The 54044-nt window shown below is 66.0% G+C and carries 54 protein-coding genes, 2 tRNA genes and 1 pseudogene (1 of these 57 running past the window's edge); 10 read left to right on the forward strand and 47 right to left on the reverse strand.

Annotated features, from left to right (window positions below; genetic code table 11):
• From L0C60_RS06425 to L0C60_RS06465, 9 genes and pseudogenes are all read right to left on the reverse strand, one after another.
• Positions 1-218, reverse strand: a pseudogene (locus L0C60_RS06425) (competence protein); the annotation flags it as partial.
• Positions 215-814 (reverse strand): type IV pilus inner membrane component PilO, encoded by a 600-nt coding sequence (locus tag L0C60_RS06430; RefSeq protein ID WP_243092626.1) that lies wholly within the window; start codon positions 812-814, stop codon positions 215-217. The gene L0C60_RS06430 and the pseudogene L0C60_RS06425, both read right to left, overlap by 4 nt.
• Entirely contained in the window at positions 804-1427 is a 624-nt protein-coding gene (locus L0C60_RS06435) for a flagellar protein FliT (RefSeq protein WP_234506650.1), read from the reverse strand. The genes L0C60_RS06430 and L0C60_RS06435 overlap by 11 nt, the downstream gene beginning before the upstream one ends.
• Positions 1420-2553 (reverse strand): type IV pilus assembly protein PilM, encoded by a 1134-nt coding sequence (pilM, locus tag L0C60_RS06440; protein ID WP_243092608.1) that lies wholly within the window; start codon positions 2551-2553, stop codon positions 1420-1422. The genes L0C60_RS06435 and pilM overlap by 8 nt, the downstream gene beginning before the upstream one ends.
• A gap of 181 nt (positions 2554-2734) precedes the next feature.
• Positions 2735-3739 carry a homoisocitrate dehydrogenase gene (locus tag L0C60_RS06445; protein ID WP_234506643.1) on the reverse strand — a complete coding sequence of 335 codons (1005 nt, stop codon included), beginning with the start codon at positions 3737-3739 and terminating at the stop codon, positions 2735-2737.
• Between the two features lie 69 nt (positions 3740-3808).
• Entirely contained in the window at positions 3809-4318 is a 510-nt protein-coding gene (locus tag L0C60_RS06450; RefSeq protein WP_071677091.1) for a DUF5317 domain-containing protein, read from the reverse strand.
• 35 nt (positions 4319-4353) lie between these two features.
• The gene (locus L0C60_RS06455; protein ID WP_420855815.1) at positions 4354-5727 is read right to left on the reverse strand and encodes an HD-GYP domain-containing protein; all 1374 of its coding nucleotides are present in this window, start codon (positions 5725-5727) and stop codon (positions 4354-4356) included.
• Between the two features lie 692 nt (positions 5728-6419).
• A tRNA-Phe gene (locus L0C60_RS06460) sits at positions 6420-6495 on the reverse strand.
• 1 nt (position 6496) lies between these two features.
• Positions 6497-6573, reverse strand: a tRNA-Asp gene (locus tag L0C60_RS06465).
• A gap of 65 nt (positions 6574-6638) precedes the next feature.
• Here L0C60_RS06465 and L0C60_RS06470 point away from each other — a divergent pair.
• The gene (locus L0C60_RS06470) at positions 6639-7004 is read left to right on the forward strand and encodes an SRA domain-containing endonuclease (protein ID WP_071677093.1); all 366 of its coding nucleotides are present in this window, start codon (positions 6639-6641) and stop codon (positions 7002-7004) included.
• On the opposite strand, the gene L0C60_RS06475 is transcribed toward L0C60_RS06470, so the two are convergent.
• Together L0C60_RS06475 and L0C60_RS06480 are read right to left on the reverse strand one after the other, a co-directional pair.
• Positions 6967-7725 (reverse strand): type III pantothenate kinase, encoded by a 759-nt coding sequence (locus L0C60_RS06475; RefSeq protein ID WP_071677094.1) that lies wholly within the window; start codon positions 7723-7725, stop codon positions 6967-6969. The two genes, L0C60_RS06470 and L0C60_RS06475, sit on opposite strands and share 38 nt — an antisense overlap.
• A complete protein-coding gene (locus L0C60_RS06480; RefSeq protein ID WP_071677095.1) occupies positions 7726-8148 on the reverse strand; it encodes an OsmC family protein in 423 nt (140 codons plus the stop codon).
• A gap of 48 nt (positions 8149-8196) precedes the next feature.
• On the opposite strand from L0C60_RS06480, the gene L0C60_RS06485 reads away from it, so the two are divergent.
• Positions 8197-9291 carry an N-acetylmuramoyl-L-alanine amidase gene (locus tag L0C60_RS06485; protein WP_071677096.1) on the forward strand — a complete coding sequence of 365 codons (1095 nt, stop codon included), beginning with the start codon at positions 8197-8199 and terminating at the stop codon, positions 9289-9291.
• Here the strand turns inward: L0C60_RS06485 and L0C60_RS06490 are convergent.
• Positions 9288-10061 carry a serine/threonine-protein kinase gene (locus tag L0C60_RS06490; protein WP_152024406.1) on the reverse strand — a complete coding sequence of 258 codons (774 nt, stop codon included), beginning with the start codon at positions 10059-10061 and terminating at the stop codon, positions 9288-9290. The two genes, L0C60_RS06485 and L0C60_RS06490, sit on opposite strands and share 4 nt — an antisense overlap.
• A gap of 48 nt (positions 10062-10109) precedes the next feature.
• On the opposite strand from L0C60_RS06490, the gene L0C60_RS06495 reads away from it, so the two are divergent.
• The gene (locus L0C60_RS06495) at positions 10110-10865 is read left to right on the forward strand and encodes a patatin-like phospholipase family protein (RefSeq protein ID WP_071677097.1); all 756 of its coding nucleotides are present in this window, start codon (positions 10110-10112) and stop codon (positions 10863-10865) included.
• A complete protein-coding gene (lepB, locus tag L0C60_RS06500; RefSeq protein WP_071677098.1) occupies positions 10862-11668 on the forward strand; it encodes a signal peptidase I in 807 nt (268 codons plus the stop codon). The genes L0C60_RS06495 and lepB overlap by 4 nt, the downstream gene beginning before the upstream one ends.
• On the opposite strand, the gene L0C60_RS06505 is transcribed toward lepB, so the two are convergent.
• The 10 genes from L0C60_RS06505 to L0C60_RS06550 form a co-directional block, all read right to left on the reverse strand.
• A complete protein-coding gene (locus tag L0C60_RS06505) occupies positions 11661-12224 on the reverse strand; it encodes a LutC/YkgG family protein (protein WP_243092609.1) in 564 nt (187 codons plus the stop codon). The genes lepB and L0C60_RS06505 overlap by 8 nt on opposite strands.
• Positions 12214-13608, reverse strand: a complete 1395-nt coding sequence (locus L0C60_RS06510) for a LutB/LldF family L-lactate oxidation iron-sulfur protein (protein WP_243092610.1) — start codon at positions 13606-13608, stop codon at positions 12214-12216. Before L0C60_RS06510 ends, L0C60_RS06505 begins: the two co-directional genes overlap by 11 nt.
• Complete coding sequence (locus tag L0C60_RS06515) at positions 13598-14308, reverse strand: (Fe-S)-binding protein (RefSeq protein WP_234506603.1); 711 nt, start codon at positions 14306-14308, stop codon at positions 13598-13600. The genes L0C60_RS06510 and L0C60_RS06515 overlap by 11 nt, the downstream gene beginning before the upstream one ends.
• A 22-nt stretch (positions 14309-14330) precedes the next feature.
• Positions 14331-16772 (reverse strand): cation-translocating P-type ATPase, encoded by a 2442-nt coding sequence (locus L0C60_RS06520; RefSeq protein WP_234506600.1) that lies wholly within the window; start codon positions 16770-16772, stop codon positions 14331-14333.
• 2 nt (positions 16773-16774) lie between these two features.
• Positions 16775-17989, reverse strand: a complete 1215-nt coding sequence (locus L0C60_RS06525; protein WP_243092611.1) for a cysteine desulfurase — start codon at positions 17987-17989, stop codon at positions 16775-16777.
• Positions 17990-18004: 15 nt separating this feature from the next.
• Positions 18005-20029 (reverse strand): heavy metal translocating P-type ATPase, encoded by a 2025-nt coding sequence (locus L0C60_RS06530; RefSeq protein WP_418952987.1) that lies wholly within the window; start codon positions 20027-20029, stop codon positions 18005-18007.
• Complete coding sequence (locus tag L0C60_RS06535) at positions 20029-21432, reverse strand: multicopper oxidase family protein (RefSeq protein WP_234506595.1); 1404 nt, start codon at positions 21430-21432, stop codon at positions 20029-20031. The genes L0C60_RS06530 and L0C60_RS06535 overlap by 1 nt, the downstream gene beginning before the upstream one ends.
• A 57-nt stretch (positions 21433-21489) precedes the next feature.
• Positions 21490-21879 (reverse strand): DUF302 domain-containing protein, encoded by a 390-nt coding sequence (locus L0C60_RS06540; RefSeq protein WP_243092612.1) that lies wholly within the window; start codon positions 21877-21879, stop codon positions 21490-21492.
• A 135-nt stretch (positions 21880-22014) separates the two neighbouring features.
• Positions 22015-22668 (reverse strand): peptidase M4, encoded by a 654-nt coding sequence (locus L0C60_RS06545; protein WP_234506590.1) that lies wholly within the window; start codon positions 22666-22668, stop codon positions 22015-22017.
• Positions 22665-22904, reverse strand: a complete 240-nt coding sequence (locus tag L0C60_RS06550; RefSeq protein WP_234506588.1) for an SHOCT domain-containing protein — start codon at positions 22902-22904, stop codon at positions 22665-22667. Before L0C60_RS06550 ends, L0C60_RS06545 begins: the two co-directional genes overlap by 4 nt.
• A 93-nt stretch (positions 22905-22997) precedes the next feature.
• Here L0C60_RS06550 and L0C60_RS06555 point away from each other — a divergent pair, with 93 nt between their 5' ends.
• The gene (locus tag L0C60_RS06555) at positions 22998-23828 is read left to right on the forward strand and encodes an urease accessory protein UreH domain-containing protein (RefSeq protein WP_341474657.1); all 831 of its coding nucleotides are present in this window, start codon (positions 22998-23000) and stop codon (positions 23826-23828) included.
• Positions 23829-23844: 16 nt separating this feature from the next.
• Entirely contained in the window at positions 23845-24465 is a 621-nt protein-coding gene (locus L0C60_RS06560; RefSeq protein ID WP_015716300.1) for a class I SAM-dependent methyltransferase, read from the forward strand.
• A gap of 3 nt (positions 24466-24468) precedes the next feature.
• On the opposite strand, the gene L0C60_RS06565 is transcribed toward L0C60_RS06560, so the two are convergent.
• From L0C60_RS06565 to L0C60_RS06670, 22 genes are all read right to left on the reverse strand, one after another.
• Positions 24469-25227 carry a WD40/YVTN/BNR-like repeat-containing protein gene (locus L0C60_RS06565; RefSeq protein WP_015716301.1) on the reverse strand — a complete coding sequence of 253 codons (759 nt, stop codon included), beginning with the start codon at positions 25225-25227 and terminating at the stop codon, positions 24469-24471.
• Positions 25228-25233: 6 nt separating this feature from the next.
• On the reverse strand, positions 25234-25749 hold the full coding sequence (locus L0C60_RS06570) for a CueP family metal-binding protein (protein ID WP_015716302.1): 516 nt from the start codon (positions 25747-25749) through the stop codon (positions 25234-25236).
• 10 nt (positions 25750-25759) lie between these two features.
• A complete protein-coding gene (locus L0C60_RS06575) occupies positions 25760-26881 on the reverse strand; it encodes a sensor histidine kinase (RefSeq protein WP_243092614.1) in 1122 nt (373 codons plus the stop codon).
• Positions 26865-27542: a response regulator transcription factor gene (locus L0C60_RS06580; RefSeq protein ID WP_234506577.1), complete on the reverse strand. Its 678-nt coding sequence runs from the start codon at positions 27540-27542 to the stop codon at positions 26865-26867. Before L0C60_RS06580 ends, L0C60_RS06575 begins: the two co-directional genes overlap by 17 nt.
• Entirely contained in the window at positions 27539-27751 is a 213-nt protein-coding gene (locus L0C60_RS06585) for an SHOCT domain-containing protein (RefSeq protein ID WP_019551341.1), read from the reverse strand. Before L0C60_RS06585 ends, L0C60_RS06580 begins: the two co-directional genes overlap by 4 nt.
• 37 nt (positions 27752-27788) lie before the next feature.
• Positions 27789-30164 carry a heavy metal translocating P-type ATPase gene (locus tag L0C60_RS06590; protein ID WP_423247974.1) on the reverse strand — a complete coding sequence of 792 codons (2376 nt, stop codon included), beginning with the start codon at positions 30162-30164 and terminating at the stop codon, positions 27789-27791.
• An 86-nt stretch (positions 30165-30250) separates the two neighbouring features.
• Entirely contained in the window at positions 30251-30535 is a 285-nt protein-coding gene (locus tag L0C60_RS06595) for a metal-sensitive transcriptional regulator (protein ID WP_015716307.1), read from the reverse strand.
• A 9-nt stretch (positions 30536-30544) separates the two neighbouring features.
• The gene (locus L0C60_RS06600) at positions 30545-30745 is read right to left on the reverse strand and encodes a CopZ family metallochaperone (RefSeq protein ID WP_243092616.1); all 201 of its coding nucleotides are present in this window, start codon (positions 30743-30745) and stop codon (positions 30545-30547) included.
• 117 nt (positions 30746-30862) lie between these two features.
• On the reverse strand, positions 30863-31165 hold the full coding sequence (locus tag L0C60_RS06605; RefSeq protein ID WP_243092617.1) for a Rieske (2Fe-2S) protein: 303 nt from the start codon (positions 31163-31165) through the stop codon (positions 30863-30865).
• 5 nt (positions 31166-31170) lie between these two features.
• Positions 31171-32466, reverse strand: coding sequence for a Fe-S cluster assembly protein SufD (gene sufD, locus L0C60_RS06610; RefSeq protein WP_243092618.1), 1296 nt, complete (start codon positions 32464-32466; stop codon positions 31171-31173).
• 56 nt (positions 32467-32522) lie between these two features.
• Positions 32523-33929 carry a Fe-S cluster assembly protein SufB gene (sufB, locus tag L0C60_RS06615; RefSeq protein WP_234506559.1) on the reverse strand — a complete coding sequence of 469 codons (1407 nt, stop codon included), beginning with the start codon at positions 33927-33929 and terminating at the stop codon, positions 32523-32525.
• On the reverse strand, positions 33926-34678 hold the full coding sequence (gene sufC / locus L0C60_RS06620) for a Fe-S cluster assembly ATPase SufC (protein WP_234506558.1): 753 nt from the start codon (positions 34676-34678) through the stop codon (positions 33926-33928). Before sufC ends, sufB begins: the two co-directional genes overlap by 4 nt.
• An 89-nt stretch (positions 34679-34767) precedes the next feature.
• A complete protein-coding gene (locus tag L0C60_RS06625; protein WP_243092619.1) occupies positions 34768-37530 on the reverse strand; it encodes a hypothetical protein in 2763 nt (920 codons plus the stop codon).
• A gap of 84 nt (positions 37531-37614) precedes the next feature.
• Positions 37615-38931 (reverse strand): isocitrate lyase, encoded by a 1317-nt coding sequence (gene aceA, locus L0C60_RS06630; protein WP_234506550.1) that lies wholly within the window; start codon positions 38929-38931, stop codon positions 37615-37617.
• 107 nt (positions 38932-39038) lie between these two features.
• A complete protein-coding gene (locus tag L0C60_RS06635; protein WP_234506547.1) occupies positions 39039-40370 on the reverse strand; it encodes an FAD-dependent oxidoreductase in 1332 nt (443 codons plus the stop codon).
• A gap of 43 nt (positions 40371-40413) precedes the next feature.
• Complete coding sequence (locus L0C60_RS06640; RefSeq protein ID WP_234506544.1) at positions 40414-41094, reverse strand: ABC transporter ATP-binding protein; 681 nt, start codon at positions 41092-41094, stop codon at positions 40414-40416.
• The gene (locus L0C60_RS06645) at positions 41094-42233 is read right to left on the reverse strand and encodes an ABC transporter permease (protein ID WP_234506542.1); all 1140 of its coding nucleotides are present in this window, start codon (positions 42231-42233) and stop codon (positions 41094-41096) included. The genes L0C60_RS06640 and L0C60_RS06645 overlap by 1 nt, the downstream gene beginning before the upstream one ends.
• Positions 42234-42277: 44 nt before the next feature.
• The gene (locus tag L0C60_RS06650) at positions 42278-42550 is read right to left on the reverse strand and encodes an NIPSNAP family containing protein (RefSeq protein WP_234506539.1); all 273 of its coding nucleotides are present in this window, start codon (positions 42548-42550) and stop codon (positions 42278-42280) included.
• Between the two features lie 9 nt (positions 42551-42559).
• Positions 42560-43909 carry an FAD-binding oxidoreductase gene (locus L0C60_RS06655; protein ID WP_234506536.1) on the reverse strand — a complete coding sequence of 450 codons (1350 nt, stop codon included), beginning with the start codon at positions 43907-43909 and terminating at the stop codon, positions 42560-42562.
• 9 nt (positions 43910-43918) lie between these two features.
• Positions 43919-45163, reverse strand: a complete 1245-nt coding sequence (locus tag L0C60_RS06660; protein ID WP_243092620.1) for an MFS transporter — start codon at positions 45161-45163, stop codon at positions 43919-43921.
• Complete coding sequence (locus L0C60_RS06665) at positions 45164-46123, reverse strand: aldo/keto reductase family protein (protein ID WP_234506528.1); 960 nt, start codon at positions 46121-46123, stop codon at positions 45164-45166.
• Between the two features lie 43 nt (positions 46124-46166).
• On the reverse strand, positions 46167-46376 hold the full coding sequence (locus L0C60_RS06670; protein WP_234506526.1) for a CDGSH iron-sulfur domain-containing protein: 210 nt from the start codon (positions 46374-46376) through the stop codon (positions 46167-46169).
• Positions 46377-46474: 98 nt separating this feature from the next.
• Between L0C60_RS06670 and erpA the strand changes: the two genes are divergently transcribed.
• From erpA to L0C60_RS06690, 4 genes are all read left to right on the forward strand, one after another.
• The gene (erpA, locus tag L0C60_RS06675) at positions 46475-46855 is read left to right on the forward strand and encodes an iron-sulfur cluster insertion protein ErpA (RefSeq protein ID WP_234506524.1); all 381 of its coding nucleotides are present in this window, start codon (positions 46475-46477) and stop codon (positions 46853-46855) included.
• 130 nt (positions 46856-46985) lie between these two features.
• A complete protein-coding gene (locus L0C60_RS06680) occupies positions 46986-48866 on the forward strand; it encodes a peptide ABC transporter substrate-binding protein (RefSeq protein WP_243092621.1) in 1881 nt (626 codons plus the stop codon).
• Positions 48867-48940: 74 nt separating this feature from the next.
• Positions 48941-49951 (forward strand): ABC transporter permease, encoded by a 1011-nt coding sequence (locus L0C60_RS06685; protein WP_234506518.1) that lies wholly within the window; start codon positions 48941-48943, stop codon positions 49949-49951.
• Positions 49952-49960: 9 nt separating this feature from the next.
• Positions 49961-51148: an ABC transporter permease gene (locus L0C60_RS06690; RefSeq protein ID WP_234506516.1), complete on the forward strand. Its 1188-nt coding sequence runs from the start codon at positions 49961-49963 to the stop codon at positions 51146-51148.
• Between the two features lie 39 nt (positions 51149-51187).
• Here the strand turns inward: L0C60_RS06690 and truA are convergent, their stop codons facing one another.
• The 3 genes in view from truA to L0C60_RS06705 are tightly spaced (at most 9 nt apart) and all read right to left on the reverse strand, a layout consistent with a single transcriptional unit that may run on beyond the window.
• The gene (gene truA / locus L0C60_RS06695) at positions 51188-51955 is read right to left on the reverse strand and encodes a tRNA pseudouridine(38-40) synthase TruA (protein WP_234506512.1); all 768 of its coding nucleotides are present in this window, start codon (positions 51953-51955) and stop codon (positions 51188-51190) included.
• A gap of 9 nt (positions 51956-51964) precedes the next feature.
• Positions 51965-53014: an ABC transporter ATP-binding protein gene (locus L0C60_RS06700; RefSeq protein WP_234506509.1), complete on the reverse strand. Its 1050-nt coding sequence runs from the start codon at positions 53012-53014 to the stop codon at positions 51965-51967.
• Positions 52993-54044, reverse strand: the 3' portion of a protein-coding gene (locus tag L0C60_RS06705; RefSeq protein WP_243092622.1) for an ABC transporter permease. The gene runs 499 nt beyond the window's last position; 1052 of the gene's 1551 nt are visible here — the last part of the coding sequence; the start codon falls outside the window, past its right edge; the stop codon is at positions 52993-52995. Before L0C60_RS06705 ends, L0C60_RS06700 begins: the two co-directional genes overlap by 22 nt.

Here is a 54044-nt window from a genome sequence, read left to right on the forward strand (position 1 = left end):
TCGGCGAGGGGGGGGATGGGCGGGGCCTCGAGGGTTTTGGGAGCTTCCTCAACGGGGGCTTGGGGCGTTTCCGCCGCCAGGGGCGCCTGGGCGGGCAGGTAGAAGCCCACGTACCACAAACTGATGGCCGTCACCAGGAGCAAACCTGCCAGGAGGAGCTTGGTGGACTGGGGCAGGTTTTGCCAGGCCTGGGCGAGGCGCGCGAGGGTTTCCTTCACCGCTCACCTCCTTGGCCTCCCTGGCCGGAAGGCGTACCCGTTTCCAGGTCCTTGGCCAACATGTACAGGGTCAGGGTCAAGCTCGTGCTCAGGGTGGGGTTTGGGTCCTGGCCCTGGACGCTCAGGTTGATCCCGGAAAGGGAGCTAAAGCGGGAAAGGCCCTCTAGGCGCTTTAGGTAAGCGTAGGTTTCGGGAAAGGGTGCCTCCAGGGATAGGGCCAGGTTCACCGCCCGCACCTCGGGTACGGGAGCCGAGGTGGGGGAGCGGGTGAAGGAGCGCACCGTTACTCCGCTCCGGAGGGCTTCGCCCAGGATCTCGTTCAGCACCTGGGCGAGCCGTTCCTCCCGGGGAAGCGCCCTTAGGAAGGCCTGGCGCTCGGCCTGGAGGGCGGCGATGGCCGCCCGAAGCTCGGGGAGGGCCCTTTGGGCCTGGCGGCCCCGGTCCCGCTCGGGGATGAGGGTCTGGATCTCCTGGCGCACGGTTTCCGTTTCCTGCCGTAGGGGGACGATGAGGAGGAAGTACCAAAGAAGGGCCACCACCACCGTGAGGGCGATGGCGATGAGGGCCCATTCCCGTTGTCCCAACCTAGCGAGCACCTTGCTCACCCCCCACCACGCCTACCCGGGCGCTGAAGGTGTAGAGCCCCCGGTTCTGGTCCAAGGAGGCCCCCTGGAACTCTATGCCAAAGCGGGGCGAGGCTTCAAAGGCTTGGATGAAGCGTACCAAGGCGCTTTGGTTCAGGGCTTCCCCTTGGAGGGTGAACTCCACCCGCACCTTCTTGCCGTCAAAGGCCCCGTTTTGCGCCTGCTGGGCTGCCTCTTCCTCCGTGAGGGCCCGGGTGCCCACGGAGCGGAGCGCCACGGGGAAGCGCCCCCCTTCCCGGGGGATCTGGTTGATGAAGGTGGCCAGGTACTCGGACCAGGGGACGAAGTTCTTGCGCAGGCCCTCGCGGATGGCGAGGAGGGCCTCGAGGGCCTTCCTCTCCTGTTGCAAGCGGTTTTGCTCCTGGATGAAGGGCCTTAAGGCCTCCACCTCGGCCCTGAGGGCGTCCCGCTCCTCCTTGGCCAGGGAAAGCTCGGTGTAGGCGGTGTAGTGGAGGAAGCCCAGGACCAGGAGGACCACCAGGGCGAAAAGGGCGGCCACCAGCCGCCACCAGCCGGGCTCCACCCGGCGGCGCAGGTTCTTGGGCAGGAGGTTTAGCCTAATCAAGGGGACTCACCCCCCTCAAGGCCAGGCCCACGGGCACCATGAGCTCGGGCCCCGCCTCCCGGAGCTTCTCCAGGTCAAAGCGCTTGGGGTCCACCTGGACCCCGTTCCAGGGGTCGGGCACCAGGAAGTTGACCCCCAGGGTGTCGGTGAGCAAGGTGGCGAGCCCCCTAAGGCGGCTTCCGCCCCCGTAGAGGTAGCCCACCTCGGGCTGGATATCCCCGAGCTGTACCCGGAAGAACTCCAAACTGCGGCGGATTTCCTGGGTCAGGTCCACCAGAACGGGCCGGATGGCATCGTAGATGCGGGCGGGGCTATACCGCTCCCTTTCCGCATCAAAGTCCAAGAGGAGCTCCTCGTCCTCGGTGGGGATGGTGGCGAGGCCATAGGTGCGCTTGACGTCCTCCGCCGTGAGGAAGTCTAGCCCGAAGCTCTTGGCGATGGCCTCGGTGAAGTCCTTGCCCGAAAGGGTGAGGAGGCGCACCGCCAAGGGGCGGTCCCCCCGGGCGAGGACGAGGCTCGTGCTTTCCGCCCCGATTTCCACCGCCACCACGGTGCGGTCGGGCTCCCGGTTCAGCTCTTCCTCCAAAGGGTAAAGCCCGGCGAAGGGTTTGACATCCAGGACCACGGGGGTGAGCCCCGCTTCCCGCAGGGCCTCTATGAGGCTGGCCACGGCTTCCTGGCGCGCCGCCGCCACCATGACCTCCATCTGTTCCCCTTCGGCCACCTCCGCCAAAGGATCTAGGGGAGCGAAGTCCAGGACGACCTCGTCAATGGGGAAGGGGATGTAGCGCTCCGCTTCCCAACGCACCGCTTCCTCCATCTCCTTGGGGGGCATCTTGGGCACCTGGAGGGTGCGCAGGATGACGGCGGGGTTGGGCACGGCGCTCACCACATACCGCTTCTTGGTCCGGGCTTCGGCGAGGAGTTCGCGGATTTCCTGGGCTAAGGCTCCAGGTTCCCGGACCACGCCGTCCACCACGGTGCCGGGAGGAATGGGGCGGGTGGCGTAGGCCCTAAGGGTTGGAGGGTGGCCGGAAAGCTCCACCAACTTGAGGCTCGAGGCCCCCACCTCGAGGCCTAAGGCTTCCACCCGAGGTTTAAATAGCTTGCTCAAACCCGAGAACACAGCGCCTCCTTATTAGGCTACAGGGACAACCCAAACCGGACTCATAGACGAACTTAAGTCTATACCACTTAGGGGGGTGCGGGGAAGAGGCCCTAAGGGTACGTGGTTCCAGTTTACCTTAGCTCTGCGCAAAAATACTATCCCCCCCGGTAGGCCGGGGAGGATGTGGGGATTTAGGGGTTCAGAGCGTCTTCAGCGTTTCCACCACAGCTCGGGTGAAGGCCTCCGTAGTGGCATCCCCCCCTAGGTCGGGGGTGCGGGGGCCTTTTTCCAGGACCAGGTCCACCGCCCTTTCCACCTTTTTAGCCGTTTCCTTCTCCCCGAGGTAATCCAGCATCATGGCGGCGGAGAGGATGGTGGCCGTGGGGTTGGCGATGCCCTTGCCGGCGATGTCGGGGGCGGAACCGTGGACGGGCTCAAACACCGCCGTGGTGTCCCCGATGTTGGCGGAAGGTGCAAGCCCCAGGCCGCCCACAAGCCCGGCCGTGAGGTCCGAGAGGATGTCCCCCAGGAGGTTGGTGGTGACGATGACGTCAAAGCGTTCGGGGCGCATGACGAGCTGCATGGCGCAGTTGTCCACGATGATGTCCTGGACGTTGACCAAGGGGTAGTCCTTGGCCACCTCCCGCACCGTGTCCAGGAAGAGGCCCTGGGTCACGGGGAGGACGTTGGCCTTGTGGGCGATGTGGAGGGTCTTGCGGGGGCGGCTTTCCGCAAGCTTCAAGGCCACGCGCCCGATGCGCTCACTGGCCTTTTTGGAGATCACGGCGTCGGCGATGGCCACGTCTAGGTAGCGCCGCTCCTGTTCCACGTAAAGGCCTTCCGTGTTCTCCCGCACGATGATGAGGTCCACCCCAGGGCGGCTTCCCGGGATGGGACGGCTCTTGGCGGGACGGACGTTGGCGTAAAGGTCCAGCCGCCGCCTCAGGTAGCGGATGGCCCCGAAGAAGCCCGGTACCTTGCGGGTGGGGCTGGTGGCGGCCCCGAAGAGGGTGGCGTGGCAAGAGAGGATCTTCTCTACGGTTTCCTCAGGGACGGAGGTCCCTCTTCGCTCAAAGGTTTCCCAGCCGGCTTCGGCCTCCACGAACTCCAACGGGAGCCCGGTGGCCTCTAGGACTTTCCTGGCGGCGGGCACCACCTCGTGCCCGATGCCGTCTCCTTCAATCAAGCAGATGCGGTACGCCATCTTGCCTCCCGGTTAGGGGTATCCCCCCTCCATATACACTACACTGCTTTCGGCAGAGGAGGGTGGGGCTTAGGCCCGCAGGGCCAAGAGAAGCCAAACAAGGGCCAGATACAGGAGAACCCGCAATGCTTGCTCCCGGCGGGTGAGGCGCGGGCGGCTAGACTTTAGGGCCCCTTCCACCACCACCCCCCCGATGCCCAACAGGATGAAGAGGTCCCCCGGGCTCACCACCTTGCGCAAAGGGGGTAGAGGAATCACGTCCCCCAGGAAGGGGAGGCGGGTGGTCTCGTCTAACAGGGCGTGCACGGCATCGCCCTTGGCCTGGACAACGGGCACGAAGTCCCCGAGGCCTACCCGTTCCAGGGCCTCGGCGCTCACGGGCATGTGCCCCCCGTTGGCGAAAATGACGGCGGTATTAAGAAGGAGCCCCACCAGGACCAGGTAAAGGCTTTTGAGATGGCGGTTTTGGTAGAGGCCGTAGCCCACCAAGAGGAGGACCACCAACTTGGCCAAAGGCCCCGCCCACTCCGGTTGGAAAAGACCCCGGTAGGTGCCGTAGGCGAGCCCTCCCTCCACCAAGGCGGCGAGGAGGAAGGCCCAAGGGGCCTTTAGGTCTATCCCTCCGAGGTCCTTGGGCCGGACTCCGAGGGCGAGGGCGAGTCCGAGGCCAAAGAGAGCTGCGGCGAGGTAGAGCGTAATAAGGATCCCTCCTTTGCTGCGAGGTAGGTTTCCCGGTCACGCCAGATGGGGTTTTGCTCCCAAAGTTGGGTGAAGAGGCGGACCAGGTCGGGGTCAAACTGGCGGCCGGAGTTCTCTTGAACCTCCTTTAGGGCTTCCTCGGGCGTGAGTGCCTTCCGGTAAGGGCGCCCGGCGGTCATGGCCTCGTAGGCGTCCGCCAGGCCCACGATGCGGGCCTCGTCTGGGATGTTGTGCCCGGCGAGGCCCTTGGGATAGCCCCGCCCATCCCAGCGCTCGTGATGGTGGAGGATAACCCGGTAGACCAGGTCGTCAAAAGCTACTTTCCGGGCTGGGGAGAGGAGTTCCACCCCCTTTTGCGGATGGCTTTGGATAAGGGCGTACTCCGCGTCCGTGAGGTTTCCGGGCTTCAAGAGCACTGCTTCCGGGATGGCGATTTTGCCAATGTCGTGAAGCCTCGCCGCCCGGTAGATGTCCTGGGCCTTGGCCTGGTCCTTGTAGAAGGCCAGGGCCAGGTCCCGGGAGATATCCGCCACGCGCTCGGAGTGGAAGCGGGTTTCCTGCTCTTTGGCCTCCAGGGCGTTCATCAGGACTTCCAGGGTGGTATCAAAGGCCTGTTCTAGCCTGACCTTCTCATCCCAGTAGAAGCGGCTGTAGTAGAGGGGGATGAGGAACATAAGGACAGTCCACCCCCCCCAGTTGCCGATAAGGGGCGTCTCGTAGGCCCGGGCCAGGAGGAGGGCGAGGGGGGAGAGGAGGATGTAGCTGAGGGCAAGCCAGTTAAAGTTTTTTCGCCAGACTTCTGTAAAAGGGGTACCACTATCTAGGTGGATTATGTACGTTACCGATCCGATATTCGCGACAAAAAAAGCCAGGGAAGCCAGAACAATGCCAAAAGCTGCGCTCAGATTCCAGCTCCCTAGCCAGAGGGGGTTTTCCTGAAAAAAGGTCCACACCAGGGCAGCGAAAGCCGTGGCAAGCCCATCTTGCGAGCGGTTGAAAAGTTCTTTGTACCAGACGCTTCCCCCCCATTGCGCCAAAAAAGCGACCAAAGGAGCCACCCAGGGTGGGGTAAGGATAAGTAGCGCGAGCGCGAAGAGAAAGAGTTGGCTCATGCCCGCACTCAGAGGTAAACGAACTTCTACCCTGACACTCCAAAAAACCAATCCGGCCCAGAAAATTAGGTCCCAAATGTTTAACTGGAGGGGCTTGTCTTTGTATTGCCAAAAGAGGTAAGCTTCTAAGGCCGCAAAGGCTGCGAAGCAACCGAGAACAAAGAGAAGGATGCGCAAGGGTGGTACATCTACGCCTTTGCTTTGCAATAACCTCTTTAAGCTTGGGAGTGCCACGCTATGAGGATAGCATGCTCTGAGGAAAAAGGAAAACTGGCCAGAAACCTGGCCAGTTCTTTTACCTCCAGTGAGCGCTAGCCCCAGCTGCAAGCCCGAGAGCGATCAGAGAGCCGATGAGCGTCAGAGCCTTAGCGATGAGCTTCTTCATCTTCATCCCTCCTTTTCCTCAGCTTCCGGGGGGTCGGCCCCGTTTGCTTGTCTTTCACTTTAGGGGGGGTCTGTCAATACTGTCAAGAGGGGAAGAATAGATATCTACACGATAAAAACTGCCATTACCGCCACATAAACTTGGAACGACGAAGATTTACACTACCCAGCCTAGCACAAGGCCTGCCAGCTGGGTAGAGGTCCTGGTTTGGGGGGGAACCTTCCGGGTTGGGGGAATACGAGGAACAACAAAGAGGCCCGTGGGGCTAACTACCCCACGTGGCCCCAATGGCCCGCTTTAAATGCAACCCCAGAATACACCGGCAATACCCAAAAAATGCGAATCCGCCGAAAATTTACTGCCCCAAATGCACACCCGGAATTAGGGAATTTTGCCGCAGGTTCCCACCCCCTTCAGGTTTAGTTTAGCAAGAAGGGGGACCGGGGCAAGGGCAAAAAAGAACCGCCCCATTGGGGGCGGTGGTTGGTGCCGAGGGGCGGAATCGAACCGCCGACACTGCGATTTTCAGTCGCATGCTCTACCAACTGAGCTACCTCGGCCTGGCGGCCCCGACGGGACTCGAACCCGCGATCTCCCACGTGACAGGCGGGTGTGTTAACCAACTACACCACGGGGCCTAGAGGTTTTGCCGGGTCGGGGGCGTCCGACCGGGCACTTAGGATGATAGCCGGGGGAAAGGGAAGTGTCAAGGTTAACCTGGACCGAGGTCTTCGCCTTTCACCGCACCCGGAGGGGGATTGGCCGGCAGAGCTTGTTGGTGGACCGGGGGGAGTCGGGGTACCGGAACGTCTTCCTTCCGGATGGCCGCATCCTCTACATGGGGGAAGGGAAACGGGGAAACCAGGAGCCCTTGGGGGGCAACTTGAGGCTTCTCCTGGCCCACCAGGAGGGGACCCCTTTTCGGGTTTTCCTCCGGGAAGGGCCCGGGGTTTGGCGGGTGCTCGGGTGCTACCGGGTGGAGGGGTGGCGCTACGCTCTTCTGGAAGAGGAGGGGCGGTACGTGTACTGGTTTACCCTTGCGCCTTGTAGATGCGAAGGAGGCCCTTGAGGGTTAGGTCCTCGTCCACCACGTCAAAGGAGGGGCAGAGGTCCTTGAGGGTGCCGGCGAAGCCTCCGGTGGCGATGACCAAGGCCTCCCCTGCCTCCTCCTTGAAGCGGCGCACCATGCCCTCCACCAAGGCGGCGTAGCCCAGGACGAGCCCCGAGCGCAAGGCGTCCAAGGTGTTCTTGCCCACCACGCCCTTAGGGGGCACCAGGTCTATGCGGGGCAGTTTGGCGGTGCGGGCGGCGAGGGCGTCGGCGGCGGTCTGGGGGCCGATGGTGATGGCCCCGCCCAGGTAGCGGTTGGGGGCTTCTACCAAGTCAAAGGTGGTGGCGGTGCCGAAGTCCACCACGATGTAGCGGCCCGTGGGGCTTGGGTAGCCCAGGGCCCCCACGGCGTTCACCAGGCGGTCCGCCCCCGCCTCCTTTGGGTTGTCTATGAGGACCTGAAGGCCCGTGCTTTCGGCGTCCACCACCTGGGCCCGGATGCCGAAGAGCTTTTCTATAGCCTCCTTCATCTCCCGCTCCACCGGAGGGACCACGCTGGAGAGGAGGGCCGCTTTGGGGGAAGGGAGGCCGTCCAGGGAAAAGAGGTTTTTGAGGAGGACGCGGTACTCGCTTTCCATCCGCATCCGGTCGGTGTGGATGCGGAAGTGGGCGATGAGCTCGTCCCCGGCGAAAACCCCGAGGGCGGTGGAGGTGTTGCCGATGTCCACGGCGAGGAGCATTTAGCCTTCCTCTCCCTCTTCCCAGGGTTCCAGGACCACGCGGGTGGTGATCTCGGCGTTGAGGCTTGCGGAGACGGAGCAGTACTTGGTGTGGGAGAGGTGGACCGCGCGTTCCAGGGCCTCGAGGGTCACCCCCGGCCCCGAGGCGATGTGGGTCACGGTGATGTGGGTATAGCGCCGGGGATGGGTTTCCGCCCGCACCCCCTCCACCTCCACCCGGTAGCGGGCGAGGGGTTGCTTCTTCTTGCGCATGATGTCCACCACGTCGTAGGCGGTGCAGGCCCCTAAGGCCATGAGGAGGAGTTCCATGGGGCGGGGCCCGGTGGCGGGCTGGTCCCCGTCAATCATCACCTTGTCCCCTTGCTCGTTCACCCCAAGGAACCGATGCCCCACGATGTTATGGACCACCACCTTCTTCGTCATGAGCTGGATTTTACCAAGCCCTCGGCTTTGCCGCTAGAATGGGCGTGAATGCGGGTTCTCCTTCTGGTTTTCGCCCTGGTATGGAGCCTGGCCCAAGCCTTTCCCCGCATTGGGGTGCACGAGGGCTTTACCCGGCTGGTGTTTGACCTGCCGGGGAAGGAGGTGGCCTATACCCTGTCCCAGGAAGGGGGCCTTTTGGTCCTTCTCTTTAAGGGGGTGGACGCCGAGGCCAAGGACCAGGTGGTGAACTCCAAGGAGGTGGCCTCGGTGCAAACCGTCCCCGAAAAGGGGCAGGTGCGGGTCCTGGTGCGGCTGAAGGCCCCCGTGGAGGCGGCGACCCATCGCTACAGCGACCCCGAGCGCCTGGTGGTGGACCTGAGCCTTAAATCGTCCCCTCCTCCCCCCACTAAGCCCACAGACCCGCCCACCGCCAAAGCGCCCAAGCCTCCCCGGCCCGTGGTCCTCCTGGACCCTGGCCACGGGGGGGTGGACCCGGGGATGGTGGGGTACGTGGTGGAGAAGGAGGCGGTGCTGGACGTGGCCCTCAGGCTCAAGCGCTTTTTGGAGCGGGAAGGGATAGAGGTGCGCCTTACCCGGGACCGGGACATGCACCTCTCCCCGGACAAGCGGGAGGACCTTTCCCGGCGGGCGGCCATGGCGGATAGCTCCCAGGTCAATCTCTTCATATCCATCCACGTGAACGCCACCCCTACCCGCACCGCCCAGGGGGTGGAGGTCTTCTACTTCGGCCGGGCCCAGGACCCCCGGGTCTTGAGCCAGGTGATCCGGGAAAACGGCGGGGGGGACATCGGCCAAAGGCTTACCCGGGAGGCCCAAAGCGTCGCCGAGCGGATTCTCACGGACATCGTGGCCCAGGCTAACCAGCGCTACAGCCAGCGCTTGGCGGAAACCCTGGGGCGCAAGCTTTCCCAGGCCACGGGAAGCCCTTACCGGGGGAGTTTTCCTGGCGACCTTTTTGTCCTCCGCTACGCCAAGGTGCCGGCGGTCTTGGTGGAGATCGGTTTCGGCGACCATCCGGTGGAGGGGCGGAGGCTTGCCGACCCCGCGTACCGGGACAAGGTGGCCCAGGGGCTTTTGACAGGCATCCTCACCTTTTTGGCCAACGGGGCCTTTGCCCGCTAGAAGGGGAAGACCTCTAGGGCTTCTTTGGCTGTGGGGAAGCGCTTGGCGGGCTGCTTGGCCAGGAGGCGCCCTAAGAACGCCTCCTGCTCGGGTTCCAGGCCGGGGATGGGGGGGATCGCCCCCTTTAGGTGTCCCCAGAGCACCTCCTCCGGGGCCCCCACGAAGGGGTGTTCCCCGGCCAAAATCCAGTACAGGATGACCCCGGCAGCGTAGACGTCCGCCTCGGGGCCAGGGCTTTGCCCCAGGACCTGCTCGGGGGCCAGGTAGGGAAGGGTGCCCACCCGCAAGGGCTTTTTGAAGGCCTCCAGGGCGGGCCCCGAGAGGTCAAAGTCCACCAGCCTGGCCTCGTCCGTGCCCGCCACGATGATGTTTTCCGGCTTTACGTCCCGGTGGACCAGGCCTCTTTCGTGCATATGGGCGAGGGCGGAAAGGAGCTGGCGGAAGACCAAGAGGGCCCTCTTGCGTTCGGGGCGTCGGAGCATCCAGCGGCCCATTTCCTCCCCGGGGGCGTAGGCCAGGAGGAGGGCGGGGCCCTCCTCCAGGTCCAGGGCCTCGAGGACCGGGTTGATGTTGGGATGGGAAAGCCTCTGCCCCACCCATAGCTCCCGGTCCCTGCGGGCCTCTGCCCCCTTGGGAAAGACCTTGAGGGCGTAGGGGGTGCCGAAGCGGTCAAAGGCCAGGAAAACGCTTGCCAAGGCTCCCTGGCCCAGGAGCCGTATAACCCGGTACTTTTCCAGGAGCACCTTCCCGGTAAGGCTCACCCCCCTCACTATACCTGCCCCTCACCCCTTTCACCTGGGAGCCGGTAGGATTTTCCCGTGCGCGGGCTTGCCCTTTCGGGCGGCGGGGCCAGGGGCCTCGCCCATATCGGGGCCTTGGAGGTCTTTTTGGAGGCGGGGCTAGACTTCCAGGTGGTGGCGGGGACCAGCATGGGGGCCATCGTGGGGGCCTTGTTCGCTGCGGGGCTTTCCCCGGGGGAGATCCTGGCCATTGCCCAAAAAACCCCTTGGCTTGGTCTCCTGGGCCTTTCCCCCAGGGAAGGGATCTTCTCCCGGAAGAAGCTCAAGGACTTCTTGGCGGAGCACCTTCCCCCCACCTTCGCCGAGCTGAAGCGCCCCTTGGCGGTGACGGCGGTGGACGTGCGCTCGGGGAGGCTTTTATTCCTCACCCAAGGGGACCTGCCGAGCGCCGTCCTGGCCTCTGCTGCCTACCCGGGGCTTCTCGCCCCGGTGGAGCGGGAAGGGCGGCTCCTCTTTGACGGGGGAGTCTTGGACAACCTGCCCGTGGACGCCGCCCGCCTCCTGGGGGCCACGGAGGTGTACGCCGTGGACGTGACCCCGGAGCGCTCCCTAGAGGAAAGCCCCAGGGGGCTTTTGGCCCTGGCCCGGCGGGCGGTGGACCTGATGCAGCTCCACCTCACCTCCGTGCGCCTTAGCCTTTACGCCCCCGAGGTCTACGTGCGGCCCGCCCTTCCCGGGGTGGGTATAGAGGACTTCCGCCGCCTCGAGGAGATCGTAAAGGCGGGGCGCGAGGCGGCAAGGCGCGCCCTTGCGGGTAGAGTAGGAGGGGTATGAAGGCCTTCTGGGAATACCTTTTCAAGGAGTGGTTCCGCCAGGTGGGGGAGGCCCTTCTGGTGGCCTTCCTGGTCACCACCTTCGTCTTCACCACCGTGGGGGTGGTGGGCCAGAGCATGTTCCCCACCTTGAAAAACGGCGAAAGGGTCCTGGTGCCCAAGTGGGAAACCTGGCTGGTGCGCTTCGGCCTGAGGGAGTGGCGCCGGGGGGAGATCGCCATCCTCAAGCCCCCGGAGGGCACCCCCTACGCCACCGCCCGCTTCCCCGTGCTGGGCTTTTCCTTCCGGGCCTTCTTCATCAAGCGCATCGTGGCCGTGCCGGGGGACGAGGTCTACGTGGAGCGGGGCGTGGTCTACGTGAACGGCACCCCCCTGGACGAGCGCCACATCACGGACCACCTCTCCCCCTGGCCCGACTCCTTCCCCGGGGTCTGCTACAAGGACGGGCGCATGACCCGGATCATCACGCAGCAGGGGGACTTTTCCGTGGACCTCCTCCCCGCCTACCTGAGGCCCCTGAAGGAGATGCTCCTTCCCCCTTCCGAGGAAGTCCTGGCCCGTAGCCGCCTCGCCGAGGCCTGCGAGGTGGGCCGGATCAAGCTCAAGAAGGGGTACTACTTCGTCATGGGGGATAACCGCACCTTAGGGGGAAGCGAGGACTCCCGCACCTTTGGCCCCGTGCCCGTGGAGGCCATCGCCGGGCGGGCGAGCTTCGTGTGGTGGCCCCTCTTCGTCCGGGACGAAGGGGGTTTACGCCTGAACCTCAGGCCCCTTTCCCCTCCGGCGGCCTACGGGCTTAGGTGAGGACGGCCACGATAAGCCTCCCGGGCCCGTGGACCCCCTTCACCATCACCTGGCCGATGTCCGCGCTCTTGGAAGGGCCGGAGTGGAGGCCGAGGGCGATGGGGAGCTCCTTTAGGTCCTGGAAGGCCTGGAGGAGGGTGGGGTAGACCCTTTCCCTTTCCACCAGGACCAGGTGGGTGGGGGGGAGGAGCTGGGCCCGGCGCCCGTCGGCGCTGGAAAGGGCCAGGGTGCCCGTTTCCGCCACGGCGAAAAGCGCCCAGGAAACCCCCAGAGGGGCCTCCTCGGGGGGGAGGGGGTTGAGGCCTTCGCGGAAGGGGGTAGGGACCCCCTGGCCGAAGGCCACCCCGGGAAGCCCCTGGGCCAGTTCCCTCAGGAGGGCCTGGGCCCCTTCAGGGGAAAGGAGGTGGGGTTCGGCCCCGTTTTCCGCCAGGCGCGCCAGGAGGAGGGGTATGGGGTCCTCGGGGAAGGGCGGGTGGGGGTGTTCGGGAAGAAGGGCCTTGGGGCGATCCTTGAGGGCCCGCTGGATGCGGCTTAGGATGCGGCTTCTAGCGTCCATGGCCTTCCTCCATCTCCCGCCAGAGCTGGTGGAAGGGCTTGGGGCTGGGCTTTAGGGGGCCTCTTCCCTCCGTCCAGGCCCTGAGGAGGGGGAGGAGGTCCTGGGGGAGGGGCAGGCCCCTGAGGGCCTTGGAGAAGAGGCGGTAGAGGGCGGGGCTTTCCATGACCCTGCGGTAGGCGGCGAGCATGGCCCGTTCCCAGGCGGGGCTTAGGCCCTCTGCCACCGCCCGGTGGCGCCAGGTGAGGAGGAGCTTGGGGATGGGGATTTTCACCGGGCAGGCCTCGAGGCAGGCCCCGCAGAGGGTGGAGGCGTAGGGGAGGGGGTACGCCTCCTCCAGGGAGAGGAGCCCGGGGTCCAGGACCGCCCCGATGGGGCCGGAGTAGACGTAGCCGTAGGGGTGGCCCCCGGTTTGGCGGTAGACGGGGCAGGCGTTGAGGCAGGCCCCGCAGCGGAGGCACCTTAGGGTCTCCCAGGCCTCGGGGTCGGCGAGGAGGGCGGTGCGGCCGTGGTCCACCAGGACCACGTGCACCTCCTCGGGGCCCTCCTCCCCCTTTCGGGCGGGGCCTTGGATGAGGGAGACGAAGGTGGAAAGGCGCTGCCCCGTGGCCGCCCGGGCGGTGAGGGGGAGGAAGAGGGCCAGGTCCTGGAAGCGGGGGAGGAGCTTCTCAATCCCCACGAAGGCCACGTGGACCTTGGGCAAGGAGGTGGAGAGGCGGATGTTCCCCTCGTTCTCCATGAGGGCCAGGGTGCCCGTTTCCGCCACCAGGAAGTTGGCCCCGCTAATCCCCAGTTCGGCGGTGAGGAAGGCCTCCCGGAGCACCTTGCGGGCCACCTGGGCCAGGGCCTCGGGGGAGGCGTCCAGGGGGGTGCCGAAGCGCTCGTGGAAAAGCGTTTGGATCTCCTTAAGGGAGAGGTGGATGGCCGGGCCCACGATGTGGCTTGGGGGTTCCCCCAGGAGCTGGATCAGGTACTCCCCCAGGTCGGTCTCGTAGACCTCCACCCCCAAGGAGGCCAGGAGGGGGTTTACCCCGAGCTCCTCCGTGAGCATGCTCTTGGCCTTCACCGCCCGCTTCACCCCGCGCCGCTCTACGATCTCCCTTAGGAGGCGGTGGGCGTCCTTCGGCTCCTCGGCGTAGTGGACCTGGACCCCGTTTTCCTTTAGCCGCTTTTCCGCCAGCTCCAGGTACTGGTCCAGGTGGCTCAGCGCGTGGTCCTTGATGGCCTTGGCCCGCTCCCGCCACTCGGCGATGGGCACCTCGGCGTAGGCCTTGAGGCGGTTCCTATCAAAGTGCAGGGTGGCCCCTGTTACCGCCTCCCGCACCCCAGGTTTTTCCCGGAGGAGCCTCGCCGCCTCCTTGGGGTAAAGCTTGGCCTTAGCCCGCATACGCCTCCCAAAGCAAGGTGGCGAGGGGCGCCACCTTTAGGCCCACCCCCTTCTTGGCCAGGCGCCCCGCCAGGTGCAGGAGGCAGCCCGCGTCCGTGGAGGTGAGGACCTCCGCCTGGGGCAAGGTGGCGACCTTGCGGTCCGCCATGGCCAAGGAGACCTCGGGGAGCTTCACCGAGAAAAGCCCCCCAAAGCCGCAGCACTCCTCCGCCGCCTCCCAGGGCACGAGCTCCGCCCCGGCTCCCTTTAGGAGAAGGAGGGGCTCCTCCCGCACCCCAAGCTCCCTCAGGGCGTGGCAGCCGTGGTGGTAGGCGATCCGCTTTCCCTTAAGCCCTTCCCCCAGCTTTTCCACCCCCAGGACCCCCACCAGGAAGGCGGAAAGCTCATAGGTCCTCTCGGCGAGGTCCAGGGCCTTTTGGCTTCCGGGAAGGAGCTCGGGGTAGTGGTTTTTCACCATGCTGGCGCAGCTTCCCGAGGGCAGGACCACGTAGTCCGCTTCCCGGAAGACCTCGAGGGTCCTTCGGGCCAAGGGCCTCGCCTCCTCCCAGTAGCCGGCGTTGAAGGCGGGCTGGCCGCAACAGGTCTGGCCCTCGGGGAAGTCCACCTCCACCCCCAAGGCCCTTAGAAGCCGTACCGCCGCCACCCCGGCCTCGGCGAAGAACTGGTCCGCCAGGCAGGTGATGAAGAGGGCTACCCGCATTTGCGCCCCAGTATACCTCCGCTCACGCGCCCTTCTGCCTCTGCCAAGCCGCCTTAAGAAGGGCGTCTCCCAGGGCCACCAGGGGGAAGGCTAGGACCGAGAGGCCAAGCCAAGGACCCGGGTAGGCGTGGTGGAAGGCCTGGGCCAAGGGGGAGGTGTAGGCGAGGAAGAGGAGAGCAAGGCTCGCCAAAAGGGCCCAGGCCATAAAAGGGTTGGTTTTGAGGGACAGGCGCCAAAGGGGATGAACGTCGCTCCGGCTCGCTAGGGCGTTGGCCGCTTGGCCGAAGACCACGGCGGCGAAGGCGCTTCCCGAGGCCGCCGCCGCATGGTTCCCCAGGAAGAGGACGAGGAGGAAGGTGGCCATGGTCCAAAGGGCCTCGAGGGGGCCGAGGACCCCCAGGGCCCTCAGGAGCACCTCCCGGGTCACTAGGCCGCTTTTGGGCGGGGGGGTTCGCATCACCGCCGCCTCGGGGGGTTCGGTGCCCAGGGCCAAGGAAGGGAGGGCGTCGGTGCCCAGGTCCAAGGCGAGGACGTGGAGCACGTTCAACGCCAAGGGGATCCGCCCCCCGGTGAAGGCCCAGGCCAAGAAGGGGAAGAGCTCGGCCACGTTGTCCGTGAGGTGGTAGGCGAGGAGGCGGCGCAGGTTGGTGTAGGTGGCCCGGCCTTGGCGGATGGCCTCGAGGATGGTGGCGAAGTGGTCGTCCAAAAGGATGATGTCCGCCGCTTCCCGGGCCACGTCCGTGCCCCTTAGACCCATGGCCACCCCCACGTGGGCCGTCCGCAGGGCGGGGGCGTCGTTCACCCCATCCCCGGTCATGGCCACCACGTGCCCCCGCGCCTGGAGCGCCTGGGTGATGCGGAGCTTGTCCTCTGGGGTGGAGCGGGCGATGACCACCTCGTCCCGGTCCACCAGGGCCCCTAAGAGGGCAAGGTCTTGGGGAAGTTCGGAGCCCAGGAGCAGCGTGGGGTTTTCCCGAACCAGCCCCACTTTTCGGGCCACGGCCAGCGCCGTGGCCGGGTGGTCCCCGGTGACCATGAGGACCCGGATCCCCGCTTCCTGGGCCAGGCGCACCGCCTCCGCCGCTTCGGGGCGGATGGGGTCTTCCAGGGCCAAAAGGGCGAGGAAGCGAAGCTCCCTTTCCGCCTCCTCGGCGGTGGCGGGGGGCGGGCCAGAAAGCTCCCGGTAGGCCAAGGCCACCACCCGATACCCTTCCTCTGCCCAGGCCTCCGCCTGGGCCAGGAGGGTTTCCCCCTGGGGCACCAAGGGGGCGATGGCTTCGGGGGCGCCTTGGACCACCAAAACGTTCCCGGCCACGAAGCCGGAGCGGCGCCGCCTAGGGTCAAAGGGGTAGCGGTGGACCACCGGGCCCAGGGGCTTCCCGCCCAAGGTCGCCCCCAGGCGCCTTAGGGCCTCCTCCAGGGGGTCTAACCCGGAGAGCTCCTCGGTGGCCAGGATGTCCGCCAGCACCTTGAGGTGGAAGGGGAGGGGGCCTTGGACCGCTTCGGGCCGCACCACGCCTTGGGGAGTGAGGAGGAGGCGGGCCTCGAGGCGGTTTTCGGTAAGGGTCCCCGTTTTGTCGGTGCAAATCACCGTGGTAAGCCCGAGGTTTTCCACCGCCTCCAGGCTCCGCACCAAGGCCTTCCGCGCCGCCATCCGCTGGGCGGCCACGGCCAGGGAAAGGGTGAGGGTGGGCACCAACCCCTCGGGTACCAAGGCCACCGTGACGCCAAGGGTGAAGACAAAAGCCTTGTAAAGGTCCAGCCCGGCCACCAAGAAGAGGACGAAGAAGGCCGCGCCAGCGCCCAAGGCCACCCAGGCGATGGTCTGCACCAGGCGCCGAAGCTCCTTTTCCAAAGGCGTGGCCTCCCGGGGAGGCGTCTGGCTGAGGCGGGCGATCTCCGCCAGGCGCGTGCGCCTTCCCGTTGCCACCACCTCCCCAAGTCCCTCCCCTCGGACCACCAGGGTGCCGGCCAAGACCAGGTCCCCGGGTCCAGGCGTTTCCGGCAGGCTTTCCCCGGTGAAGGCGGAGGCGTCCACCGCCAAGTCTTCGCTTTCCAAAAGGCGGATGTCCGCCGGGACGCGGTTGCCCAGGGTGAGCTTCACCACATCCCCGGGCACCAGCTCCCGGGCATCCAGGAGGCGGAAGCGCCCATCCCGCAGGACCATAACCCGCTGGGGCACGAGCTTGAGGAGCTCTTCTGCGGTGCGCTCGGCCCGGTACTCTTGCCAAAAGGAAAAAAGCCCGTTCACCCCGATGACCGCCAGGATGGCCACCGCCAGCTCGGGGGTGCCTGCCAGGTAGGCGAGCCCTGCGGCGGCCCAAAGAAGGAGGGCCAGGAGGTGGACGAACTGGCGCAGCAAAAGGACCCAGGGGCTAACTTTACGCCCCCGGGGGATCTCGTTGGGGCCGTAAACTTTTAGGCGTTCTTGGGCCGCGGCTTCGCTGAGTCCTAAAACGGCCATGGCTAAACCCAGGCGGCCATCTCTTTGCGGATCTTGAGGAGGGCTTCCACCAGGCGGTCCACGTCCTCCTTCGTGTTGTAGAGGTAAAAGCTCGCCCGGGCGGTGGCGGGCACGCCCAGCTTGCGGTGGAGGGGTTGGGCGCAGTGGTGGCCCGCCCGCACGGCGATCCCCTCCTGGTCCAGGAAGGTGGCCAGGTCGTGGGCGTGGAGCCGGCCCAGGGTGAAGGGGATGACCCCGCCCCGGTCCTCCCCTTTGGGGCCGTAGACCTTGAGGTCCGGCACCTCCTCCAGGCGCTCCAGGGCGTAGGCCAAAAGGGCCCGGTCGTGGGCGAAGACCTTGTCCATGCCCACCTCCATGAGGTACTGGGCGGCCTCCCCCAGGGCGACGGCCTCGGCGATGGGCGGGGTGCCCGCCTCAAAGCGCTGGGGCGGGGGGGCGTAGGTGGAGCGGTCCACGTGCACCTCGAGGATCATCTCCCCTCCTCCCAGGAAGGGCCCCATGCCTTCCAGGACCTCATACCGCCCCCAAAGCACCCCGGCCCCCGTGGGCCCCAACATCTTGTGGCCGGAAAGGGCGAAGAAGTCTGCCCCCAAGGCCTTCACGTCCACGGGCAGGTGGGGGGCGCTTTGCGCCCCATCCACCACCATCAAAGCCCCCACCTCCTTGGCCCTCCTGGCGATCTCCGCCACGGGGTTAATGGTGCCCAGGACGTTGGACATGTGCACCACCGAGACCACCTTGACCCTCTCCGTAAGCAGGCGGTCCAGGGCGGAAAGGTCCAGCCGGCCCTCCTCGGTGAGGGGGATGGCCTTGATCCGGGCTCCCTTGAGCCCCGCCACCAGGTGCCAGGGCACAAGCCCTGCGTGGTGCTCCATTTCCGTGACCAGGATCTCGTCGCCCTCCTTAAGGTTCCTTAAGCCCCAAGCGTAGGCCACCAGGTTCAGGGCCTCGGTGGTGTTGCGCACGAAGATGATCTCCCTTTCCTCGGCGTTGAGGAAGCGGGCCATGCGGCGCCTTGCCTCCTCGTAGGCCTCGGTGGCGGCCACGGAAAGCCGGTAGGCTCCCCGGTGCACGTTGGCATTAAGCTCCTTGTAGTAGCGGTCCAGGGCCTCCAGGACCCGCTTGGGCTTCTGGCTGGTGGCGGCGGAGTCCAGGTAGACCAGATCCGGCCGCCCCGCAATCAAGGGGAAGGCTTCCCTTAGGCTGGTGAAGTCCATGCCTCCAGTTTAGCCCTAGGTATCCAGGCGCGCCCGCCTTAAGAGGAGGGCGTTGAGGGCTACCACCACCGTGGAAAGGCTCATGAAGAGGGCCCCGAGGGCCGGGGGAAGCAGGAGGCCAAAGGGGTAGGCTACGCCGGCGGCCAGGGGCAGGGCCACGATGTTGTACCCCGTGGCCCAGAAGAGGTTTTGGAGCATCTTCCTCCGGGTGGCCCGGGCCAGGTGGAGGAGGCGGACCACGTCCAGGGGATCGCTCTTGACCAGCACCACATCGGCGGATTCAATGGCCACATTGGTCCCCGCTCCGATGGCCACCCCAAGATCCGCCTCCAAGAGGGCAGGGGCGTCGTTGATCCCGTCCCCTACAAAGGCGGTGGGGCCTTGGGATTTTAGTTCCCGCACGATACGGGCCTTGTCCTGGGGTAGCACCCGGGCGCGGTAGCGCTCTATCCCCAGCTCCCGGGCCACGGTTCGGGCCACGGCCTCCGCGTCCCCGGTGAGCATCACCGGGGTGATCCCCATGCGCTTCAGGGCGTCTATCGCCTGCTTGGCCGTGGGGCGGAGGCGGTCGCGGAGGGCCAGGTAGGCGAGGACCCGACTTTCGTCCATCAGGGCCACCACGCTCTCCCCCCGGGCCTCGGCCTCCTCCAGGCCCTGCCGCAGGGAAGGGGGCACTTCCAGGCCCAGCTCCCCCGCCCACTCTGGGCGGCCCACCCGGTAGAGGCGGCGTTCCACCCGGCCCTCCACCCCTTTCCCGGGGATGGCCCGGAAGTCCTGGACCGAGGGGAGGGGAAGCCCCCGCTCCTTGGCGGCCTCCAGGATGGCCTGGGCCAGGGGGTGCTCGGAGAGGGCCTCGAGGGCCGCGGCCAAGGTTAGGGCCTCCTGCTCCCCAAGGCCATCCGCATACACCGCCCGCACCTCAAACTGCCCTTCGGTGAGGGTGCCGGTCTTGTCCAGGGCCACGTACCGGAGGCCCGTGGCCCGCTCAAAGGCCTCCCGGTTTCGGATGAGGATTCCCCTTTGGGCGGCCATGGCTGTGGCGTTGACCACCACCAAGGGTATGGCCAGGCCCAGAGCGTGGGGACAGGCGATAATCACCACGGTCACCGCCCGCTCCAGGGCGAAGGACAAGGATGCGTCGGCTAGAAGCCATAGGAGGAAGGTTGCGCTTCCACCCAGCACCGCCACGTAGAAAAGCCACCCCGCGACTCGTTCACCAAGGTCCTGAAACCGGCTCCGGGAAACCTGGGCTTCCTCCACCAGGCGCATGATCTGCCCCAGGGTGGTGGAGGTTCCGGTGCGGGTTACCCGCACCACGATGGCTCCTTCCCCGTTTAACGCCCCAGCCAGCACCTCGTCCCCCACCCCTTTGGCCACGGGCCGGGACTCCCCGGTGAGGAAGGCCTCGTTCATGCTGGTGGCTCCTTCCACCACCACGCCATCCGCGGGCACCTGCTCCCCCGGGCGGATGAGGATGAGGTCGCCTTCCTTTAGGGCCTCGGTGGGCACGTCCTCAATCCGGCCATCCCGGACCCGGTGGGCCGTCTGGGGCATCAGCTTGGCCAAGGCCCTTAGGGCCTCCCCTGCCCCCAGGATGGCCTTCATTTCCAGAAAGTGGCCCAGGAGCATCACGTCCACCAAGGTGGCCAGTTCCCACCAGAAGGGTTTCCCCTTTAGGCCCAGCTCCACAGCCAGGCTGTAGGCAAAGGCCACGGTGATCCCCAAGGCCACCAGGGTCATCATCCCCGGCCGCCTTCCCCTTAGCTCCCGGCTGGCACCCTGGAGAAATACGCCCCCGCCATAGAAGTAGATAATGGTTCCGAGGAGGAGGGGCATCCAAGGGACCCCGTCCCAGGGGGGTAAGCGGAGGAAACCCCTCACCTCATCAGAGGCGTAAAGGATCGGCAGGGTGAGGAGAAGTGAGACCAGGAAGCGATTCCGGAACATCTCCGGGGTATGGCCGGCATGCCGGTCCAAAGCCTTAGTAGAGGCAGTGTGGGAAGGGTGGTGATGGTGGTGGTGATGGTGGTGGGGAGGCATTAGCTCACCTCCAGAATCCCCATCATGCCCCGGTCCTCGTGCTCCACGATGTGGCAGTGGAAGACGGTCTTCCCGGGCAGGTTCCTAAGGGGAACCAGAAGGCGCACCACCTCCTTGGCCTTTAGGTTCACCACGTCCTTAAGGGCGCGGTAAGGGAAGGCCTTGCCGTTCACGGAGAGGACCTGGAAGGGATGGGTGTGGAGGTGGAAGGGATGGTCCATGTCCCCTTGGTTTTCCAACTCCCAGACCTCGAGGTCGCCCACCCGCCCGCGGAAGTCCACCCGACGGTGGTCAAAGGTCTTGCCGTTGATGAAGAAGCGCCCGGCCATCATGTCCTCCGTGAAGGTGATGCGCCGGGTCACCCTGGCCTGGTTGGGGCTGAGGGCGGGCAGTTTGGCCAGGGCCTTGGGCAGGGGGAGGGGTTTGGGGCGGGGCGGGGCCACCAGGGTGAGGAGGGTTTGGGGCCTTTGGCTTGTCCCCATGGACATTCCTCCGTGGCCCATGTGCTCCATCCCGCCCATCATGTGGACCCCTCGGTCGTAGGGAAGGGCGAGGAGGCGGAAAGCCCCTTCCTTCTGGAAGCGCACCAGGACCTCTGCCCGTTCCCCGGGGGCCAGGAGGAGTTCGGGGACCTCATAGGGTTCCTCCAGGAAGCCCCCGTCGCTGGCGATGAGGTAAAGGGGATGCCCTTCCAACTGGAGCCGGTAGTAGCGGGCGTTGCTGGCGTTCAGGAGGCGGAGGCGCAAGGTGGCCTTGCCGGCCCGCAAGGTGGGGCGGGAGGCCCCGTTCACCAGGACCAGGCTGCCCTCTTTGCCGTTGATCCAGTCCATGGGGGAATGGGCGGCGGGACGGCCCGATGCGAGCTCCAGGTCCTTGAGGACCAAAAGGTGCTCCTCGGCTTCCCGGAGTTCGGGAATCCCGTCCACGGGGCTTTCCACCACAATGGCCCCCGCTAGTCCGGCGAAGAGCTGGGGGGCCACCCGCCCGTGCAGGTGGGGGTGGTACCAGAAGGTGCCCGCCAGGTCCTGGGGCACGGTGAACTCGTAGCGCCAGGTTTCCTTGGAGGGTATCTCCAGGAGGGCATCGTCCACCTTAGGGGAGATGGGAAGCCCGTGCCAGTGCAGGTTCGTGGACTCGGGAAGGAGGTTTTCCAGCTCGAGGCGCACGGTATCCCCAGGGCGTACCCTAAGGGTGGGCCCCGGAAAGCTACCCCCATAGGTCCAAAGCCGCGCCTCCCGCCCGGCTACGGTAACGGGGGTGGGGGCGGCCTTCAGCCGCACCTCCAGGAGCCCTTCCCGGCTTTTGAGCACCGGGGGCTCGGGAAAGGAGGCCTGCCCCCTGGCCAGGGGGGAGAGGAGGAGGCCTGCGGTGAGCTTAAGAAGGGTTCGGCGGTCGGTATTCATACCCTTAGAGGATAGGGGGGGTTTGTAAAAGAAGTATAAAGGTCCCTCCAGAACCCCCTAGAGTTTGGCCAAGGCTTTCTCCAGCCGGTTTCTCGCCTCCTCGGCTACGGGTTTGAGCGCCTCCTGGGTTTCTGTAGGAAGGACCCGGAACATCTCCCTGGGATCCTGCAAGAGGACCTCCACGCCCTCTGGCCCCTCCTTGAGCACCGCATTGCAGGGGAGGAGGAGGCCGATATCGGGCTCGGCCTCGAGGGCTTTGGCGGCCAGGTTCGGGTTGCAGGCCCCCAGGATCAAGTAGGGGGGCCTTTCCAGGCCCAGGCGGGCCTTGAGGGTGGCGGCCACGTCGATCTCCGTGAGGATGCCGAAACCTTCTTCCCTTAGCGCGGTTTCCAACCGGGCCCGGGCCTCGGCCAGGCTGGCCCTAAGGGTCTTCCTTAATTCCGTCATGATACCCTCCTAACCTAAAGTGTAACGGAGCCTGAGGCAAAGGGTCTTTTGTGAAGGTTGTGTTGAGCTCCCTGGGGGTATAGGAAAACCTGGGACCCCGCCTGGGTCTTTGGCCCCAGGCGGAGCCCCTGGGAGTTACTTACCCAGGAAGAAGCCATGCCAGGTGTGGACCCAGACCTCCCCCGTGTAGGCGTTCACGGAAAGCATGCCCTCCACCTCCTTGCGCCCGAAGTCAAAGGTGTAGTAGCCGGGGAAGGCCCCGGCTTCCATCACCCGGGCCCCCGGGAGGTAGCCTTTTAGGAAGGTCTCGGCCAGCTTTTTGGCCTCCTCCAAGGGGAAGCGGACAGGAGTCTGCACGGGCCCGCCCATCATGCCGTAACGGGTGTTCCACATCATGTTGGGGCCAGGTTCCGGGGAAACCACCCCGGTGTAGCGATCGGCGATGAGCTCAAAAAGCCCCTGCCCTTTCTCGTCCACCACCTGGGCGTAGTAGTTTTGGCTGAAGGCCATGAAGTCCTTAAGGCGTGCCCCCGGGTAGATGCGCTTGGCGTAGGCTTCCATCCGCGCTTTGGCTTCTGCCTGGGAAATGGGGCGGGCTTCCGGGGGGTAAACCGCCATCATGCCCATCATCCCGTAGCCGCCCATCATGCCGTAGCCCATCATCCCCGGGCCGTACTGCGGGCCGTAGCCCATCATCCCCGGACCAAAACCCCCCATCATGCCCTGGGTGAGGGCAAGACCTAAAAGCATAAGGGCCAGAACTCCTAGAGTTAAACCGTAGCGTTTCATGCTTCACCTCCCTGTTCCAGTTCCTTCCGCAACCTTCTGTAGGTTTCCTCGTCCAGCTCGCCCCTGGCGTACCGGAGGCGCAGGGCCTCCAGGGCCGCATCCTTTCGCGGCTCCCCGCTTCCCCGTTCCCAGGCCCGAAGGCCCAGGTACAGGAGAAGTCCCAGGAGGGCCAGCACCAGGAGCATGTTGAGAAGCCCGAAGAACCACCCGAAACCCATGCCGCCCCAACCCATCATGCCCACGATCCACCTCCATCTGTACCCTAGGCCGGTATTGTTAAGCTGGCATAAAGGGGTTTTACCGGCGCTTAACGTTTGGCCCTTAAGCTGATGGACATGCGAAGAGGGCTCCTGGCGCTTGGTCTTGCTGTCCTGGGCCTGGTGGGGTTGGCCTTGGGAAGCGGGCTACTGGAGGAGGTTTCCCGAAGCCTTTACCGAATGGCCAACACCCTGTACGCTCTCCTGGCCCCCTGGGTGGATGGCCTGAGGGGGGAAGTGGGGGTCCCTTGGCTTTCCGCTTTCCTACTCGGGGTCTTGGCGGCCTTTGCCCCCTGCCAGATCACCACTGGGGCCAGCGCCCTGGCCTATCTGGCTCCCTTCGCCCTCGAGGGAAGGGTCTGGCCCAGGTTTCTGGCCTTTCTCCTGGGGAAGGCCTTCACCTACCTGGTGCTCGCCGGGGTGGTTCTCTTCGTTTTGGGCGGGACCCTGGACAACCCCGGGGCCATCTTCCGCCCGGTGCGGCTGGCCCTTGGGCCCTTCATGATCCTGGTGGGCCTGGGCCTTTTGGGAGTGGTGCGCTGGCCCCTGGCCTGGGCGGCACCGGAGGGCTGGGTGGCCCGGGTGGGGGCGTGGGGTGGGCTTCTGGGGCCCTTGGCTTTGGGTGGGGTTTACGGCTTGGCCTTCTGCCCTACCCTCTTCTGGCTTTTCTTCGGGCTTCTACTCCCTTTGGCCCTGGCTTCTTCCTTTGGGTTTCTCTTTCCCCTTCTCTTCGCCCTGGGGACGGGCTTTCCCCTGGGTTTTCTGCTCCTCCTTTTCACCCGCATGGGCCGGGGCCAGGCCCTCAAGGGAATGCGCCTCGTGGGAAGCCATCTTCTAAGGGGTGCAGGGGCAGTCTTCGTGGCCCTGGGGATGTTGGACACGGTGCTTTACTGGAACCTCTAGCATGGGAGGCAAGGGGATGAAGAAGGGTTTAAGGGCTCGGTTTTTCGCCACCCTCCTTCCCGTCCTTTCCCGGGGGCACGTGGGCTTGAGCGAACCCTGGCGGAAGAAACTCCTGGGAAGCCTGGCGGGGAAGGTTTTGGAGATCGGCCCGGGGACGGGGGTTAACCTGGCCTATCTGCCGGATGGCGTCCACTGGATTGGCCTCGAGCTCAATCCCTACTTCCACCCCCACCTTAAGCAGGCCCTAAGCCTGAGGGGGCTTTCCGGTGAGGTTCTTTTAGGCCAGGCGGAGGCCATCCCCCTGCCGGAGGAAAGCGTGGAGGCCGTGGTGGCCACCTTGGTCCTTTGCTCGGTGGAGGATCCCAGAGGGGCTTTGGCGGAGATCCTCAGGGTGTTGAAGCCCGGGGGGCGTTTGGTCTTTTTGGAACACGTGGCCGCTCCCCGGGGCTCCTCCCTGCGCCGATTCCAGGACCTCCTTTGCCCCTTATGGAGTTTTTTGGGGGACGGCTGCCATCCCAACCGGGAAACCCTAGCCCTTATTCGGGAGGCGGGGTTTGCCCGGGTGGAGGCGGAGGCCTTTGAACTACCCCTCCCCCTGGTGGCCCCCCATGTGGCCGGGGTGGCCTGGAAGGGATAGCCCTCAGCGCCCCTGCCAGAGGGTGCCCCTTTCGTCCACCCAGGCCAGCCAACCCTCCTCCTGGGGATGGGCGGTGAGGGCCAACACCGCTCCCTGCCAGATCCTGCGCCACCCCGCTTCCGTCCGCCGCCAGAGGCCGAGCTTTCCTCCCAGGTACAGGGTGCCCGAAGGGGAGAGGGCCAGGGGTCCCGGGGCGGGGTCAGGGGAGGGAATGGGGCGGAAGCTTTCGCCTCCATCCTCGCTCAGGAAGAGCCCCCTTTCCATAAGGGAAGCCCAGAGGCGGCCCTTTTGGTCCACCAGGAAGAAGGCCATCCCCGCTTTGGGCAGGCCCCGGGCGGGAAGCTTTGCCCAGGTCTGCCCGCCGTCCTGGCTGCGGAAGTAGCCGTAGGTGGCCTCGAGGGTGTAGTGGACCTCAGGCTTCCTGGGATCGATGGCATAGGCGTGGAGGTCCAGGGCGGGAAGGCCCTTGGGCCTTAGGTCGCGGAAGCGCTTGAGATCCCGGCTTTCCGCAAGGATCCAGTGCCCGGCCGCGATCAGGCGTTCGCCTCCCCAGGCCAGGTTCATGGCGTCCCAGTCCCGCCGCCGCACCAGGTCCTGGGAGGTGCTGTTGCTCCAGGCAACGATGCCGTCGTGGTGGCCCAGGAGCAGGACTCCCGAGGGGTGCCACAAAAGGGCGTGAACATCCCGCGTGGGCACCGGACCCAGGGGAGTTTGGGCCAGGGCGAGGCCGAGGAAGAGGGTAAAAAAGGTGAAAGGGCGCATGGCGTTCTACCGTGAGGCGAGGCGGAAGCCGGTAAGGCAGGTGGGGCTTTGGCTGAAGGTGGTCACGGAGCTGGTGGCTGCCAGGTTCCCCCAGCGGATCTCCAGGGTGTAGCGGCGGTTGCGGGGCAACCAGAGCTCAAAGAACCCGTCCTTCCCCGATCTGACCTGGGTCTTGAGCACCTCCTTTTCCCCCTCCAGCACCCGAACCTCAAAGACCTCCTCCTGGAGTTCCCCCGTGCAGCTGGAGAAGTAGTGGACCTGGCAGGGATGGGTACGGCTCACGTAGGGGGCTATCGCCAGGAGGAAGCGGTCCTTGAGGGCCACCTGGGCCTTGCGGCCGTCCGGGAACTCGAAGAAGAAGGCCTCGGGGGTCACGTAGCTCACCACCCTTTGCCCTTCCTCCCGCCACCGCTTGGCCAGAGCCAGGGCCTCTTCGGGCTTCAGGCCTTTGAGGGCCTCGGGGGAGGGAGTCTGGGCCAGGCCTAAAGCCACGCCTAGGGCAAGCGCCAGAAGCTTCTTCATGGCTCTCACCCTAAGCCTTGCCCGTTAAGCCTGTGTAAAGGGGCAGGGTGAAGCGGAAAACGCTTCCCCGGCCCAGCTGGCTTTCCACCCAGATCCTTCCCCCCATGGCTTCTACCAGGCTCTTGGCGATGGTGAGGCCCACTCCGGTTCCCCCATCCTGACGGCTGCGGGAGGGGTCTATGCGGTAGAAGCGCTCAAAGATGCGGGGAAGGTGTTCCTCGGGGATGCCGGGCCCTGTGTCCTCCACGCTGAAGACCACCGCCTGGCCTGTCCTTTCCGCCCCAAGCCTCACCCTTCCTCCCTCCGGGGTATGGCGGAGGGCGTTGGAAAGCAGGTTGGCGAGCACCTGGAGGGTCCGTTCCGCATCGGCCCAGACCCGGGGAAGAAAGGAGGGGGCCGCCACCTCCAGGGCCACTCCCTTGGCCTGGAAGGCGGGGCGGAAGCGTTCCGCCGCCTGTTCCAGGAGTTCTTTGGGATCCAGGGGCCCGGGGTGAAGCTCCACGGCTCCCGACTCCACCTGGGAAACCAGGGAGAGGTCCCGGACCAGCCGGCTCATGGCCCGCACTTCCTGCTGGATCCTTTCCGCTGCCTTTTCAGGCTCCATGACCCTGTCCGCCAGGGCCTCGGCGTAGGCCTGCAGGGCGGATAGGGGGGTCCTGAGCTCGTGGGCTACGGTGCCGATGAGCTCTACCCGGCTTTGTTCCACCTTTTCCAGGGCCTCGGCCAGGCGGTTGAAGTGGAGGGCCAGCTCGCCCAGCTCGTCCTGCTCCAGAAGGGGAAGGCGCACCCGGTACTCCCCTTGGGCCATGCGCCGGCTTCCCTCGGAAAGAAGCCTTGCGGTGCGGGAGAAACGCAGGCTGGCGAAGGAGGCGGAAAGGGCAGCCCCGGCCACGGAGAGGGGAAGGGCGGCGAGGAGGGCGGTAGTGAGGGTGGAACGCAGGCCCGCCTCGAGGTCCCGCCTCAAGGCCTCGCCCATCATGAGCCCCCCCATCATGGAGAGGGCGTGGTACATGCGCTCCACGTGTCCCCGGTAGAAGGAGGGAGCCAGGGCTTCGGCCAGGAGGAAGAACAGGAAAAGGGCCAGGAGGGCCACCAGGAGATGGCTGAGGAAGAGCTTAGCGAAGAGGCGCATCGGTTTCCCGGAAGCGGTATCCCACACCCCGCACCGTTTCGATGAACCGGGGGTTTTCCGGATCGTCCATGAGCTTTTTTCTCAAAGCAGCGATGTGCACGTCCACCACCCGGTCTATGCCCGGGAAATCCGGCCCCCATACCTTTTCCAAGAGCCTTTCCCGGGTGAAGACCATCCCCGGATGCTGGGCCAGGGTGAGGAGGAGGTCAAATTCCAGCTGGGAAAGGGGAAGGGGCTTGCCCTCCAGGTAGGCCTGCCGCTCCTTGGGAAGAAGGCGCAAGGGGCCATAGTTGAGCTCTTCCTTGAGGCCAGCCCGCCTGAGGAGGGCCTTGACCCGGGCCACCACCTCCTTGGGGCTGAAGGGCTTGACCACGTAGTCGTCGGCCCCGAGCTCCAGCCCCTTAACCCTTTCCTCCTCCTCTCCTCTTGCCGTCAGCATGAGGATGGGTAGCTCGGGCCTTTCCCGGCGGACCTCCGCCAGAACCCGGAAGCCATCCAGCTTGGGCAGCATGAGGTCCAGGATGATGAGATCGGCCCGGGGAAAAAGCTCCAGGGCCTTTTCCCCATCTTTTGCCTCCAGCACCTCAAACCCAGCCCCCCTCAGGTAGGCCCCCAGGACCTCGAGGAGGGCCGGGTCGTCGTCCGCCAGGAGGACCTTCATGCCAGGTCCCGCTTCATCCGCTCAAAGGTTTCCTTGTCGATCTCCCCCCTGGCGTAGCGCTCCCTTAGCACCTCTAAGGCCCGGTCCCGCCGCTCAGGGGCTAAGGTCCTGACGATCCAGTAGACCAAGAGGCCTAGGAGGGCGAACCAAAGGAGGCTTAAGAGGGGCCCCCACCAGCCCAGGTACCCACCGTGGTCGCACCACCACATACCTTTCACCTCCTAGTTCCAGCTTAGCCTCGGCGGATTAAGCTACGGTAAAGCTCCTTGGCTGGAACCCTTTTAGCCTCAAGGAGTTGCTGAGCACGAAGAGGCTGGAGAGGGTCATGGCACCGGCCGCCAGCATGGGGTTCAGAAGAAGCCCGGTGAAGGGGTAAAGAGCCCCGGCCGCCACGGGGATGAGGAGGATGTTGTAGGCGTAGGCCCAGAAGAAGTTGAGGTAGATGGTCCGAAGGGTACGCCGTGCCAGAAGGATGGCGTCCACCAAGCTTTCCAGGCTCGGAGAAAGCAGGATGACATCCCCTGCCTCCACGGCGATGTCCGTGCCCGTGGCCAGGGCGATGCCCGCATCGGCCTGGGCCAAGGCGGCGGCGTCGTTGATGCCGTCCCCCACAAAGATCACCTTCCGCCCCTGGGCCTGGAGGTGCCGTATGGCCTCCACCTTACCCTCAGGGCGCACCCCGGCCAGCACCTCCTCTATGCCCAAGGCCTCGGCCACCCGCCTGGCCGGGATGGGGTGGTCCCCGGTGAGGAGGACGGGTTTGAGGCCCAGGGCCTTTAAAGCGGCCACCACCCTTCGCGCCTCGGGCTTGGGGGGGTCAAAGACCCCGAAGGCGGCCAAAAGCCTCTCCCCATCCGCCAGGTAAAGGGGAGTGTAGCCCTTTTCGGATAGCTCCCAGGCCTCCTTGGGAAGCGCCACCCCAAGCCTCTCCATCAGGGCTGGACCCCCCAGGTAAAGCTTCTTCCCCTCCACCACTCCCTCGATCCCCTCCCCGGGAAGAGCCCGCACCGCCTGGGCCTCGGGCAGGCTGAGATCCCTGGCTGCCTCCAGAACCGCCTTGGCGATGGGGTGTTCGCTTCCCCGCTCCAAGGCGGCGGCGAGGCGCAAGGCCTCCTCAGGGCTTAGGGCAAACCCCAGGCGTTCCGTGAGGGTGGGCTTCCCTTGGGTCAGGGTCCCGGTCTTGTCCAGGACCACGGTATCCGCCCGGGCGAGGCCTTCGATGGCCTGGCCCTTGCGGAAGAGGAGGCCGAGCTGGGCCGCCCGCCCCGTGGCCACAGCGATGGCCGCTGGGGTGGCGAGGCCCATGGCGCAAGGGCAGGCGATGAGGAGCACGGAAAGGAGGGCCACGAAGGCGTAGGAGAGGCCGGGGCCATAGAGAATCCAAAGGGTAAAGGTGATAAGGGCGATGATGAGCACGATGGGCACGAAGACGCTGGCGATGCGGTCCGCCACCTCCTGCACCCGGGGCTTGTAGGCCTGGGCTTCCTCCACCAGGCGGGCCATCTGGGCCAGGACCGTGGCCTCCCCCACCCGGCTTACCCGGATGAGGAGGGGACCTTCCCCGTTCACCGTACCCCCCACCACCTCATCCCCGGGCTTTTTGACCTTGGGAATGGGCTCCCCGGTGAGCATGGCCTCGTCCACGTGGCTAAAGCCCTCCACCACCACCCCATCTGCGGGGATGCGCTCCCCGGGAAGCACCCGCACCAGATCCCCGGGGATGAGGGCCTCGGCGGGGATTTCCCTTTCCTCCCCTTCCTGAACCACCCGGGCGGTCTTGGGCCTCAAGGCCAGGAGCTTGCGGATGGCCTCCGAGGCCTTCCCCTTGGCCTTTTCCTCCAGGTGCTTGCCCAAAAGGATCAGGGCCAGGATCACCGCCCCCGCCTCGAGGTAGAGATGGCGGGCCTCCTCGGGGAAAAGGGTGGGGAAGAGGAGGACCAAAAAGGAGTAAAGGTAGGCGCTTCCCGCCCCCAGGGCCACCAGGGTGCTCATGCCCAGGGAGCGGTGCCGGATCTCCGCCAGGGCCTGGCGGAAGAAGCGCCGGCCGGCGTAGAGGACGGGGAGGGCGGTGAGGACCTGGAAGAGAGGAGGAAGGTGGGGAAGGGGAAGAAGCATGGGCCCCATGGCTAGGAGAAGGGTGAGGAAGGCAAAGGGCAGGGCGATGAGGAGGTCCAAGGGATAAGCGGGGGCCCGTTTTTCCTCCTGGACCACCTCCAGGGGCTCGTACCCTGCATCCCGGATGGCCTGGCGCAGGCGGGGCAGGGTCACGGTGTCCGGGAGGTACTCCACGAAGGCCTTCTCCGTGGCCAGGTTCACGTGGGCGGAAAGCACCCCGGGTAGCTTCTTCAAGGCCCTTTCCACCCGGGCCACGCAGGCGGCGCAGGTCATGCCCTTTACGGGGATCTCCGCCCGGGCCACCACGGGCTCGTAGCCGGCCTCCTCCACCTGCTTCAGGACCTCCTTGAGGTCTATGCCTTCCTGGAGGCGCAAAAAGGCTTCCTCGGTGGTGAGGTTGACCCGGGCTTCCTCCACGCCCGGGGCCCTTTTCAAGGCCCTTTCCACCCGCACCACGCACGAGGCGCAGGTCATTCCCTTTACCCCTACCTTCACTTCCAATGCCATAGCTTCATACCCCCTAGCGGAAACCCCTTTGCTTTCCCCGGGCTGGTGTGCCCTTGGGCTTCTGCCCCGCCCTGGACCGGGTGGGATCAACGGTACTTGAGGGCCTCCATCAGTTCCTCCACGATTTCCTCCACGTCCCCCCGCTCGTGGGCGGTGGCCACGTGGTCCCGGAGGTGGGCCCTTAAGACCATCTCCCCCACCCGGTCCAGGGCACCCTCCACCGCCTTGAGTTGCTTCAGCACGTCCACGCAGTAGACGTGGGGATCCTCCAGCATGCGCAGGATGCCCTCGAGGTGGCCCTTGGCGGAGAGAAGGCGCCTTTTGGCCTCTTCCCGCACCTTGGGGTCCAGGTGGAGGGGGTGGCGGGGCACAGGGCCTCCTTAGCCCGCCAGGGCGGCCCGGTAGCCTTCCTCTTCCACGGCCCGGATCAAGGCCTCAGGGTCCGCCTTGCCCTCCACCAGGGCCTCGGCCCGTTCCAGGCTCACCTCGACCTTCTCCACCCCGGGCACCTTCATGAGGGCCTTCTTGACCGCCATCACGCAGTGGTTGCAGGTCATGCCTTCTACCTTGAGTTTCAGCATCCCTTACCTCCCCCCACCCCAGGTGGGGTGGGTACTCCCACCCTAGCGCTTCTTCCGCCTGCCGTCAAGGACAAAGGCCCCAAGTCCTCCTTGGGGCCTTGCGAACGGGATGGGCGTCTATAGGTCCAGAAGGATGGTATCCCCCTCCAGCTTGGCGGGGAATACCTTTACCGGCTTGGGGGCGGGCAGGGTCTGCCGGCCCGTCTTCAGGTCAAAGCGGGCCCCGTGCCGGGGGCAGACGATCTGGCCGTCTTCCACATCCCCCTCGTGGAGGGGGCCGCCGTCGTGGGTGCAGATGTCCTCCAGGGCGAAGACCTCCTCCCCGGTGTAGAGGAGGAGGATGGGCTTCTTGTGCTCGGGCCTTTTGACCACCAGCCTGCCGTTTTCCAGCTCGCTCAGCTTGGCCACCGGGGTCCACATGGCCTTCAGATTCTAACCTTTTCCTCGATCACCGCCTCGAGGTGGGCCCTTAGGGCCTTTAGAGGAATGCGGTTAAGGACGTCCGCCAGGTGGGCCTTGACCAAAAGCTCCTGGGCGAGGCTACGGGACAGGCCCCGGGACTGCAGGTAGAAGAGTTGCATCTCGTCCACGGGGGCGGTGGTGCTGCCGTGGGTGCAACGCACGTCGTTGGCCCCGATCTCCAGCTGGGGGATGGAGTCCACCCGGGCGGTGGGGGAGAGGATGAGGTTGCGGTTGGCCTGGTAGGCGTCGGTCTTCTGGGCTCCCCGCTCCAGCTTGATGAGGCCGGAAAAGACCGCCCGGGCCTCGTCCTTCACCGCTCCCTTGTAGAGGAGGTCGCTTCGGGTATGGTGCTCCACGTGGTGCTGCAGGGTGTAGTGGTCGAAGTGCTGGAGGCCGTGGCCGAAGTAAAGCCCCAGCATCTCGCTTTCCGCTCCCGGGCCCAACAGCTCCGAGGCCACCTCGCTCCGGGCGTAGCGCCCGCCCAGGTTCACCACCAGGTCGTTTAGGGCAGCATCCCGCTCCAGCAGGGCCCGTTGGCGGTGGAAGTGCCACACCCCCTCCCCGAAGGTCTGGATGTGGGCGTGGCGGAGCCGGGCCCCAGGGCGGAGGACCATCTCCGTGGCGGAGAGGTGCAGGGTGGGGGCGAGGTCGGGGGAGAGGTACTCCTCAATGTAGGCGGCCTTGGCGTTGTCCTCGAGGACGAGGAGGCTCCGCCCAGCGGAGGCCTTGCCCCCTTCCAAGAGCACCTTGAAGACCCCTAGGGGCTTTTCCACCTCTAGCCCTGCGGGCACGTAGAGGAAGGCCCCATGGGTGAAGAAGGCGCTATTTTGGGCGGCGAACTTGTCCTCGGTGTAGACCCCCTGGAAGAGGGCGCTTTCCACCTTAGCGGGGTGGGCCTTCAGGGCCTCGGCCAAGGAGGTGAAGACGAGCCCCTGGGCCGTGAGCTCCTCGGGCACCTCGGCGTAGACGAGGTCGGGCCCCACGAAGACCAAAAAGCCGGAGACGTCCGTCTTCTCCAGGCGGCGCTTCACGGGCTCGGGAAGCGCATCCCGGGAAAGCCTTAGGCCCTTTGGGGCCTCCACCGCCTCTTCCAAGGGGGCCTCGGAAAGGTCGGTGTAGCGCCAGTTCTCGTCCTTCTTGCTGGGGTAGGGGAGGTGGGCGAAGGCCTCGAGGGCCCTAAGCCGCTTCTCCAAGAGCCAGGCGGGCTCGCCCAGCGTCTGGGAGATGGCCTCCACCTGCGTCTTGTCCAGTACCTGCATCTTGCCTCCTCAAAAAGGAAGAGGCCCTTGGCCCCTTCCCAAGACACGTCTGGCCTTTAGCCGACGGAGCCCTCCATCTCCAGCTCAATGAGCCGGTTGAGCTCCACGGCGTACTCCAAGGGAAGCTCCTTGGCGATGGGTTCAATGAAGCCGCGGACGATGAGGGCCGCCGCCTCGTCCTCCTTGAGGCCGCGGGTCTGGAGGTAGAAGATCTGCTCATCGTTGATCTTGGACACCGTGGCCTCGTGGCCCACGTGGGCGGAGTCCTCCTCAATCTCAATGTAGGGGTAGGTGTCCGTGCGGCTTTCCGGGTCAATGAGGAGGGCGTCGCACTCCACGTTGGCCTTGGCGTGCTTGGCCCCCTCCAGGACCTTCACCAATCCCCGGTAGCTCGCCCGGCCCTCGCCCTTGGAGATGCTCTTGGAGACGATGGTGCCCGAGGTGTGGGGGGCGCCCAGGATGATCTTGGCCCCGGTGTCCTGGTGCTGCCCCGTCTTGGCGAAGGCGATGGAGAGGATCTCCGTGCGGGCCCCCGGCTCCAGGAGGTAGCTGGAGGGGTACTTCATGGTGACCTTGGAGCCCAGGTTGCCGTCCAGCCACTCGTGGAAGGCATCCCCGTAAACCAAGGCCCGCTGGGTCACCAGGTTGTACATGTTGGTGGACCAGTTCTGGATGGTGGTGTAGCGGCTCCGCGCCCCCCGCTTCACCACGATCTCAATGACCCCGGTGTGGAGGCTTTCCGTGGAGTACATGGGGGCGGTGCAGCCCTCAATGTAGTGCACCTCCGCCCCCTCGTCCACGATGATAAGGGTGCGCTCAAACTGGCCGAACTCGGGGGTGTTCACCCGGAAGTAGGCCTGCAAGGGGAGCTCCACCTTGACCCCGGGAGGCACGTAGACGAAGGAGCCCCCGGACCAGGCGGCGGAGTTCAGGGCGGCGAACTTGTTGTCCTCCGGGGGGACCACCTTGGCGAAGTACTCCTTGAAGAGGTCCTCGTACTTCTTCATCCCCTCTTCAATGGCCACGAAGATGACCCCCTGCCGCTCCAGTTCTTCCCGCACCCGGTGGTAGACCATCTCCGAGTCGTACTGGGCCCCCACCCCGGCCAGGACCTTGCGCTCCGCCTCGGGGATGCCCAGGCGCTCGTAGGTCTTGCGGATCTCCTCCGGGATCTCCTCCCAGCTCTTGGCGTCCCGCACCTCGGTGGGCTTCACGTAGTAGACGAGGTTGTCCAGGTCCAGGCCGGAAAGGTCCGGGCCCCAGGTGGGCATGGGCTTCTTCTGGAAAATCTCCAGAGCCCGCAGGCGGAACTTAAGCATCCACTCGGGCTCGCCCTTGTGGTAGCTGATGGCCTCAATGACCCGGCGGCTAAGCCCCCGCTCGGCCACGTAGACCGGCTTGACCTCGTCAATGAAATGGTATTTGTACTCTTCGCCCAGGGTTCTAAGGTCAACCTGGCTCATACGCCCTCCTTTACCCGTTCCCGCAGCCACTCGTAGCCCTTGGCCTCCAACTCCAAGGCCAGCTCGGGGCCGCCTTCCGCCACCACCCGGCCGTCCATCATCACGTGGACCCGGTCGGGGACGATGTAGTTGAGGAGGCGCTGGTAGTGGGTGATGACCAAGGCCCCGAAGTTGGGCCCCCGCATGGCGTTCACGCCCCGGGCCACCACCTTGAGGGCGTCTATGTCCAGCCCGGAGTCCGTCTCGTCCAAGACGGCGTAGGTGGGCTCCAGGACCAATAGCTGCAGGATCTCGTTCCGCTTCTTCTCCCCGCCGGAGAAGCCCTCGTTGAGGTAGCGGGAGAGGTAGCTTTCATCCCAGTCCAGAAGCTCCAGGGCCTTCTTCACCTTGCTCCAGAACTCCGCTACCCCCACCTCCCGGCCAAGCCTGGCCTGGAGGGCGAGGCGCAGGAAGTTGGCGATGGTGACCCCGGGGACCTCCACGGGGTACTGGAAGGCCAGGAAGAGCCCCTTGCGGGCCCTTTCGTCGGGGGAAAGCTCCAGGATGCTCTCCCCGTCCAGGAGGATGTCCCCCTTTTCCACGGTGTACTCGGGGTCCCCGGCCAGGATCTTGCCCAGGGTGCTCTTGCCCGCCCCGTTGGGGCCCATGAGGGCGTGCACCTCCCCTTTGGGGACCACCAGGTTCACGCCCTTTAGGATGGTCTCGCCGTCAACGGAAGCCCAGAGGTCGCGGATTTCTAGCTGGCTCATGCTTTTGCCTCCCAAAGGCCGGGCCGCACCCTTACTGCGACCCGTTCGCAGTAAGAGTATAGCCCCTTCGCCTCCAAAAGTATAGTGATTTAGTCGGGATTTGCCAGGTGGAAGCCCAGGGCCTCAGGCAGGGCCAAGGGGCCTGGGGCGAGGCGGGCCTCCAACTCCGGGCAGAAGCGGCCCAGGGCGCGGCCCAGTTGGAAGCGGAAGGGCTCGGGTAGCCTCCCCTGGCGGGCCTCCTCGAGCTTCTGCCAGGCGGCCTCCTTCTCCCCCAGGCCCAGGAGGGCTAGCACCTCCACCGCCCGGGCCTGGGCCAAAAGGCCAGGATCCTCCAAGGGAGGAAGGGCCACGATCTGGGCTAGGGCCTCTCCATAGCCTCCGCCCCGGGCCAGGGCCTCGGCGTAGCCCAGGCGGGCCTGGGCGCGGAGGTAGGGGTTTTCCAGGGCCAAGAAGGGCTTGAGCATGAGGGCGCCTTCCTCGGGGGGGAGGAGGAGGGCCAGGAGGCTTGCCGTATCCAAGCGCAAGGCGGTGTAGCGGTCCGTGGCCTCTTCGGGGATTTCCCGAAGGAGGTCTTGGAGGAGGCGGAAAGCGGTGGGGGCGGATAGCCCCCCCAGGAAGGGCGCGCGGTAGGGCTGGCCTGCCTCCAGGAGGAGGTAGGCAGCTCCCAGGCGAAAAAGGGTGCGTAGGTGGCGGTAGCGCGCCTCCTTGGGCCTTTCCCGGGTGGCGCGGAAGTAGGTTTCGGCCCGCCGGAGGTAGCCCAAGGCCTCAAAGGCCCGGCCCCGGGCCGCCTCGAGGATCCCCGCCTCGCTCTCCACCCGGGCCCGGGTGAAGGGGTCCTCCGCCTCCGCCAGGGCCTTTTGGATGGCGGCCTCGGCCTCGCCGTAGCGGCCAAGGCGCCGGAGGAGGGTGGCGTACCGGGCCCGCACCCGGGCCACCTCGTCCTTGGGGGCCCCCGCTTCCTCCAGAAGCCGAAGCCCTTCCCCCATGCGCTCGTCCGCCTCCAAGCGCCCGAGGCGCATGAGGAGGTCGCCCATCTGGTAGTGGGCCCGGCCTAGGAGAAGGGGGTCGTGGCCCACCTGGCCCAAGGCGGCTAGGGCCTCCTCGTAGCGGCCCAGGTCCTTGGCCACCAGGCCCCGCCAAAGCTGCACCCGGTCCCGGAGGAAGGGGGCCACGGGCAGGGCCTCCGCCTCCTCCACCAGGCTGGCTGCCCTTTCGTAGTCCCCTTTCCAGCGCTCCACCGCTGCCATCACCAAAAGGCCCTCCGCTTGGGCGGTTTCGTCCAGGTGGAGGAGGTCCTCCTTGGGGGGGAGAAGCTCCTCCGCTTCCCGGTAGAGGGCGGCGTCCGCCTTGGCCTCCGCCCCCTTGATGCGGGCCCAGGTGCGCAAGGTGGGGTTATCCGCTTGGGAGAGCACCTTAAGGGCTTCCTCCGCCTCGGGGTGGGCGTACTGGCCCAGGACGGCCCGGTAGCGCACCACCACCGCTGCCAGGGCTTCCAGGTCCTCCTTGGGCCAGGCTTGGGCCTCCTGCCAGAGGCCTGGAAGGAGGGCGAGGCGGGCGGGATCTTCTTGAAGCAGTTCTAAAAGGATTTGGCGCTCCCCCGCCTTGTGGGCGTGGTAGAGCTTGCGGAAGAGGTTTTCCTTGGGAAAGTATTCCAGGGCCAGGCGGTGGAGCTCCTTGGGCGCCTCCTCGGGGAGGAGGGTGCGCAGGGAGGGGCGCACCAAGCCTTCCCCTACCCAGTCCAAAAGGGCCCTTTCCGCCTGGGAAAGCTTTTCCAGGGAGCGGCCCAGGGCCTTTTCCAAAAGTTCTAGGGGGAAGGCGGGGTCGGCCTCGGGGCTGAAGGCGGAGAGGGCCTGGAGGAGAGGCCTCAGGGTGGGGTCGTCCTGGAGAGGGGTTTTGGGGTCGTGCTTGGCGGCTTCCAGGAGGACGAGCCGGGAAAGCTCCCCGAAGTTGCGGCCCGCCTGGTTCACCAGGGCCTCGAGGCGCTCGGGGGGCAGGTGGGGAAGCCTCTCCCGCACGAAACGCCTGGCCTCCTCCCGGCTCGGCGGGGAAAGGGGTTGGTAGGGGAGGGTGGGGGGAGGTTCGGAAAGGGCGGCTAGGTAGGGGATCTGCAGGGCCTTTAGAAAGGGCTCAAGCCAGGCCGCCAGGCTCCGCTTGCTTCCGTCTGGGCCCCGTAAGGGGAGGCCCTCCAAGGTGCCTTCGGCCTCGGCCCGGAGGAGCAGGGGGCGGCCTTTGCCGTTCAGGGCCCGTGCCAGGAGGGTGAGGACCTCTTGGGCCAAGGCTCCTTGGAGGATGTAGGGCTGGGTGGGGGAAAGCTGGGCCAAAAGCCCCCGCACCTCCTCCCCTACCCCCAGGGTTTCCGCCAAGGGGACCAGGGCCTGGGCCAGCTCGCCCCCTAGGTTGAGGAGCATGGGTTCCTTGCCCGGCAAGGCGGAAAGGGCCCGGGCCAGGGCGGAAAGGAGCACCCCCTTGCCCGTGGCCGGGCCTCCCACCACCACCATCTGCGGCCTGCCTCCCGCCTCCAGCTCCTTGAGGAAGCGGCGGAAGATGCGCCGCTTGTCCCGGCCCAGAGCCTTGCGGGCGCTTTCCAAGAAGAGCTCCGCCGGGGGAGGTGGGGGGGTGAGGCCCGCCTCCCGGTAGAGGTCGGCGATGACCCCGTAGAGGCGCTCCTTCTCCTCAGGGCTTCCCAGGTCCTTGTAGAGGATGTTGCGCACGGTGCCGGCCCGGCCGCCCCGCTCGCTCATGAGGGCTTCCAGCCAGCGCAAGGAACCCCGCTTGCCCCGGTGGTCCCGGCCCCGGAGGTGGGGCCTTAGCTCCTCCAGGTAGCGGAGCCAGGGTGTAGGTGCCTCGGCCATAGTATCTACACTATCTTAACTTGGTGTGTCTGTTTTTTACAAGCAAAAGCCGCCCCCTTGGGGGGCGGCCAGGCGAGGCGTCCTTTAGTGAACGGGCTCGTTGAACTGGGCCTCCTCCGTGGAGCCCTTGAGGGCCAGGGTGGAGGCTTCTCCTTGGGTCAGGGCCAGGACCACTTCGTCAAAGTAGCCAGCCCCCACCTCCCGCTGGTGCTTCACGGCGGTGAAGCCCTGGGCCTGGGCCAGGAACTCCTTCTGCTGGAGCTCCACGAAGGCGGGCATGCCCCGGGCCTTGTACCCCTTGGCCAGCTCCCAGGTGTAGTAGTTCAGGGTGTGCCAGCCGGCCAGGGTGATGAACTGGAACTTGTAGCCCATCTCCCCCAGTTCCCGGTTGAACTTGGCGATGGTCTCGTCGTCCAGGAACTTCTTCCAGTTGAAGGAGGGAGAGAGGTTGTAGGCGAGGAGCTTATCCGGGAACTCCCGCTTCACCGCTTCGGCGAACTTGCGGGCTTCTTCCAGGTCGGGCTTGGAGGTTTCCATCCAAAGGACATCGGCGTAAGGGGCGTAGGCCAGCGCCCGGGCGATGCACGCCTCAATTCCATTCTTCACCCGGTAGAAGCCCTCGGGGGTGCGCTCGTCCTTGAGGATGAAGGGCCGGTCCCGCTCGTCAATATCGCTGGTGATGAGGGTGGCGGCCTCGGCGTCGGTGCGGGCGATGATCACCGTGGGCACCCCCATGACGTCCGCCGCCAGGCGGGCCGCCTGCAGGGTGCGGATGTGGTGGGAGGTGGGCACCAGGACCTTGCCCCCCAGGTGGCCGCACTTCTTCTCCGAGGCCAGCTGGTCCTCGTAGTGGATGCCGGCGGCCCCCGCCTCAATCATGGCTTTGGTGAGCTCAAAGACGTTGAGGGCACCGCCAAAGCCCGCCTCGGCGTCGGCCACGATGGGCACGTACCAGTCCCGGGTCACCTTGCCCTCGGACCGCTCAATCTGGTCGGCCCGCATGAGGGCGTTGTTGATGCGCTTCACGATCTGGGGCACGGAGTTGTAGGGGTAGAGGGACTGGTCGGGGTAGGTCTGCCAGGCCAGGTTGGCGTCCGCCGCCACCTGCCAGCCGGAGAGGTAGATGGCCTCGAGGCCCGCCCGCACCATCTGCACCGCCATGGCCCCGGTGTAGGCGCCGAAGGTGTGGACGTAGGGGCGTTCGTGGAGGAGCCGCCAGAGCTTCTCCGCCCCCCGTTTGGCCAGGGTGTACTCTATGGGGATACTGGGCCTAAGGCGCACCACGTCCTCGGGCCGGTAGTCCCGCTTCACGCCCTTCCAACGGGGGTTCGTCTCCCACTCCCGCCTGAGGGCCTCCGCCTCTTCCCGCATCTCCGGGGTCAGCATGCCGAGGGGTTCCACGCTTCCACCTCCAAGGGCCAGTCTGGAGCCTGGAGGCGTTTCGGTGTAGTGTGTAAGCCCCGGAGGCCCACACGGGGCTTTGGTGTGAGCCGCCCTTTTCTACACCGCTAGCGGGCCTGTTGGGCGGCGATGAGGAGGGGGTCCCAGACGGGGCTATAGGGAGGGGCGTAGGCCAGGTCCAGGGCCAGGAGGTCCTCCAGGGTGCCCCCTCGGTGGAGGAGGGCGGCGAGGACGTCCACCCGCAGGGCCCCGTGGCCGTGGGCCACCACCGCCCCGCCGAGGAGCCTATCGGTGCCCTCCTCGTAGACCAGTTCCACCCAAAGGGGGCCGCTTCCCGGGTAGTAGTGGGCCCCGTCCCGGCTCTGGATGAAGACCTTTTTGGCCCGGTACCCTTCCCTTAGGGCAACCTCTAAGGAAAGTCCCGTGGTGGCCACCGCCAGGCCGAAGGTCTTGAAGATGGCCGTGCCCACCACCCCGTGGAAGCGGGCCTCCTTGCCGGCGATGACGCTTCCCGCCGTGCGGCCATGCTTGTTGGCCACGTCCCCCAAGGGGAGCCAGTAGGGGCGCTTGAGGACCTGGTGGAAGCTTTCCGCCACGTCCCCGGCGGCGAAAACCCCCTCCAGGTTGGTGCGCATCCTCTCGTCGGTGGCGATGGCCCCCGTGGGCCCGAGGGCCACCCCCATGGCCTGGGCCAGGGAGGTATTGGGCCTTACCCCCGTGGCGATGAGGACCAGGTCCGCCGGCACCACCCCTTCGGAGGTTTCCACCGCCTCCACCCGGCCCGAGCCCCTGAGGGCCAGGACCCGCACCCCGGTCCAGACCTCCACCCCGTGGCGCTCCAGCTCTCCCTTGAGGAGCGCCCCCACCTCCTCGTCCCAGTGGGGGAGGGGGCGCTCCTTGGCCTCCAGGAGGGTCACCTCGAGGCCCCGTTTGCGGAAGGCCTCCGCCACCTCCAGCCCGATGTACCCCGCCCCCAGGATGGCGGCCCGCCTTGCCCCCTCCAGGGCCCTAAGGAGCCTTTCCCCGTCCTCCAGGCTCCTTAGGGTGTAGACCCCCGCCTGTTCCGTCCCCGGGATGGGGGGGAGGGTGGGCCTCGCCCCCGTGGCCAGGACCAGGTAATCGTAGCGGTCCTGGAAGGTGCGCCCTTCCCGGTGGTCAAACACCGTGAGGACCCGCTCTTCGGGGTTTATGTCCACCACCTCGTGGTGGGTGTGGACCCAGACCCCCTGCTTGCGGAACTCCTCCGGGGTGCGGGCGATGAGCTTGGCGAGGCTAGGGATCTCCCCCGAGAGCACGTAGGGCAGGCCGCAGGCCCCGTAGGAGACGAAGCCCGATTTCTCGTAGACCACCACCTCGAGGTCCGGGTTTTCCCGCTTGGCCTTGGCGGCGGCGGAAGCACCCCCCGCCACCCCGCCCACCACCACCATGCGCTTGCCCATGGGGGGTATTTTGCCACAGGGGCCTTGGGCCAAGGGTCCCGGCCTAAGGCGCCCTCTGGGGTACCTCCTCCCGCCAAAGCCTTCCCCCCTTCAGGTGGAGGATGCGCTCCGCCCGGGCGGCGAGCTCCAGGTCGTGGGTCACCAGGATCAGGGTGCGCTCCCGGCCCGCCTGGAAGAGGAGGGCCGCCACCTCTTCCTTGGCCTCGGCGTCCAGGTTGCCCGTGGGTTCGTCGGCGAAGAGGATGGGGGGGTCCAGGGCCAGGGCCCGGGCCAGGGCCACCCGCTGTTGCTCCCCCCCGGAGAGGCGGCTTGGCAGGTGGTGGGACCGCTCCCCGAGCCCCACCTGCTCCAGAAGCTCCAGGGCCCGGGCCCGCCGCCTCGAGGGGGGCCAGCCCGCAAGGAGGAGGGGAAAGGCCACGTTCTCCCAGGCGGTGAGGGTGGGGATGAGGTTCCACTGCTGGAAGACGAAGCCCATATGCTTTAGGCGCATCCCCGCCCGCTCGTCCTCGGAAAGGCGGTGGAGGGCGGTTTCCCCCAGGTAGACCCCGCCCTCCGTGGGCAGGTCCAGCCCGGCGAGGAGGTTGAGGAGGGTGGTCTTGCCGCTCCCCGAAGGCCCCACCACCGCCGTGGCCCCTGGGGGAAAGGCGTAGGTGAAGCCCTGGAGGGCCACCACCTCCTTCTCCCCTTGCCGGTAGCGCTTGGTCAGGTTCTCGGCCCGAAGCATCACACCCTCCCCAGGGCTTCCACCACGGGGATGCGGCTTGCGTGATGGGCGGGCAGGAGCCCGGCCAAGAGCCCCAGGCTCAAGGCCACCAGGAGGGCGAAAAGGGAGAGCCTGGGCGTCACGGCGGAAAGGGCTAAGCCCACCTCGCTTTGCGTGTAGAGGTTGATGGCCTGGGAAACCGCACTCCCCAGGGCGAGCCCCCCTATTCCCCCCAGGAGGGCCAGGAGGAGGGCTTCCAGCACCACCAGGCGGAAGATGAAGCCCCTCTTAGCCCCCAGGGCCCGCATGACCCCAAACTCCCGGGTGCGCTCGTAGACGGACATCATCACCGTGTTGGCCACCAGAAGGCCGCCCACCACCAAGGCCACCAGGCTGATGCCGAAGCGCACCAGGTCGCTGATCCTGAGGGCCCGCTCGGCGAAGCGCATCACCTCCCCCGTGGTCTGGGCTTTGAGCCCAGGCACCGCCCGCTCCAAGGCCCGGGCCACTTCCTCCGCCTTCTGCCCCGGCTTGAGGGCCACGAGGAGGGCGCCCACGTTTTCCGTTCCCAAGACGGCCTGGAGGGCGGCGAGCGGGGCGAAGACCAGATTATCCGCTAGCCCCCCGCTTTCCTCCAGAATGCCCTCCACCCGCAAGGTCACCTTGGGGGAGAGGCGCAAGGGGCTTCCCAGGCCAAGCCCGGCCCGTTTCGCCAACTTGGCCCCCACCACGGCCCCCTCGTCCGAGGGGGTGAGCCGGCCTTCTTTGGCCTTTAGCCCCGGGTATAGGCGGTCCGGGCTCACCCCTTTGGGAAGGCCTTGAAAGAAGAAGCTCGTTTGCGGGTCAAACCCCCCGCGGGCAAGGAAGAGGGTGGGCACCACCTCCGCCCCCAGGGCCTTGGCCGCCCTTTCCAAGGCCTGGGCCTGGGCGGGGGTGATTTCCGGGTAAGCGCTAAAGCCCAGGCCCTCGGCCCCTTCCGGCACCACCTGGATGGCGGGGCCTACCCGGGAAAGCTCTTGGAAAAGGGAGCGCCTCAAGCCCTCGCCAAAGGAGAGAAAGAGGACCATGCTGGCGGTGGCGATGAGGACCCCAAGCAGGGTAAGGAGGCTCCGCACGGGGCGGGAGAGGAGGTTGCGCAGGACCAGGTGAAGGACTTCCATACCCCTGAGCCTACCCAAAGGAGGCGGGAGGGGGGTGGCGGGGGCTACAGGAGGCGCTCCACGAACCGGGTGTCCACCTCCTCCAGGAAGGCCCGGGGGTTCACCTTCTGCCTCTCGGGGTGGCTATAGTAGGCCTCCTCCGCTTGGGCGAAGTCCTCGTGGGCCACGAACCAGAGGAAGTCCCGGTCGGATAGCCAATAGGCCCCCAGGATCTCAAAGCCCAGGGCCTTCCGCAAGGGGACGATGGTTTCCAAAAAAACCTTTTGGAACGCCTCCTTGGCCCCCTCCTTCAGGCGGTAGCGGCGCATCTGGACCATGATTAGAGTCTAGACCACCTTGCCCGGGTTCAAGAGGCCCTGGGGGTCAAGGAGGGCCTTGAGCCTGCGCATCCAGTCCAGGGCGGGGCCGTGCTCTAAGGGGAGGTACTTCCGCTTCCTCAGGCCCACCCCGTGCTCGGCGGTGCAGGTGCCCCCAAGCTCCAGGGCTTTTTGCACGAGGTTTTCTGCGTAGGCCTCCGCTTTGCCGTAGTCCTCGGGGAGCACGGGGACCAGGGTGTGGAAGTTTCCGTCCCCCACGTGGCCCAGGATGTTCCCGGTGAGGCCCATCTCCCTTAGAAGCCCTTGGGCGAAGCGCACCATTGTGGGGAGGCGGGAGAGGGGGACGGCGGTGTCCGTAATCATGAAGCGGTGGCCGGGGAAAAGGTGGACCAGGGCCCAGTAGGCCTGGTGGCGGGCCTCCCACTGCCTTTTCCGTTCCTCCTCCGTCTTGGCGGCTTCCACCTCCAGGGCCCCCGCTTCCCGCATGATCTCCAGGGCCAAGGCGCTTTCCGCCTCCAGGGCCTCCTTGGTGGAGGAGTGAAACTCCACGAAAAGGGCTGGGCGCTCGGGGAAGTCCGAGCCCAGGTAGCGGTTGAGCGCCCTTAAGGCGAGCTCGTCCAAAAGCTCCAACCGGGCCACGGGGAGCCCTGCGGCCATCACCCGGTAGCTGGCCTCCACCGCCTCCTCCACCCCGGGGAAGAAGACCCTGAGGGTGTGGACGTGCTCGGGCAAAGGGTGGAGGCGCAGGGTGAGGCGGGTGATGACCCCCAAGGTGCCCTCGGAGCCGATGAAGAGGTCCTTTAGGTCGTAGCCGGCGCTCGTCTTGCGCACCCCCCGCCCGAGCTCCAGGACCTCGCCGCTCGCCAGGACCACCTGGAGGGCCAGGACATTGGCCCGCATCCCCCCGTAGCGCACCGTGGTGGTGCCGCTGGCGTTGGTGGCCGCCATGCCCCCCAGGGTGGCGTCGGCCCCGGGGTCCACGGGGAAGAAGAGGCCCGTGCCCTTTAGGGCCTCGTTCAGGGCCTTGCGGGTGAGGCCAGGCTCCACCACGGCGAGGAAGTCCTCGGGGCGGACCTCGAGGACCCGGTTCATCCGGGACAGGTCCAGGCTGATGGCCTCGCCCACGGGCAAAAGGGCCCCTTCCAGGCTCGTCCCCGCCCCGAAGGGGATGACGGCCACCCCCGTTTCCCGGGCCCAGGCGAGGGCCTTTTGCACGTCCCCTACCCCTTCCGGGTAGACCACGGCCAGGACCTCCCCTTCCTCCGGGTAGCCCTCGTCCTTGCCGTGGCGCCGCCTTTCGGAAGGGGAGGTTTCCACCTTGCCGGGCAGGAGGCTTTTTAGGGCTTCCAGCTTGTCCATGGGGAAAGTTTAGTCCGCCTTGGCGTCGGGGAGGAGGGTTTCCGCCTCCCGCACCCCTCGGATAAGGTAGCCCGAAAGCCCAAAGAAGACCCCCAGTCCCCCGAAGAGGAGGAGCATGAGGGCGATGCCCTCCCCCTGCCCCAAGCGGGGCCCGAAGACCCGGTCGGCCAGGGGCCCGGAAAGGACCATGGCCAAGGGGGTGGCGAACCAGGCGATCATGCGCCTGGCGGCGAAGACCTTGCCCTGGACGGCGAGGGGCACCTTGGCCTGCCAGATGGCCTGGTTGGAGCCGTTTAGGAGTGGGATAAAAAACGCCTCCAGGAAGGCCAGGGCCGCCCAGGCCCAAGGGCCCTCCACCACCCCCATGAGGGCCAAGGCCAGGCTGGAGAAGGCCATGCCCAAGAAGACCCCGTGAACGCGCCGCTTGGGACCGCCCCAAAGGGAGAGGAAAAGCCCCCCCGCCACCCCGCCCAGGCCCGAGGCGGAGCGCACCAGGGCCAAGGCGCTTTCGGAAAGCCCCGTCTTGGCCAGGACCATGGCGGGCATCACCGTGGCCGCCAAGGTGGTGAGGAAGTTGATGCCGAAGAACATGAGCTGGAGGCCGAGAAGGGGCGGCCTTTGCAGGATGAAGCGGAAGCCAAAAAGGGCCTCCCCCAGGAGGGAGGTCTTTTCCTGGGCCTGGGGTCTTGGGTTAGGGATGGGCACGAGGAGGAGGGTGGCCACCGCCGTGGCGGTTCCCAAAAGGTCCAAGGCGAAGATGCCCTCTAAGCCCAAGGGCTTGAGGAGGGCCGCCGCCAGGACCGGGGCCCCCACCCCGGCCAGGGACTCCGCCAGGCTCATCATGCCGCTTGCCCGGGCGTAGTCCTTCTTCTCCAACAGGGCGGAAAGGGCGGCGGAGAGGGCGGGCCAGTGCAGGCTGGAAAGCGCCCCGGTGAAGGCGGACGCCAGGTAAAGGTGCCCGACCTCGAGGCGGCCCAGAAGGGCCAGGAGAAGGAGCGTCCCCGTGGCCACCCCTCCCCCCAGGTCCGAGGCCAGCATGGCCCACTTCCGGGGATACCGGTCCACCAGGGCCCCCGCCAGGGGGGAGAGGAGGATGAGGGGCAGGAAGTGGAAGAAGCCCAAGAGGGAAAGGGTGGTGGCGAGGCCCGTCTTCTGGTAGGCGAAAAGGGTAAGGGCGAACCAGGTCATCTCCCGGCCCACCAGGGCCAAAGCCTGGCCCGCCCAGAGGAGGCGGAAGGCGGCGAAGCCCGCCACCTAGGCTTCGCCCCTTAGGATGGCCTCAATCCGCTCCAGGGCCTCTTGGGGCAGGTCCACCCCGGCCGCCCCCAGGCTTTCCTTGATCTGCTCGGGCCTTGTGGCCCCGGTGATGGCGCTGGAGATCCCGGGAAGCCGTAGCACCCAGGCCAGGGCCAGCTGGGTGCGGGTGAGGCCGAGCGCCTCCGCCACCTCTTTTAGCTTCAGCACCTTCTTGCGGTTCTCCTCCGTAAGGTAGCGTTCCCGGAACTGGTCGTAGCGGGCGAAGCGGCTATTCTCGGGGATGCCCTCGTCGTACTTCCCCGTGAGCATCCCTTGGGCCAAGGGGCTCCACACCACCAGGCCCAGGCCGAACCGCTCGGCCTCGGGCAGGATCTCGCCCTCCACCCGTTCCCGGTAAAGCATGGAGTACTGGGGTTGCTCCACGATGGGGGGGTGGAGGCCGTTTTCCCGGGCGAAGGCCACCGCCTCGGCGATGCGGGGGGCGGGCCATTCGGAGGTGCCCCAGTAGAGGGCGTAGCCCTTTTCCACGATGGTGTGCATGGCGTAGACGATCTCCTCCATGGGCACCTCGGGGTCGTAGCGGTGGGCGAAGAAGATGTCCACGTAGTCGGTCTTTAGCCGCTTGAGGCTTTTGGTGATGCTCTCCAGGAGGTGCTTGCGGCTTAGGCCCCGGTCGTTGGGGTCCTCGGACATGGGCCAGTAGGCCTTGGTGGAGAGGACCAGGGTGTGCCGGGGGAACTCCTTAAGCACCTCCCCCATGATCTCCTCCGCCAGGCCCCGGGCGTAGACGTCGGCGTTGTCAAAGAAGTTCACGCCCCCTTCGTAGGCGATTTTCACGATTTCTCGGACCGTTTCCCTGTCCTTGACCACGTCCCCGAAGGTCACCCAGGCCCCCAGGGAGATCTCGGACACCTTCAGGCCCCACTTGCCCAGTTTCCGGTAGCGCATCTCGCCCATGGCAAGAGGAGTTTACCCCTTGCTCCGGCTGTTGACCAGCGGGTCAGTCCCCCTCCACCTCCAAGACCCCGCCTTCTGCCTGGAAGCCAATGCGCTTGTGGGTGCCGTCGCAGAAGGGCTTGTTGGCCGAGCCCCCACAGCGGCAGAGGAAGACCCGGGGCTTTTCCAAGACCTCTTCCTTTTCCCCAACACGCACCCGGAAGCGGGTGCCCTCGAGGCGGATGGGCCCGTTTTCCACCAGTTCCAGACGCATGCTTTCATGGTACTTGAGGTCTTGGAAGGGGGGTATGGGAGCTACGGCACCTTTCTTTACCCTTGCTGTGCTAAGGTGGAGGGCAAGGAGGTTGGGGGATGGTAGAAACGCAGGAGGCGGTCATCCGGATTACCCCGCTAGCGGCGGAAAAGGCCAAGGAGATCCTGGCCCGCTACGGCAAGGAGCATGCGGCCATCCGCGTCTACATCAAGTCCGGAGGGTGCTCCGGGTTCCAGTACGGCATGGCCGTGGACGAGCGGGAGCTGGAGGGGGACACCTTCGTGGAGATGCACGGGGTGCGCCTGGTGGTGGACCCCATGTCCTTGCCCTACCTGGTGGGCTCCGAGATTGACTGGGTGGAAAGCCTCATGGGGGGCGGCTTCACCGTGAACAACCCCAACGCCGCCAGCACCTGTGGCTGCGGCCACTCCTTCCGCACCAAGGACCAGGAGGGCGAGGCCCGCACCTGCGGCCACTAAGCCTTTCGCATCGTTATTTGGGGGGCCTGGTTTCAGGCCCCTTTACCTTTACCCCATTGACCCCCAGAATGGGCGCCGTATAATGACCTCGGCCACTAAGGAGAGTGCCGCACACACGAAAGGAGGCAGTATGAGGAAACTAGGCAAACTGGCTGTACTCGGTTTAACCGCCATGGGGCTAGCCCTGGCGGGGCCCCAGGACAACAGCTTGGTCATCGGGGCTTCCCAGGAACCCCGGGTGCTGGCGGGGGACTTCCTCTCCATCATCTCCAACCAGGCCATCAAGAGCGAGATTGAGGGCTATCTCTTCGCCCCCTTCATCGGCTTTAACGCCGACAGCCAGAACTTCCCCGTTCTGGCCACCGAGGTGCCCACCCAGCAGAACGGGCGCTTGCGGGTGACGGACATCGGCGGGGGCAAGAAGCGGCTGGAGATGGACCTCACCATCCGCCCAGACGCCCGCTGGTCCGACGGCAAGCCCATCACCACCGAGGACGTGCAGTTCTACTTTGAGGTGGGCAAGGCCAAGGGGATGCCCGTCCTGAACCCCGACTACTGGGAGCGGGTAAGCCTAAAGGTAAAGGATGCCCGGAACTTCACCGTTATCTTTGAGCCCGCCTACTACTACGACACCTACGGCGGCACCTACGGCTCCCCCATCGGCTATGCTCCCAAGCACATCATGGGCGCAGAGTGGGAGAAGGTGAAGGCGGCGGCCCGCAACCTGGACCCCGACAAGGACGCGGAGAAGCTCAACGAGCTTTACCGCAACTTCTTCCTCAAGTTCTCTACGCCCCAGGCCCTGAACCGGGGGGCCATGGTGTACTCCGGGCCCTTTAAGCTCAAGCGCTGGGTGCCGGGCAACTCCGTGGAGATGGAGCGGAACCCCAACTTCCCCATCAAGCCGGAAGGTGGGGAGAGCCGCTACGTGCAGAAGGTGGTCTACCGCTTCATCCAGAACACCAACTCCCTTTTGGTGGCGGTGATCGGCGGGTCCATTGACGCTACCTCCAGCGTTTCCCTCACCTTTGACCAGGCCAGGAGCCGCCAGCTCACCTCCCGTGCCCCCGGCCGCTTTGACATCTGGTTCGTGCCCGGGGCCATCTGGGAGCACATTGACATCAACAAGTTTGAGAACTGCCAGACCGTGCGCGACCTGGGCCTGAACGACAAGCGCACCCGGCAGGCCATCCTCCACGCCCTGAACCGCGAGGGGCTGGTGAAGGCCTTCTTTGACGGGCTTCAGCCCGTGGCCCACACCTGGATTGCCCCCGTCAACCCCCTCTTCAACCCCAACGTCCGGAAGTACGAGTTTGACCTGAAGAAGGCAGAGGCCCTCCTGGCTGAGATGGGCTGGCGCAAGGGCCCGGATGGCATCCTGCAGCGCACCGTGGGCGGGCGCACCGTGCGCTTTGAGATTGAGTACGTGACCACCGCCGGCAACGCCATCCGCGAGCGCACGCAGCAGTTCTTCGCCGAGGACCTGAAGAAGATCGGCATCGCCGTCAAGATCAACAACGCTCCCTCCGCCGTGGTCTTCGCCGACGACTACACCCAGCGGGCTTCGGAGTGCAAGTGGACGGGGATGTTTGAGTTCGCCTGGGTCTCCAACCTGCAGGAGGACGGTGGCCTCTTCCAGTACAGGAACCTGAACACCGGGGCCATCATGGTGCCCACCAAGGAGAACAACTACCAGGGGCAGAACATCGGCGGCTGGCGGAACGACGAGTTTGACCGCCTCACCAGCCAGGCGGTGCTGGAGTTCGACGAGGCCAAGCGGAAGCAGCTCTTCGCCCGGGCGCAGGAGATCTGGGCCGAGGAGCTCCCCGCCCTGCCCCTCTACTTCCGCGCCAACCCCTACGTGGTGCGCCAGGGCCTCGTGAACTACGTGGCCAGCGCCTACTCCGGCGGCTACGGCTACCCCGGCTGGAACGCCTGGGAGATCGGCTGGGCCAGCCGCGGCGCCGTGAAGAAGTGGGACCAGGCGAAGTACGCGCTTTCCATCCGGTAGTCCGGGTGGTATAGTGGGGCCCGCTGGGGTTAACCCCAGCGGGCTTTTTGGTGCCATAAACGGGAGGTACAACGGTGTTTGCCTACACGGTGCGCAGGCTTTTGCAGATGATCCCTTTGCTCTTGGCGGCCAGCGTGGTGATTTACACCCTCTTGGCCCTACAGCCAGGGGACCCTTTGGAGGAACTTAGGCGGCAAAACCCCCGCATGACGGCGGAGCAGTTTGAGGCCCTGAAGCGGGCCTACGGCCTGGATAAGCCCCTCCATATTCGCTACTTCAAGTGGCTTTCCCGCGCCGTGCAGGGGGATTTGGGCTATAGCCGTACCTATGGGATCCCCGCCGCCGAGTACATCTTTGTCCAGCGCTTGCCCAAAACCCTCCTCCTCTCGGGGCTGGCCCTGACCCTGGCCCTGGTGGTGGCCATTCCCGTGGGGGTCTTCTCGGCCGTGCGTCAGTATTCCTTGGCGGACTATGTCATCACCTTCCTCTCCTTTGTGGGCTTTTCCATGCCGGTCTTCTTCCTGGGTATCCTCCTTCTCTACCTCTTTGCCATCTGGCTACCTGACCATATCCCCGGCTTTCCCCGCTTCCCCACGGGGGGTGTTCCCGGGGTGCTTTGGGAGGATGTGCGTTCGGGTGCGGTGAGCCTTTGGGGGTTTCTTGGCCAGTGGGCCTGGCACCTCGTCCTCCCCGTCATCGCCCTTTCCTCCTTGCAGATGGCCGAGTGGACCCGGTTTATGCGGGCCTCTCTCCTGGAGGTCCTCTCCCAGGACTACATCCGTACCGCCCGGGCCAAGGGGCTTTCCGAGCGGGTGGTGCTCTACAAACATGCCCTGAGGAACGCCCTCATCCCCATCGTGACCCTGGTGGGCCTGGCCATCCCGGGGGTTCTGGGCGGGGCCACCATCACCGAGACCATCTTCAGCTACCCGGGTATGGGGCGGGCCATCTTTGACGCTCTGGTGGAGAAGGACTACAACGTGGCCATGGCCGCCTTGGCCTTCTTGGCCCTAATGACCGCTCTTTTTAACCTCCTGGCGGACCTGGCCTATGCGGTGGTGGACCCCCGCATCCGCTATAGCTAGAGGTGAAACATGGCGACCGCAACCACATCCGCTAAGCCCAGGACCTTCTTTAGCCTCTTTTGGCGCCGCTTGCGGCGGCACAAGATGGCCATGGCGGGGCTGGTGGTCATCACCCTCCTCATCCTTATGGCCATTTTTGCCCCCTGGCTTGCGCCCTACGACCCCACGGCCCAGCCCACGGGGGAGGATGTGGGCCAGTACTACTTCAACCCGCCTTCCCGGGAACACCCCTTGGGCACCGATGACCTGGGGCGGGACGTCCTGTCCCGCATCATCTACGGCTCGCGCATCTCGCTCCTGGTGGGCTTTGCCGTGGCCTTCTCCAGCGTGATCCTGGGGACCATCATGGGCACGCTGGCAGGGTACTTCTCCGGGCGCCCCTTGCGGTTTTACCTAGGGCCCTTGCGCCGGGAGCGGGAGGGGTTTTATCCTTGGAGCTTCGCCCTTTGGCGGGTGGTTTCCTGGTTCCTCTACTACGGGGTGCTTTACTTGGCCCTTTCCATCGCCTGGGCCTTGGCCCAAGACGGCATCCGGGCGGGAAGCGTTGGGAGCTACCTGGGCTTTGGGCTCACCCTGGCCCTGGTGCTCTGGGCCGCCTGGTATGGGCTTAAGGGCCAGATGCGGCTGGACCTGGACGTGGCCATCAGCCGCCTCATTGACTTCATGCTCACCATCCCCACCCTGCCTTTGCTCCTGGTGCTTTCCGCCCTCCTCCGGGACCCTGGGGTCAAGGTGGGGCAGTGGGCGCAAGGGGTGTTTGGGGATGCGGCGAGCGTTTTCATCATCATCACCATCCTGGTGCTTTTCGGTTGGCTGGGCACGGCGAGGCTGGTGCGGGGGAACATCCTCTCCTTGCGGGAGCAGGACTACGCCACCGCCGCCCAGGCCCTGGGGGCCACGGACGCCCGCATCATGTTCCGCCACCTGGTGCCCAACACCTTGGCCCCCCTCATCGTCCAGGCTACCCTGCAAGTGGGTGGGGCGATCCTTACGGAGGCGGCGCTTTCCTTCCTGGGCTTTGGCATCCAGCCCCCGGTGGCCACCTGGGGCAACATGCTGACCAACGCCCAGGAGTACATCTTCACCGCCCCTTGGCTGGCCTTGCCCCCTGGCTTCATGATCTTCATCACCGTCTTGGCCTTTAACTACCTGGGGGACGGCCTGCGGGACGCCTTGGACCCGAGGAGCCGGCTTTAGGAGCCTTAGAGCTTAGGGACCGGCTAAAGCCGGTCCCTTTTACCTTCTTGGCATCAGGCGCTCTTCCGGGTAGGCCGCCTCCACGAAGTAAAGCCCTTGGGGAGGAGCCGAGGGGCCAGCGAGGCGGCGGTCTTGGGTTTCCAGGATGGCCTTTAGGCTTTCCGGGGGGCGCTTCCCCAGGCCCACCTCCAGGAGGGTGCCCACCATCCCCCGCACCTGGCCCCTGAGGAAGCTGGTGCCCCTGAAATAGAAGTGGACCTCGAGGCCCCCCTCCCCCTCCACCACAAAGACACGGGCTTCCAAGAGCTCCCTAACCCCCTCCCGCACCTCCTCCTTGGCGAAGCCCAGGAAGTTGTGCCGCCCTAGGAGGAGGGGCAGGGCTTCCTCCAGGGCCTTCAGGTCCAAGGGGCGCCGAAGCCATAGGACCCGGTGGCGCAGGAGGGGGGAGGGGTGGGGCCTTACGAGGACCCGGTAGCGGTAGGCGCGCCAAAGGGCGTCCTTGCGGGCGTGGAAGTCCTGGGCCACTTCCCTGGCGGCGAGGACCTTGAGGTCCTCCGGAAGGAGGCGGTTTAGGGCCTCGGGGACCCGTTCCACGGGGATGGAGCTGAGGAGGTCGGCGTGGAAGGGCATGGCCAAGGCGTGGACCCCAGCGTCCGTGCGGCCTGCGGCCACCGCCTTGGGAAGGGCGCCGATGGCGGCGAGGGCCTTTTCCAGCTCCCCCTGCACGGTGCGGAGGCCTTCCCTTTGCCGCTGGAGCCCGGCGAAGTGGGTTCCGTCGTACTCGGCCAGGATGAGGGTGCGGCGCACGCCTTCAGCTTAGTCCGTGCCCACGGGGGTCTTGGGGCTTTGGCCGTCCAGGGCCACCCCTTCCCCCGCCACCTTCACCGCCACCAAGTCCCCTACCCGGAAGGGGCTTTCCGGGCCTTCCTGCACCAGGACCTCCCGCTCCGGGGCCAAAAGGCGCACCCGGTAGGTGAGGTCGTGCCCCTTGAACTCCCGGGCCACCACCTGGCCCAAGGGGCCGCCTTCCTCCGGGGGGGCGAGGCGGAGGGCCTCGGGGCGTAGGGAGAGGAGCAGGGGCCCATGGGCGGGCTCGGCCAAGGGCACGGGGCCCAGGCAGGTTTCGGCGTGACGGCCTTTTCCCTCGCCCGATAGGAGGTTGGTGCGCCCCAGGAACTGGGCCACGAAGGGGGTCTTGGGCCGGAGGTAGACCTCCTCGGGGGTGCCCACCTGCAAGAGCTTTCCGTCCCGCATCACCCCCAGGCGGTCGGCGAAGGAGAGGGCTTCCTCCTGGTCGTGGGTGACCAGGAGGGCGGTGGTGCCCGTCTCTTTGAGCACCTTGCGCACCTCTTCCCGGGTGGCGGCGCGGAGGCTTGCGTCCAGGCTGGAGAAGGGCTCGTCCAGGAGGACGAGCTTGGGCCCGGGGGCCAGGGCCCGGGCCAAGGCCACCCGCTGCTGTTGCCCGCCGGAAAGCTCCCCCGGCTTGCGGTGCTGGAAGAGGGTCATGCCCACCCGCTCTAAGGCCTTCTGCGCCCTTAGAAGGCGGTCTTTCCCCTTAAGCCCGAAGGCCACGTTGCCCAAGGCGGTGAGGTGGGGGAAGAGGGCGTAGTCTTGGAAGACGAAGCCGATGCCCCGCCTTTCCGGGGGGAGGGGGGTGATGTCCTGGCCTTGGAGGACGACCCTCCCCCCGTCCGGGGTTTCCAGGCCGGCGATAACCCGGAGGAGGGTGGTCTTGCCGCAGCCCGAAGGCCCGAGCAGGGCCAGGATCTCCCCGGGGTAAAGGGCGAGGTCTATCCCCTTAAGCACCTCGTGCTCCCCGAAGCGCTTGCGGATGCCCTCTAGGGTTAAAAGCGGCGCTCGCTCCACAGCAACACCCCAACAAAGGCCGCCGAGAGGAGGACGATAAGGAGGGCGAAGGGGGCGGCCTCGGCGAACATGGCTTCTTGAGTGTAGCTGAAAACCCGGGTGGCCAGGGTGGCGTAGCCCATGGGGGCGAGGAGGAGGGTGATGGGGAGTTCCTTTACCGCCCCGATGAAGGCCAAGGCCCCTCCCGCCACCGCACCCCGCCAAAGCAGGGGAAAGGTGACGCGGAAGAAGGCCCCCGTGGGGGTCTCGCCCAGGGTTCTCGCCGCCTCCTCCAGGCGCCTCGGCACCTGGAGGAGCGCTCCCCTCACCGGGCCTAGGCTTTCCGCCAGGAAGTGGAAGGCGAGGACCAGGACCAAGAGGGGCAGGGTGCCGTAGAGGAAGGGGAGGCCTCGCAGGCTGAAGAAGATCCAGGCTAGAGCAAATGCCAGGGGCGGGATGGCGTACCCTAGGTAGGCGATGCGTTCTAACATCCGGGATAGGCCAAGGGGGTACCGCGTGGCTAGGTAAGCGATGGGCAGGGCCATGCCCACGGCCAGGAGGCTTGCGGGTAAGGCAGCAAGGGCGGAGTGGAGGAGGGCTTCGCCGACCCCATAAAGCCTTTCCATGGGAAAACGCTGGGCCAAGTAGAAGAGCACGAAGAGGGGAAAGATCAGGCCGAAAAGAAGTGGCAGGGTTAGTACGAGATAGGCTATAGGGGCAAAGATGCCTAAGTGGACGGGCTTTGCTTTTCGGCTAGCTCCTCGTCCTGTACGCCCTATGGTGAGGCGTCGGAGGAAGAGCCCTTCTAGGGCGAGTAACCCTCCTGTGAGGAGAAGGAGCATTAGGGCTAGCCAAGCAGCGTATACCCGGTCAAAAGCGGCGTTGTATTGCAGGTAGATGGCGTAGGAGAAGGTTTCGTAGCGCAACAAGCTCACGGTACCGAAGTCCCCCAGCACGTGAAGGCCCACTACGAGGTAACCCGAAAGCAGAGCGGGCAGGAGTTGGGGAAAAGCTGCCCGGAGGAAAGCTTGCCATGGTTTGAGACCAAGTG

The sequence above is a fragment of the Thermus hydrothermalis genome, assembly GCF_022760925.1.
Taxonomy (GTDB): Bacteria; Deinococcota; Deinococci; order Deinococcales; family Thermaceae; genus Thermus; species Thermus hydrothermalis.

What these genes read in the sequence shown, in the direction of transcription:
- L0C60_RS06640 (WP_234506544.1), bottom strand. Translation starts at nt 41,094, where the DNA reads ATGCTTCGGGCCGAGAACCTGACCAAGCGCTACCGGCAAGGGGAGAAG.
- L0C60_RS06635 (WP_234506547.1), bottom strand. Translation starts at nt 40,370, where the DNA reads ATGGGCAAGCGCATGGTGGTGGTGGGCGGGGTGGCGGGGGGTGCTTCC.
- L0C60_RS06575 (WP_243092614.1), bottom strand. Translation starts at nt 26,881, where the DNA reads ATGCGCCTCTTCGCTAAGCTCTTCCTCAGCCATCTCCTGGTGGCCCTC.
- L0C60_RS06520 (WP_234506600.1), bottom strand. Translation starts at nt 16,772, where the DNA reads ATGGCCGTTTTAGGACTCAGCGAAGCCGCGGCCCAAGAACGCCTAAAA.
- L0C60_RS06530 (WP_418952987.1), bottom strand. Translation starts at nt 20,029, where the DNA reads ATGCCTCCCCACCACCATCACCACCACCATCACCACCCTTCCCACACT.
- L0C60_RS06550 (WP_234506588.1), bottom strand. Translation starts at nt 22,904, where the DNA reads ATGATGGGTTGGGGCGGCATGGGTTTCGGGTGGTTCTTCGGGCTTCTC.
- L0C60_RS06600 (WP_243092616.1), bottom strand. Translation starts at nt 30,745, where the DNA reads ATGCTGAAACTCAAGGTAGAAGGCATGACCTGCAACCACTGCGTGATG.
- L0C60_RS06665 (WP_234506528.1), bottom strand. Translation starts at nt 46,123, where the DNA reads ATGGGCGAGATGCGCTACCGGAAACTGGGCAAGTGGGGCCTGAAGGTG.
- L0C60_RS06625 (WP_243092619.1), bottom strand. Translation starts at nt 37,530, where the DNA reads ATGGCCGAGGCACCTACACCCTGGCTCCGCTACCTGGAGGAGCTAAGG.
- L0C60_RS06655 (WP_234506536.1), bottom strand. Translation starts at nt 43,909, where the DNA reads ATGGACAAGCTGGAAGCCCTAAAAAGCCTCCTGCCCGGCAAGGTGGAA.
- L0C60_RS06555 (WP_341474657.1), top strand. Translation starts at nt 22,998, where the DNA reads ATGGACATGCGAAGAGGGCTCCTGGCGCTTGGTCTTGCTGTCCTGGGC.
- lepB (WP_071677098.1), top strand. Translation starts at nt 10,862, where the DNA reads ATGAAGGCCTTCTGGGAATACCTTTTCAAGGAGTGGTTCCGCCAGGTG.
- L0C60_RS06690 (WP_234506516.1), top strand. Translation starts at nt 49,961, where the DNA reads ATGGCGACCGCAACCACATCCGCTAAGCCCAGGACCTTCTTTAGCCTC.
- L0C60_RS06545 (WP_234506590.1), bottom strand. Translation starts at nt 22,668, where the DNA reads ATGAAACGCTACGGTTTAACTCTAGGAGTTCTGGCCCTTATGCTTTTA.
- L0C60_RS06525 (WP_243092611.1), bottom strand. Translation starts at nt 17,989, where the DNA reads ATGGACTTCACCAGCCTAAGGGAAGCCTTCCCCTTGATTGCGGGGCGG.
- sufB (WP_234506559.1), bottom strand. Translation starts at nt 33,929, where the DNA reads ATGAGCCAGGTTGACCTTAGAACCCTGGGCGAAGAGTACAAATACCAT.
- L0C60_RS06670 (WP_234506526.1), bottom strand. Translation starts at nt 46,376, where the DNA reads ATGCGTCTGGAACTGGTGGAAAACGGGCCCATCCGCCTCGAGGGCACC.
- L0C60_RS06570 (WP_015716302.1), bottom strand. Translation starts at nt 25,749, where the DNA reads ATGAAGAAGCTTCTGGCGCTTGCCCTAGGCGTGGCTTTAGGCCTGGCC.
- L0C60_RS06605 (WP_243092617.1), bottom strand. Translation starts at nt 31,165, where the DNA reads ATGTGGACCCCGGTGGCCAAGCTGAGCGAGCTGGAAAACGGCAGGCTG.
- L0C60_RS06580 (WP_234506577.1), bottom strand. Translation starts at nt 27,542, where the DNA reads ATGAAGGTCCTCCTGGCGGACGACGACCCGGCCCTCCTCGAGGTCCTG.
- L0C60_RS06510 (WP_243092610.1), bottom strand. Translation starts at nt 13,608, where the DNA reads ATGCGGGCTAAGGCCAAGCTTTACCCCAAGGAGGCGGCGAGGCTCCTC.
- erpA (WP_234506524.1), top strand. Translation starts at nt 46,475, where the DNA reads ATGGTAGAAACGCAGGAGGCGGTCATCCGGATTACCCCGCTAGCGGCG.
- L0C60_RS06645 (WP_234506542.1), bottom strand. Translation starts at nt 42,233, where the DNA reads ATGGAAGTCCTTCACCTGGTCCTGCGCAACCTCCTCTCCCGCCCCGTG.
- sufD (WP_243092618.1), bottom strand. Translation starts at nt 32,466, where the DNA reads ATGCAGGTACTGGACAAGACGCAGGTGGAGGCCATCTCCCAGACGCTG.
- L0C60_RS06560 (WP_015716300.1), top strand. Translation starts at nt 23,845, where the DNA reads ATGAAGAAGGGTTTAAGGGCTCGGTTTTTCGCCACCCTCCTTCCCGTC.
- L0C60_RS06650 (WP_234506539.1), bottom strand. Translation starts at nt 42,550, where the DNA reads ATGGTCCAGATGCGCCGCTACCGCCTGAAGGAGGGGGCCAAGGAGGCG.
- L0C60_RS06480 (WP_071677095.1), bottom strand. Translation starts at nt 8,148, where the DNA reads ATGACGAAGAAGGTGGTGGTCCATAACATCGTGGGGCATCGGTTCCTT.
- L0C60_RS06680 (WP_243092621.1), top strand. Translation starts at nt 46,986, where the DNA reads ATGAGGAAACTAGGCAAACTGGCTGTACTCGGTTTAACCGCCATGGGG.
- sufC (WP_234506558.1), bottom strand. Translation starts at nt 34,678, where the DNA reads ATGAGCCAGCTAGAAATCCGCGACCTCTGGGCTTCCGTTGACGGCGAG.
- L0C60_RS06565 (WP_015716301.1), bottom strand. Translation starts at nt 25,227, where the DNA reads ATGCGCCCTTTCACCTTTTTTACCCTCTTCCTCGGCCTCGCCCTGGCC.
- L0C60_RS06585 (WP_019551341.1), bottom strand. Translation starts at nt 27,751, where the DNA reads ATGTGGTGGTGCGACCACGGTGGGTACCTGGGCTGGTGGGGGCCCCTC.
- L0C60_RS06535 (WP_234506595.1), bottom strand. Translation starts at nt 21,432, where the DNA reads ATGAATACCGACCGCCGAACCCTTCTTAAGCTCACCGCAGGCCTCCTC.
- L0C60_RS06475 (WP_071677094.1), bottom strand. Translation starts at nt 7,725, where the DNA reads ATGCTCCTCGCCGTGGACATCGGCAACACCTCCACCGCCCTCGGGGTT.
- L0C60_RS06485 (WP_071677096.1), top strand. Translation starts at nt 8,197, where the DNA reads ATGCGGGTTCTCCTTCTGGTTTTCGCCCTGGTATGGAGCCTGGCCCAA.
- L0C60_RS06505 (WP_243092609.1), bottom strand. Translation starts at nt 12,224, where the DNA reads ATGGACGCTAGAAGCCGCATCCTAAGCCGCATCCAGCGGGCCCTCAAG.
- L0C60_RS06515 (WP_234506603.1), bottom strand. Translation starts at nt 14,308, where the DNA reads ATGCGGGTAGCCCTCTTCATCACCTGCCTGGCGGACCAGTTCTTCGCC.
- L0C60_RS06540 (WP_243092612.1), bottom strand. Translation starts at nt 21,879, where the DNA reads ATGACGGAATTAAGGAAGACCCTTAGGGCCAGCCTGGCCGAGGCCCGG.
- L0C60_RS06590 (WP_423247974.1), bottom strand. Translation starts at nt 30,164, where the DNA reads ATGGCATTGGAAGTGAAGGTAGGGGTAAAGGGAATGACCTGCGCCTCG.
- L0C60_RS06445 (WP_234506643.1), bottom strand. Translation starts at nt 3,739, where the DNA reads ATGGCGTACCGCATCTGCTTGATTGAAGGAGACGGCATCGGGCACGAG.